Raw genomic sequence first — 57,671 nt, 5'->3', positions numbered from 1 at the left:
GTCCGGACGTGCGGCGGGGCGCCGCCTGGGCGGTCACGGGACGGCCCGGCGGAACCCGCGGGCCGTCGGGCTCGCCGCCCACGGACTCCGCGAGACGTGTGAGCGCGATCGCACCGGTCGCCGTCTCATCACTCTCGTCTCGCCGTGCCCGGCGGGCTCGTCAGGCTCCTCCGCCTCACCGCCTCACCGCCTCACCGCCTCTCCCCTCCTCGTCTCGTCCCTCCCCCTGGTCTCGCCCGTGCCGGCGTTCGAGTGGGACGAGTCGGCGGGCTCGGGCTCCGTCCGGGCGCGATGCCGACGGGCCCGCGGCCATCGGGCCGGTCGGCGGCCTCGACGCCGCCCTCGGATGCTCGGCGTGGGAGCGGGCGGGACCGTCGGCCGTCGGGCTGCTCCCCGACACCGCCTGCCGTGTGCTCGGCCTTGCTCCTGCCCGGCCGGACCCGGCTCGCCTCGCTCCTGCTCGGCCTCACGCCCGTCCGGCCTTATTCCTGAGGGGCCGCGCGATGGCCGATGGGACCGTCCGGAGCCCGCCGCGGAGGCGCAGTCCTGCCCGTCCGCCCCGACTCGGCGGGCGCCCCCGAAGGTCCGGCCTCACTCCTGCCCGGCCTCACCTCGCTCCTGTCCGACCTTCGCAGGCCCTCAGCGGGAGAGACCCTCCTTCGTCCGGCGGCGTGCGGCGCGCTCGATGAGCAGCCGCCGAAGATCGGGCAGCACGTCCAGGTCCGCGGGCAGCCAGTCCACCTCGCCGAGTCGGTCGGCGTTGAGCCACCGGAGTTCCCGATGTTCGCGGGCCTGCGGCTCGGTGGCGTCGGCGCCGGGCTGCTCGGCGCCGGCAGGATCGGTACGGGCGGGATCGGCGCCGCGGCCGGCCGGGTCCGCCGCCCCCTCGAACCGGGCCGCGCCTCGCCGTCCCGCGTCGGAGGCGCCGCCTGCCCGATCCGATGCCCGCTCGCCGCGCTTCTCCAGCCGCGCGAGGTAGATCCGCAGCACTCGGCCGTCCGGCAGCGGCAGATCCGGTCCGATGCGGGCACCCACCCGGACCCGGACGCCGAGTTCCTCCCGGCATTCCCGTGTGAGCGCCTCCTGCTCCGTCTCGCCCGGCTCGACCGAGCCGCCCGGCAGCTCCCATCGGCCCGCCAGCGACGACGGCGCGGCCCGCTGGGCGGCGAGCACCGTCGCGCCCCGCAGCACCGCGGCCCCGACGACCACCCCCGCGTCGCTCAGTCGGCCCGCGACCGCGCGGACCGCGACCTCCCGGGCCGCGAACAGCCGCAGGATCGTCCGGCGGGCCGCGACCGCGTCGACCAGCCGGTCGAGTCCGCCGCCGATCCACGACCAGCGCAGCGACTCGGTGAGCAGGGTGCCCGCACCGGTGGAGGCGAGGACGATCCGATGGTCGAGCCGCCACGGCGAGCCGGGGGCCGCCTCGGCCCGCAGCTCGGTCGGCCGCACGCTGGTCAGTCTGGTTCGCACCGACACGCGAGCCCGCGGCCGGATCGGCACGTGGAAGTCCAGCCGGTCGCCCTCGCCGAGCAGGGCACGCGGCCCGGCCGTCTCGATGCGTACTCCGGCTACCCCGGTGTTGGTCCGGTCGGAGTTGATCCGCAGCGCGGCGGCGACGGTGGCGGACCCGGCCTCGATCAGCATGGAGGTTCGCAGCAACGGCACCCCGCGATCCTTACATCACCGCCGGTGTGCGGAGCGGACGGCATCGGGCCGGGGCCGAGGGCGTGTGACCTGCCCACACGACGCGGTGGGAACAGCGGCGCCCGACGTCTCGGCCATGCTGTGTCGAGCGCACCGTGTCGAGCGCGCTTCCGCCCGCCGGGCGGCGGTGGTGCCTGCGCCGCTCGTCTGTCCGGAGTCGTCCTGCGGTGATCCGTTCGCGGCCGAGGCGACCCCCACCGCCCTTTCGTCTGCATGCGGCGCCGCCGCACCCGTCGGCGTGCGTCCAAGGCCGCCGGGCGCCCGCGCGGCGCCCGGCACCTGCGACGCCCGGCACCCGTGCGACGCCGGGCCCGACGACCGACCCCCGACGACCGGTCGCCGATGCCGACACCCACGCCCGGCAGGTGACCCGACGTCGCACTCCCCGGCGGGCTCGACGCCCCGACGTCCGCCCGCCGCTCCCCCTGACGGGCCATCGAGCCCGCCCGCCGTACCCGATCGGCTCGGCGCCCTCCGGTCAGTAGTCCTTGGAGTTCATCCGCCACACCGTCAGGGAGAGACCGATCAGGATGTAGAAGCAGGCCCGCAGGAAGCTCGTGGTCAGGTCCGTGACGTTCATCGGGTCGTTGAGGATCTCCAGCTGCGCGGGCATCCAGCGGTGGGTGAGCACCGCCGGGTGCAGCCAGTCCAACGACGGGAAGCCGGTGACGAGCTGGAAGCCGATGAAGCCGCCCATCACGGAGGCGGTCACGACGATGGGTCGCTCGGTCGCCGACGAGAGTGCCAGCGCGACGGCGCCCACCGCGAAGACCTGGACCGTCGCCCAGCCCGCGAGCAGCAGGATCCGCAGCAACGCCTCCCCGAGGCCGATCGTCGCGCCGGACGCGGTGATCATCGCGTCGCCGCCCAGCAGCGCGACCCCGACGACCACCCCGACCACGACGACCACGGCCACCGACAACGCACTGAAGATCAGCACGCTCAGCGCCTTGACCGTGATCAGTCTGCCCCGGCCGACCGGGGCCAGCAGCAGCCCGCGCAGGGTGCCTGCGGCGGCCTCGCCCGCGAAGCTGTCGGCCGCGATCACGCTGATCAACAGCGGCAGCAGCAGGGCGAGCGACATGGTCAGGGCCATGAGGCTGAGCAGCACTCCGCTGCCCTCGATCGCGGCCATCAGGAAGTCGCCGCCGGGGCCGCCGCTGGAGAGGACGACCGTCACGCCCATCAGCACCGGGATCAGCGCGAGCAGCCCGAGCGCGACCAGCGTGCGCGGCCTGCGCAGCATCAGCCGGAGCTCGGCGGCGAGCAGCCTGCCGAAAGGCGCGGCGGTGCGACCGGCCGCGACGGGAAGTTCACTGGTCAGTGGTCGAATCGTCCCGGTGGCGCTCATCGGGTCTGCTCCTCGCTGTCCGATTCCGTGACCAGGGCGAAGAAGTCCTCCAGCCCGGTGCGGTGCGGACGAGCCTCGTAGATCGCGACGTCGGCCCGCGCCAGCGTCGAGATCACCGCCGGGGCGGTGACGTCGATGAGTTCGGCCCGCAGCCCGTCGCTCTCGCCTCGGGCGGGGATGCCCGCGGCCCGCAGGACCTCCACGCCCCGGTCGACGTCCGGCGTGGCCACGAGCAGCGTCGGGGTGCTGGCGGCCAGCAGCTCCCCGAGCCCGCCCTGGGCCACCAGGACACCTCGGTTCAACACCGCGACGTGGGTACAGGTCGCCTCGATCTCGGCGAGCAGGTGGGAGGAGACGATCACCGTGGTGCCCGCCGTGTGCAGTTCGGAGATCACCTCTCGGATCTCCCTGGTACCCGCCGGGTCGAGTCCGTTCGTGGGTTCGTCGAGCACCACGAGGCTGCGGGGCACCAGCAGGGCCGCCGCCAGCCCGAGCCGCTGCTTCATCCCGAGCGAATAGCCCTTGTAGGCCCGATCGGCCGCGTCGGCGAGCCCGACCCGTTCGATCGCCTCGGAGACCGCCTGCGCCGCATGGCGCGTCTCGACCAGCGGCTCAGCCGCCGCACAGCGACGCAGGTTGTCCCGACCGGAGAGGTGCGGGTGGAAGCCGGGGCCCTCGACCATCGCCCCGACCGTCGGCAGCACCTGGCGTGCCTGGTCCGGCATCGAGCGGCCGAACAGCTCGACGGTGCCCTCGGTGGGGCTGATCAGGCCGAGCAGCATTCGGATGGTCGTCGTCTTGCCTGAGCCGTTGGGACCCAGCATGCCCAGCACCGCACCCGCCGGGACGTCCAGGTCCACCCGGTCGACCGCCACCGTGCGGCCGTAGGTCTTGCGCAGCCCACGGGTGCGGGCGGCCCAGCCGGTGCCCTCGGCAGACGCGGTGTCGCCGGTCCGCTCGGGGGCGGAGCCGGCCGAAGCCGGCTCCGCCGAGATGTCCGAGAACATCACCGGGCCTCTTCCAGTGCCTCGGTGAGCACCTGGGCGGGCACGGCGCCGACGGCGATCCGGCCGTCGTCGGTCAGGATCGCGGTGACCACCGCGGACTCGATCAGCAGGCCCTCGCCCCAGGCGCCGCCGACCCGCTCGCCGAAGCCCTCGGGGAGTGCGTCGAGGTCGGCGGCCTGCGCGGCGTCACCCTCGAGCTCGTCCGCGCTCAGCACGAGAACCGAGTCCCAGCCGTCGCCGACCACCTGCGAGGCGCCCGACTCGACGCCGTACGGCTCCGCGTCCCGCATTCCCGACTCGGGCTCGGTGCCGGCCTCGGGTTCCGGGGTGCCGGCGTGCGGCGTGTAGTCGTCGAGGTCCTGCACCGACGCGCCCGCGGGCGGCTGGAAGGTGAAGTCCTCGGGGTCCTGGGCGTCGAAGTCGACGTCGGTGAAGCCGAACTCCAGAACCGGCTCGTCCGAGCCGTTGCCCAGCACGGTGACCCGCAGCGGAATCCGGGTCTCCGAGTCGACGGCCACCCGCACCTCACGCAGCAGCGTGCGCTCGTCGGGTCCGGGGGCCAGGGCCAGTTCGTAGGCGTCGCGGCCCACGACGGAGGCGGTGCCGTCGACGGCGACGCTGCTGATCTCCCGTAGCTGCTCCACCGCGCGGCGGGCGAGTTCCGCAGGGTCGGTACCGGCGGGCCTGACCTCGTCCGCCTCCTCGGCACCGCCCACGGAGCTCTTGACGACCCCCTGGGTCGCGGAGTCCCACTCCCAGAGCGTCTCGCCGTCGTAGACGATCGTCGACGTCGCATCCCCGTAACCCGAGATCACTCGGAACCGGCCTTCGCCGTCGCTCGCGATCTGCGCGTCGAGACCGCTCAGCATGTCGAAGTCGACCGCAGCCTCACCCAGGCTGCCGCCGAGCGCGCCCAGCGACGGCAGCCCCAGGTTGTTCTCCAGCGACACGGTGCCCGCCAGGGCGGGATTCTCGGCTTCGAGCACCGACTCGACCAACGCCTCGGGCGAGATCTCCGGCAGCGAGGGCGCCGGGTCGGCCCCGGCGGGCATCGCCAGCCAGACCAGACCGGCGGTGCCGGCCAGCACGCCGGTCGCGGCCACCCCCGCCGTCATCTTCCGCTTCTGCATCAGTTCCTCCTGAGCTTCCCTCGACGCTGTCGTCGTGGTGCCATCAGCCTGGACCGGGCTCCCTGAGAACGTGCTGAGACGAGCGGCGCGCACGGCAGGCCCCACGCCGCGACGGCGACGACCTCGACGGTATCACCGCAGGTCAGATCACGTTCTCAGCTGAGAGTGGCTTCGCTGAGAGTCCGCTGAGGGGCTCGGCCGCCTCAGCCGCGTGCGGCGTCGTGATCGGTGCGCCGCGCGGCCGTCGCCCTGCCCTGCCCGGCCGAGGAACGATCGTCGTGTCGACGGGTCCGCTCGCCCGAGGCCGCGTCGTCGGAGAAGGCCCGGCCCGGCATGTCCCGAGATCGTTCGCTGAGGACGAGCTGAGAGCCGCGCGGTCGCGACCGCCGAAGGGTGCATCCTGAGAGACGTGCAACCACGTGTGCTCGTAGCCGATGACGAGCCCGGTGTGCGCCGGGCACTGGAACGAGGTCTCGTCGCCGAGGGGATGGACATCGTCACCGCGGGCACCGGACCGCAGGCGCTCCGGCTGGCCCAGACCGGGTCGTTCGACGCGGTGCTGCTGGACATCATGCTGCCGGGCCTCTCCGGCTACCGGGTGCTCCAGCAGCTTCGTGCCGCCGGGATCGTGACGCCGGTGATCCTGGTCTCGGCCAAGGACGGTGAGGTGGACCAGGCCGACGGGCTGGATCTGGGGGCCGACGGCTACGTGGTCAAGCCCTTCTCGTTCCTGGTGCTACTCGCCCAGCTCCGCGCGGTCCTCCGACGGGCGGGAACGCGCGCGGAGGAGACGGTGATCACCGTCAGCGACCTGCGACTGGACACCGCCACCCGCCGGGTGAGCTGGCAGGACCGCGACGTCGCGCTGAGCCCCCGCGAGTACGAGGTGCTCACGGTGCTGCTGCGCCGGGCGGGTTCGGTCGTGACCAAGGGCGAGCTGCTTCAGGAGGTGTGGGGGGACTCGGAGACGGTCACCCGCAACGTCGTGGAGGTCTACGTCGGCTATCTGCGCCGCAAACTCCAGGCCGTCGGCGCCCAAGACGTGGTCCGCACCGTGCGCGGGCACGGCTACCTCGCCGACGGACCCGACGGGGCTCCCGCCGGGGGATCGCGGCGCACGCCCACCGCGCCCGGCCGATGACGCCCTCCCCGCCGCGCCGATGGTGGCGTCGCCGCTCCCTGCCCACCCGCATCACGATGATCACCACCTCGGTCACCGCCCTGTTCCTGGCGCTGATCGTGGTGGGCAGCTCCGCGGTGATCGGTCAGGTGGTCGTGCGGTCGGTCGATCCCGATCTCCAGCAGGCGCTGCTGGCCGCGTCGAGCCGGGTCGGCGAGGGCCTTCCGCCGGAGGAGCCGAACAGCGTGACGAGCATCCACGTGCTGGACACGGCGGGCACCCCGGTGGACGGCGGGCCCACGCCGGAACTCTCCCCGGCCGACCTCGATCGGCTGCGCGGCGGCGACCTCGTGCTCACCAGCGGCACCGACCCGGCTCGCCGCTGGAAGGCCAACGTGGTGCCCACCCCGGACGGCACCCCCCGGCTGGTGCTGGCGGCCACCGACCTCGTCGGTTTCGCGGCGATGCTGCGCACCGGGCTGATCCTGGTCTCGGGGAGCGCCGCGCTGGCCGTGGCGGCGGCCGCCGTCGTCACCGTCCTGTCCGTCCGCGGCTCACTGCGTTCGGTCCGGCGCATGCGCAACGCCACGGTCGGGCTCCCGTCCGGCGCTCGGCTGCCGGTGCCCGACACCCGCGACGAGTTGAGCGCGCTGGCCGACGCCTTCAACGATCTGCTGGCCCGCCGGGACGAGGCGGTGGGCAGGCTGCGGCGCTTCACCGGCGACGCCGCCCACGAGCTGCGCTCGCCGGTCACGTCGATCCGGGCGCAGGCCGAGGTGGCGGTGCTGCATCCCGATCCACAACATTCGATGGAGGTCCTGGAGGAGGTCGTCCAGGAGACCGAGCGACTGACCACGCTCGTCGAGGACCTGCTCGCCCTGGCCCGCTCGGATGCGGGCGACGTCCGGGAGACCCGGGTCGTCTCGCTACCGCCGATCGCCCGGCAGGTGGCCGCCCGCCATCGCGGCGGGGACGTCAAGGTGGTGCTGTACGCGCCGGTCGAGGTCCGGGTGCTCGCCGATCCGGTCGAGGTCGATCGGGTGATGGAGAACCTGGTGGCCAACGCGGTCCGCCATGCCCGGCTGCTGGTCCGTGTCACCGTCCTGCCCTTCGGCCGGTTCGGCCGGCTGCTGGTGGACGACGACGGGCCGGGCATCGACGCCGAGCACCGAGACCAGGTGTTCGACCGCTTCTTCCGGCTGGAGGGCGATCGGGCGCGGGACAGCGGCGGCACGGGCCTGGGGCTGGCCCTGGTGTCCGAGGTGGTGAGCCGACGCGGCGGGTCCGCGTCCGTGCACGTCGCCCCGGAGGGCGGCGCCCGCTTCCAGGTGACCTGGCCGACCGCCTACTCCTGAGCGGTCGTGTGCCCGAGCCTCGGGGCGGGCCGTCGCACACCGCGACGGCGGAATTGATGTCGATACCGCCGGTTCGGACGAGGCAGAGGCGGCCGACGCTGCCGGGATGCGGGCGGTGTATCACGTCGACGCCTGCGTATCCGGAGGCGGCGGCATCCAGGACGCGCGACAGCATCTGAGAGCGGGGCGGCATCCGGAACAGGCGCGACAAGGCATCGCACCGCCCTGTTGACCGATCCCTGCCGGGAGCCCGTCAGCTCGTGTCGGCGGCCTTCGGCGGCACAGGTTCGGCGAGCAGGTCGTTCATCGTGTCGCGGAGTCGATGCAGGAAGCCCTCGAACTCGTCCAGCTGTTCGGGCGGGTACTGGGCCACCAGGCCGTCGAGCCGCGCGGTGAGGGAGCCGAAGAACTCGCGGGCGGGCTCCTCGATGCCCGCGCTGCTGCGCAGGGTCACGATGCGCCGGTCGGCGTGCTCCCTGGTCCGGACGATGTGGCCGAGCCGCTCCAGCCGGTTCAGCAGATTCGTCGTGGCGCCCGAGGTCAGGGCGAGCCGCTCGCCGAGCTGGGACGGGGACAACGGCGTGCCCTTGTCCTCGGCATAGAGGATCTCGACCAGGGCGGTGGCGTCCGTCGAGTGCAATCCCAGCCAGGCGGCGAACCTGCCGGTGAACTCCGTGTAGTTGGCACCGAAGGCACGTAGTCCGTCCATGAGCCGAGCGGAGTGCGCGCCGACGTCCTCGGGCCGTGGTCCCGCTGCCATGCGCCGTTCAGCCTCCCGGTTTCGCCGTCGTCCGCACCCGACCGCGCTCGTTGACAACCTACCGCCCCCGCAATTACCTTCATGATGAAGTTACTTTCTCATGAAGGAGAACGATGCCCGTCCAGCGCCCGCCTGCCCATCGTTGGCTCGGCTTGATCGCGGTCACCCTCGGAGTCGCGATGATCGTGGCCGACACCACGATCGTCACCGTGATCGTTCCGTCGATCATCGGCGACCTCGGGATCGAGTCCGGTGCGGTCCAGTGGCTCCACGAGTCCTACGTCATCGTCTTCGCCGCACTGTTACTGCTGGTCGGTCGGATCTCCGACCTCGTGGGGGCCCGGCGGGTGTTTCAGATCGGAGTCGTGGCGTTCGGCGTGACGAGCGTGCTCGCCGCGCTCGCCCCCGACGGCGACGTCCTGCTGACGGCGCGAATGCTGCAAGGTGTGGGGGCCGCGTCGATCCTGCCGACGTCGCTGGCTCTGGTGAACGCCGCCTTCACCGGCCGGGATCGCGGCCGGGCCTTCGCGGTGTGGGGTTCGACGATCGGCGCTGCCGCCGCGCTCGGCCCGCTGCTGGGCGGCGCCCTCGCGGAGATCTCCTGGCGGTGGGCGTTCGGCGTCAACATCCCGCTCGGAGTGATCATCGTGCTCGGCGTCCGGATGTTCCTGCCGCCGTCGCCTCGGCGTGCGGGGCGTGTCGACACGCTCGGCGCGGTGGCATCGGTCATCGGATTGGGTCTGCTGGCGTTCGCCTTGGTCGAAGGTCGGGTGTACGGCTGGATCGTCACCGTCGAGCCGCTTCGGATCGCCGGGCTGACCTGGGATCGCGGCCCGTCTCCCGTGCTGGTGGCACTGCTCGCGTCGGCGGCGATCCTGACCCTCTTCGTCCGACGTCAACTCGCCTTGGACCAGGCGGGCGAGCAGCCCCTGATGGACGCACGGCTCTTCTCCATCGGATCGTTCCGCAACGGCGGCATCGCCGCCCTGATCATCAGCATGGGCGAGTTCGGGATAGTCGCGGTCCTGCCGCTGTGGCTTCAGTTCACCCTCGGCTACAGCGCCCTCCAGACGGGCCTAGTCCTCCTGCCGCTGGCGCTGGGCAGTCTTCTGGCCAGCGGAATCGTCTTCGCGACGGCCTCCGTTCCGCCACTGCGGATGGTCCGCGTCGGGCTGCTGACCGAGATCGCGGGGCTGGCCGCGCTGGGATGGACGGCCTCCGCCGACAGCACGGCGTGGGCGATCGCGGCGACGCTCTTCGTCTACGGCGTCGGCGTCGGTCTCGCCTCGGCTCAGGTCACCAACGTCATGCTCGCCGACGTGCCCGCCGACCGTGCTAATCAAGGCTCCGCCGTATCGAGCGCGGCACGCGAACTCGGCTCCGCCTTGGGCATCGCGGCGCTCACCACCGCCTTCTTCAGCACCCTCAGCCACGATCTGCACCACCGGCTGACCGCCGCCGGGACTCCTCCCGAGGAGTCGCTCCGGTTCGCCGCGCAGGTCACCGACAGCGCGGGAGCGGCGATCACCCGGCTGGCCGCCGACCCGCACACCGTCGCGGTCGCCGAGGCCGCCGACGCGGCGATGGCCCACGGTGTCTCCCTCGTGAGTCACCTTGCCGCAGGCCTGCTGGTGCTGGGGCTGGCGGCCACCGCGCTCATCCCGCGAGCGCCGTCGCCGTCGCCGACGGGGACGTCCGCACCCGGCGACCCGGTACGGCCCTGACCCGACGTCGCCCGCTCGACCCGACCACCCGCCACGTCGACCGATGGAGAGTCACCATGACCACCACCCCGCCCCGCGACGGCCACGCACCGTTCGCCCCGATCAACCGGGGCATCGACGCGGCCGACCCCGTGCGTTGCGCACTGCGGTCGGCAGGCCCGATCGTCCAGGTGACGGCGCCTGCGGGCGGACCGGCCTGGATCGTCACCGACGATGCGCTGGCCCGTGAGGTCTGCGCCCATCCCCGGATCGTCAAGGACCCCGCGATGGCGCCCACGAGCTGGGATCACCGAATCGCCGGGCTCGAGCAGACCGCGGCGCGGCAGCCTTCCCTCACCACCCTGGACGGCGCGGCGCACGCCCGCCTGCGCCGCGCCCACGCACCGCTGTTCAGTGCACGCAGAATCCGCGAGTTCTGCCCACGGGTTCATGACATCGCCCGAAGGCTGCTCGGCGAGATCGCCGCGTCGGGCACCGTGGCCGACCTCATGGCCGACTTCACGATCCGGTATCCCCTCACCGTGCTGCTCGACCTTCTCGGCATTCCGCTCGATCGCCTCGACGAGGCCATCGAGGCCTGCCGCGGCATGCTCGACGACGAGCCGACCGCACAGCGCGAGGCGATCGCGGCGATCGCCGGGCTCGCCGCAGCCGGACTCCGGGACGACGAGGGCGGCCGTCCGGGTGGGGCCGCCGAACTCCGCGACCGCATGCCGCCGGACACCACACCGGAGGAGCTGCACTACCACCTGTTCGGATTGATCTTCGCCGGTCAGCTCACCACCGACGCCTCCATCGGCTTCCTGATCGCTCGTCTGCTCGACGGGAGCACGACAGAGAGCCGACTCGACTTCGCAACGTCGGCGGACGGCTCCGTCTCGGGTTCGCGTCCCGCCGCGGAGCCGGACACCGTCGACGCGCTGGTCCGCGAGACGCTCCGACGGAATCCCCCCGCCCCGTTCACCCTCTGGCGGTTCACCACGACGGAGATCGAACTCGCAGGCGTGCGCCTGCCCGCGCGGGCGCCGGTGCTCGTCGACATCCAGGGCATCAACACCGATCCGAGCCGATCTCCCGGCCCGGATCTCACCTTCGGGGCGGGCGCGCACTACTGCATCGGAGCCCAGCTCGCGCTGCTCGAACTGCGCGCGGTGGCCTCGGTGCTCCGGGAGGACTTCCCCCGCGCCCGGCTGACCGTCCCCGCTGCCGCCCTACGGCAGTCGGGTCGGGGCGGGATCCAGGGGACCCGGCTCGACGTTCTGCCCGTGGCGCTGACCGGCTGAGCGACGGCGGGCAGCAGGCTGTCGTCGCGCGGGCCGTCTCGGCGACGCCCGCCCCCACGGCCCGCGCGACCGCCGTCTTCTCGCCCGCCCGAGGCGGCATCGGCGTGGGCTCGTGTTCCACGCGTCGGCACGGACTCGTCCGCCGGGAGCCGTCCCGACACGCGGCCTTCGTCGACGCACACCGGCGATGGACTCGCCGGCCGATCTCCTTGTGGAGAGACCGTCGTGTCGGCGGACGATCGAACACCACCTCACGGAGTGGAGGTCCCCGGTCGACGCCGTGCCGACTCCTACCCCACCACCGCGACGCCGTCGGCCCGCAACGCCAGCCGAACCGGGTCGCCGGGCGCCGGGGCGTCGGCGACCTGGGCCACCGCCTCGACGCGGCCGCCGCCGCCCACCCCGGCGTCGCCGCCGCTTCCGGCAGCGTCCCCGATCCCCGCCACCCCACCGCCGCCCGCCGCGGGCACCTCCACCAGCAGTCGGACGTGGTCACGTCGATGCACGCGCTGCACGACCGTGCCGGTCAGCTCACCCGCCGGGTCCACCGCCAGCGCCGTCGACCTCAGCCCGAGCAGCACCCGGCCGTCGGGCCCGGCCGTTCCGGCCCGCAGCGGCACCGAGCCGAGGACGCAGCGGGCCACGCCCCCGGCGACCTCGGCGGGAAGCAGCGTCGTGCAGCCCAGGAACGCGGCGACCTCGGGCGAGGCGGGCAGGCGCCACACCTCGTCGGGCGGGCCGATCTGGCGCAGCCTGCCCTGGGTCATCACCGCGACCCGGTCGGCCAGGGTGAAGGCCTCGTCGTGGTCGTGGGTGACGACCAGGGTCGTCGTGCGGGTGGTGCGCAGCAGCGCCGCCAGGTCGATCGCGAGCTGTTCGCGCAGCACCCGGTCGAGTGCGGACAGCGGTTCGTCGAGCAGCAGGAGCCGGGGCCGGGGAGCCAACGCCCTGGCCAACGCGACCCGCTGCTGTTCGCCGCCGGACAGGCTGGTCACCGACCGGGACTCGTAGCCGGCGAGGCCGACCATTCCGAGCAGCTCCGTCACCCGCTCCGCCGCGGCCGCACGGTCGATCCCCGCCATCCGCAGTCCGAAGGCGACGTTGCCCGCCACGTCGCGATGCGGGAAGAGCTGTCCGTCCTGGAAGACCAGGCCGAAGCCGCGCCGGTGCACCGGCACGGCCGCGAGGTCGTCATCGTCCCAGCACACCGTCCCCGCCGCGGGATGCTCCAGGCCCGCCACCGCCCGCAGCAGCGTCGACTTCCCACAGCCGGACGGTCCGAGCAGCGCCACCACCTCGCCGTCGGCGATCGTCAGCTCCGCCTCGGCCACCGCGACCGTCGAGCCGTAGCGCACGGACAGCCCGCGCAGTCCCAAGGACATCAGAACTCTCCCAAGGCGTTCGCGCCGCCGGTGAGGCGAATCCGCTCCACGAGCGCCACCACCGCGGCCGTGACCAGGATCAACAGGGTGCAGGCCGCATACGCGGTCATCGTGTTCAGCTCGCCGGGCCGGGAGATGAGCCGCGCCACCGCCACCGGCAGCGTCATCGTCTCCGCGCGCACCAGGAAGCTGGTGGCGCCGAACTCGCCCAGGGCCACCACGAAGCCGAAGGCCGCCGAGGCGATCAACGACCGGGCCGCCATCGGCAGATCCACCTCGCGCCACACCCGCCACGGCGAGGCACCCAGCGAGGCGGCGGCCTGCCGCAGCCGCTCGTCCACCGCACGCAGCACCGGCAGCAGCATGCGGATCACCAGCGGCGTGATCACCAGCGCCTGCACGAACGGCACCAGGGCGGGCGAGCTGCGCAGCCCGTCGGGCAGCGCGCCCAGCGTGATCAGATAGCCGAATCCGACGGTCACCGCCGAGACGCCCAGCGGCAGCATCAGCAGCCCGTCGAGGAGTTGAGCGAGCCCGCGACGTCGGGTCCTGGCCAGCACGACCGAGGCCAGCACACCGAAGACCATCGCGAGCATCGTGGCGTCGGTCGCAGCGCGCAGCGAGTTCACGGCCGCGTCCAGCGCGGAGACCGCGAGCACCCCGTCGGCGGGTTCGCCCGCCAACGCCCGGTATCCCGCCAGCCCGAATCCCGTCGACGTCGACAGCGAGCGGATCACCAGCGTCACCACCGGGACGAGCAGCCCGATCAGCACCGACAGGGCGGCGCCGACGACCAGCCAGTCCCCGCCACGGGGCGGGTGCAGCAGGGTGTCGGCGGGGCGCAGCCGCAGGGCCGTCTCCCGACGACGTCGGGCCGCCGCGCCCGCGGCGAGGGCCGCCACGACGGCCGCGAGCTGGATCAGCGACAACGCCGCCGCGCCGGGCAGGTCGAGCAGCTGCACCGTGCGGAGGTAGATCTCCGTCTCCAGGGTGCGGAATCGGGCGCCGCCGAGGACCAGCACCACGCCGAAACTGGTCGAGCAGAACAGGAACACCACGGCCGCCGCCGAGCCGAGCGCGGGCCGCAGCGCGGGCAGGGTCACCGAGAGGAAGGCCCGCAGCCGGGACGCGCCGAGCGCCCGTGCCGCGTCCTCGGCCCGCCGATCGAGGTGTGCCCAGAGCCCGCCGACGGTCCGCACCACCACGGCGACGTTGAAGAAGGCGTTGGCGAGCACGATCGCCACCAGGGAGCCGTCGCCGAGCAGCGCGCGAAAGGCGATGCCGACGACGACGGTCGGCAGCACGAACGGCACCGTGACCAGCACCCGGATCAGGCCGCGGCCCGGCACGTCCAGCCGGGACAGCAGATAGGCCAACGGCAGTCCCGCCAGCACCGCCACCGCGGTCGCGGCGGCGGCCTGCCCCAGGGTGAAGCCGACGATCCGCCAGGTGCGGACGTCGAACAGCGTCTCGGCGAGGCCGCCCTCGCCGATGCCGCGGAGCAGGATCGCCACCACGGGCCAGGCGAAGAAGAACAGCAGGAAGCCCACCGGCAGGGCGGCGGCCGCGAGCAGTCCGAGACGCCGGGACCGGCCCGCCCGCGAGCCCGGCGGCGGCCCGATCGGCGCCCCGGCCGTCGGTCTGCGTGCCGCCGGGCCGAGACTCGTGGGCGGATTCACGGCCGGCCCCGCGCCGTCGCGGGGGCGGCCGGCTGCGGCGCCGCGCCGTGCGACGGGCTCAGCCGAGCACGATCGTGCGCCACTGCTCCACCCAGTCCTCGCGGTTCGCGTCCACCTCGTCGGCGGGCAGGGCCGCCGAGTCCTCGGGCAGCGGCGCGGCGGCCTCCCACGACTCGGGCAGCGCCACGTCCTCGCGCACCGGGTAGACGTACATGTTCTCCGCGACCTGCGACTGGAACGGCTCCGACAACAGGAAGTCGATCACCTCGCGGGCGCCGTCCGGCTCGGCGGCGCCCGCCAGCACCCCCGCGTACTCGACCTGGCGGTAGCAGGTGTCCAGCAGCGCGGTGGTGCGCGGCTCGCCGTCCTCGCCGATCTCGGCGGCGGGCGAGGAGGCGTAGGACACGACGATCGGACGCGGTCCCGCACCGCTCGATCCGGAGAAGTCCTGGGTGTAGGCCTCGGTCCAGCCGCCGGTGACCTTCACGCCGTTGTCCCGCAGCCCGGCCCAGTAGTCGGCCCAGCCGTCGTCCCCGTAGTGCTCGATGGTGGCCAGCTGGAACGCCAGGCCGGGCGAGGACGTCGCCGGGTCCGGCACCACCGTGAGGTCACGGTAGTCGGGATCGACGAGGTCGTCGAAGCCCGTCGGGGGCGCGATGCCGCCGTTGGCGGGGTCGGCGAACCAGTCGACGTCGATGTTCAGGCACACGTCGCCGACGTCGACGGCGCTGAGCGCGTCGGCGGTCTCGTCGTCGGCGCCCTCGATGCGGTAGCGGTCGGCCCCGTCGGCCGCCGCCGGGCTTCGGTAGGGCTCGAAGACGCCCTCCCGGATCGCGCGGGAGGCGAAGGTCGAGTCGACGCCGAACACGACGTCGCCGATCGGGTTGTCCCTGCTGAGCACGAGGGTGTTGGTCAGTTCGCCCGCGTCTCCGCTCTGCCGGACGTCCAGTTCGATGCCGCTGGACTCCTCGAACTCGGCGACGACCGCCTCGTCGTAGGCGAAGGAGTCGTGGGTGACCAGGACGACGCGGCGACTCGTCGGGTCGTCGGGTCCTCGGTCGGGGCCGCCGCCGACCAGGGAGCAGCTTGCGACGGCACACACGACGAGCGCCGATGTCGCGGTCGCGGTGGCGACGCGACGGGCCTTTCCTGGCACGAGTCCTCCTCATGACGGTTCGCGGGCGCCGACCGTCCACCCGTCATGAGGGCACCTCCCTGCGCCGGCATGATCCGGATCAGGTGCGGGGGCGGGCACGGCCGACCGCGACCACCCCTGGACGGTCGAGGGCTTCGTCTGTGACCCGGCCTCGTGTCGACTCGCAGACCGTGCGAGCCGTGACGACGTCGAGTCACGCCCTCCTCTCAGCCCGGCGCACCGGACTCCCGTGGCGTCGCCCAGGCTACGCGGGCGCCGCGGGCGCTCCGACGCAGGCCACCGAAGCCCGGCCGCACGACGACGATCGTCAAGCCCGCCCGACCGGGCGCCTCGGCTTCGGACGGACCCGCGACGGCCGCCCCGAGGACCCGTCCTTCGGCCCGCCCGCTCACTGACCGCGCGCCACGTCCACCACGTTGTCGATCTCCTGCGCGAGGGTGACGTCCAGGCGCGTGATCCCGCCCGCGGAATGCGTGCTCAGCCGGAAGACCAGCGTCGAGAAGCGGATGTCGATGTCGGGATGGTGGTCCTCGCTCTCGGCGATCTCGGCCACCCGGTTCACCACCGCGACGGCCTCGGGGAAGGACGGCAGGTCGACACGTCGAACCAGCGCGTCGCCGTCCCGCCGCCAGTCGCCCAGCCGGGCGAGGGCCTTGTCGATCTCGTCGTCACTCAACTGCTCAGCCATAGCCTCATCGGAGCCCGTTCGCGGTCCGCGCGCAACTCGTCGCCGGTCCCAGCCGCCCGACCCAGCCGCCCGACCTCGCCATCGGGCGCATCTCCGCCGGGCCGTCCCCGTCGCGGCGGGCGCGGGTGGCGAGCCCGGGTGGCGGGTGGCGGGTCAGTGGCTCAGGCCGTGGTCGCGGAGATAGGCGAGCACCGCCAGCACACGGCGGTGGCCCTGTTCCTGCGGGGGCAGGTCGAGCTTGGCGAGGATGTTGCCGATGTGCTTGGCCACGGCCGCCTCGCTGACGGTCAACGTCCTGGCGATCACGCCGTTGGCGTGGCCCTGCGCCATCAGGCCGAGCACCTCGTGTTCCCTGGCGGACAGCCGCGTGATGGGCGAGGAGTCCCGGTTGCGCGCCAGCAGCTGCCGCACGACCTCCTGATCGACCACGGTGCCGCCTGCGGCCACCTGCACCACGGCGGCGACGAACTGCCGGACGTCGCCCACGCGGTCCTTGAGCAGATAGCCCAGACCGGGCCCGCCGTCGGCGAACAGCTCGGCGGCGTAGGTCTGTTCGATGTACTGGCTCAGCACCATGATCGGCAGCTCCGGCCGGTTCTCGCGCAGGCTGATGGCCGCCCGCAGTCCCTCGTCGGAGTGGCCGGGCGGCATCCGGACGTCGGTGAGCACCAGGTCGGGGACGGTGTCGGCGACGGCGGCGAGCAGTTCGTCCGCCGTGCCGACGGCGGCCGTCACCCGGTGGCCGAACCGGCCGAGCAGGTGCACGAGGCCGTCCCGTAACAGCACGGAGTCCTCGGCGAGCGCGATGCGGAGCCCGCCGTGATCGCTCAGACGCTCGACTCCAGGCTCGACGGACACGGAATCTCCAGGTGCAGGACGGTGGGTCCCCCGATCGGGCTGGCGAGCAACAGTCTGCCGCCCACCGCCGCGGCCCGATCCACCAAGCCCTGAAGTCCGGTGCCCGCCGTCGGGTCCGCTCCGCCGTCACCCTCGTCGGTGACGGTGATGACGAGCAGTGCGCCCCGCAGGCCGCCGGTGACCGTGGCCGAGGACGCCCCGCTGTGCCGGACGACGTTCGTCAGCGCCTCGGCGACCACGAAGTAGGCCGCCACCTCGGCGAAGGCGGGCGGGCGGACCGGCAGGTCGATCCGCACCGTGACCGCGATCGGCAGCCGGTCGCCCAGCTCCGCGACGGCGGCGGGCAGTCCCCGATCGGTGAGCACCCGGGGATGGATGCCCCGCACCACCGCGCGCAGCTCCGCCAACGCCTCCCGTGCCGCGTCCTGCGCTCCGCGCACCAGCCGGACGGCCTCGCCGTCGGCGTTCTCCTCCTCCAACGCGATCGTCGCCATTCCGAGGCTGAGATGGACGGAGAGCAGCCGCTGCTGCGCGCCGTCGTGCAGGTCCCGCTCGATCCGGCGGCGCTCCACCTCGAAGCCGTCGACGAGCCGGGCTCGGGATCGCCGCAGCTCGACCAGCTCCGCGCCGAGATCCGGCCCGGCGCCGCCGTACAGCAGCCGCGTGAGTCGCCCCCTGATCGCCGCCACCGGGGTGACCAGATAGGCCGAGAACACCAGGAAGACGGGCAGGAGCAGCGGTCCGAGCCAGCGCAACGGCGACTCGGTCACCGGCACGTCGAAGGCCACGGCGTCGGCCGGGCCGAACAGGGCGAGCAGGGGCACGCCGACGAGACAGGCCACCCCCACCAGGACGGCGATGAGCGTCACCAGCTCGAAGACCCAGAACAGCGTCGTGATCGGGAGCGTGGCCACCAGCTCACGCCAGGTCGCGGGCTCCCGCAGGCGTAGCGACCACCAGGCGAGCATCCCCCGGCGCGGCGCGGGCAGGTGATTCGGGCGCAGCGGCTCCCGATCGATCCACAGGAGTCTGTGCCGTTCGGCCGCCGCCACCGGCAGTCCCAGCAGGGCGAGGATCGCGAGGAGCACGAGCCCGCCGCCCACGGGGGTCAGCAGGATTCCTGTCAACCCCAACACCAGTGCGCTGAACAGCCAGAACGGCGCGATGACCGTTCCGGTGAGCAGATAGAGCAGGCACAGCCAGGGCCATCGGGTGAGCGGATACCGCCAGGGGGCGGCTCGTAAGGCGGCCCAGGCCGACCGTGGCGACGGCGCGGCCCCCGCCTCGGCGGCGTCGGAGGTTCCGAGTCCCGGCTGCGGGGCGCCCTCGGGCTGCGTGCCGGTCGTCGGCGCGCTCGGCGGCGCGACGTTCGACGGGACCATCGGCATGACGGCGTCACCCGGCACGACGGCGTCACCCGGTGGAGGGGCAGGAGGCACGGGGACACCGTAGGCAGTCGCGACCCGCGAGGCAGTCGCCCAGGGCGGAGCCGTCGGGTAGTGCGGGGTATACCCCCGGAAGTGGATCGGCTGCCCGTGTGCGCGACCCCGCCCATCGACTTCGCTTGCGGCATGAATTCACCCAGTCGATCGGACGCCGCGCTGCGGATGATCTCGGCGGGCCGTGTGTACGGCAAGGGGGCCGCCAGGGTCGTCGCGCTCGACGCGGTGAGCCTGGACTTCCGTCGGGGTTCGTTCACCGCCGTGATGGGGGCCTCCGGCTCCGGGAAGTCGACGCTGCTGCACTGCGCGTCCGGGCTGGACCTGGTGACCGACGGCTCCGTCCTGCTCGACGGCGTGGACCTCGCCACCCTGTCGGACGAACGGTTGACGCTGCTGCGGCGGGAGCGGGTGGGGTTCGTCTTCCAACAGTTCAACCTGCTGCCCTCGCTGACGGCCGCACAGAACGTGGCCCTTCCTCGGCGGCTCGCAGGTCATCGGCCGCGGCGCGCCGAGGTCATGGCGGTGCTGGACCGGGTCGGCCTGGCGGATCGGGCCGGGCGCCGTCCCGCCGAACTGTCCGGCGGGCAGCAGCAGCGGGTCGCGCTGGCACGCGCGCTGATCAGCCGACCGGAGGTGCTGTTCGCGGACGAGCCGACCGGGGCGCTGGACCGGGCCACCGGTCGAGTCGTCCTCGGGCTGCTGCGTGAGCTGGTCGACGACGCGGGCCAGACCGTGGTCATGGTGACCCACGATCCGCTGGCCGCCTCCTATGCCGACAGTGTCGTCTTCCTCGCCGACGGCCGGGTCGCCTCGACGCTGCGGGGTGCGGACGCGGCGGGGATCGCGGCGGAGCTGACCCGGTTGGAGGCCGCCACCGAGGGGATGCCGCCGGGGAACCTGCCCGGGGCGACCGGCTCCCTGCCGCGGTCGGGGGCCGCACGATGATGCTCGACATCGCCTGGCAGACCCTCCGCCATCGGCTCGGCTCCTTCGTCGGCTCCCTCATCGCGCTCACCGGCGGCGTGGCGATGCTGACCTCGACCATCCTGGTCATCCTCTCCACCCGCGCGGGCGGTCTCGACGCGGGCGACGCCGAGCTGATCCAGGAGATCACCTCTCTGCTGGGCCTGTTCGCGAGTCTCGCCGCGTTCCTGTCGATCTTCGTGGTCGCCGCGACGTTCGCCTTCGCCGTCGGTCGCCGGGAACGCGAACTCGCACTGCTGCGCGGCATCGGCGCCACCGGCAGGCAGATCCGTCGGCTGGTGGTGTTGGAGGGCCTGCTCGTCAGCCTCGTGGCGAGCGTCGCGGGCACCCTCCTCGGGCTGCCCGGCGCCACTCTGCTCGTCTCGGTGCTCACCGCCCAGGGGTTCGCTCCGGAGTCCTTCGGCGTGGTCCTCTCCGCCGACACGCTCGGCGGCGCGATGGCCGGCTCGATCGGGCTGTGTGTGACCGTCGCGGTGCTCGGCACGGTCGGCGCCGCCCGTCGGGCCGCGACGATCCGCCCGATCGAGGCACTGCGCGAGGCGTCGGTGGAGCCCACCGGAATGCGACCGATGCGCTGGGCGGCGGGCCTGTTCTTCCTCGCCATGGGAATCGGCGTTGCCGCCTACGGCATGACCGAGGGCGGCGTCACCGGGATCGTCCTGCTGATGGGCTTCAGCTATCCGCTGTTGATCGGCCTGGCCCTGCTCGCCCCGGTCTTCGTCGGGCCGGTGACCACGCTGGTGACCGCGCTGCCCGCCCGGCTCACCACCGCCACGGGCTCGCTGGCGGCGGGCAACGTCCGCACCTCGGGCAGGCGGAGCGCGGGCACCGCCGCGCCGGTGCTGCTCGCCGTCGGGCTGACGGTGTCGACCTTGGGCACGCTCAACGTCCTCGTCGTCGCGGGCGAGACGGAGAGCCGGGCCTTCTACGCCGGTGACGTGCTGATCGACGTCGAACCGCATGTCGACGCGACCGCGGCGGCGGCCGACGCGGCGGGCGTCTCCGGCGTCTCGCTGGCCGCGGTCACCGTGTCGACGCGGGCCTCGCTGTCGCGGATCGACGGTGCCTGGACGATGGACGGCCGGGACGTACTGGGGGTCGACCCGGCCGTCGTCGACCAGGCCTTCGCCGTGGAGATCGCCGACGGCACTCTCGACGATCTCCACGGCGGCACCGTCGCCCTGCACGCCGCCTCGGCGGACGAGCTGGGCTGGTCGGTGGGCGACGAGGTGAGCGTGGGCTTCCCGGACGGGGCGGACGTGCCCGTCCGCGTCGCCGCGTTGTTCGAGGGCGGTGCGATGGGCGATCACCTGCCCGTCCTCGCCCCCGCCGACCTGGTGCGCGAGCACTCGGCGGGTACCGAGACGTCCTCGGTGTGGGTGCGGACGGAGTCGCCTCGCCTCGTGGCCTCGGTCCACGATGACCTGACCGAACGGATGGTCGACTCGGCAGCGCGGGTGCTCACCACGGACGAGTACTTCGATGAGCTGACGGCGACGGACCGGCTGGCGCAGCGGGTGGTCACCCTCGTGTTGGCCGGTTTCGTCCTGACGTACACGCTCATCTCGGTGGCCAACACCGCGTTGATGTCCTTCGGCAGCAGAACCCGCGAGTTCGCCCTGCTCGGCAGGCTGGGCGCCACCCGTGGCCAGATCCTGCGGATGATCGCCTGGGAGTCGCTGTCGGTCGGCGCCGTCGGCGTGCTGCTCGGCGGGCTGGCCGCGGCCGGGGCGTCCATCGCGACCTGGATGACGGTGCGGATGTCGATGCCCTCGGCGCCGTTGGTGTTGCCGTGGGGCGACCTCGCGGCCGTCGGGGGCTGCTGTCTGATCATCGCGCTCGGGGCCTCGCTGCTGCCTGCCGTGTTCGCCGTACGACAGGGCCGGGCGCCGAACGACTGAGCGGCCCGCGACGGCTGGCGGGGTGGTGTGGGACGGCGTTCGCCTGACGCCGGCGGCGGCCGTCGGGCCGCGCGACGGGCTCGACGGACTCGGCGGGACTTGTGTCGCGGTCGGCGGGACTCAGTCGTCGGTGGCCGCCGCCGGTCCCGTCGCGGCGTACCGGGCGGCGAAGGTGCGGACGGCCTCGTCGACCACCTGAGCGACACGTTCGGCGCTCACCTGCCAGCCGGGCACCAGGAGTGTCGGCCAGAAGACGTAGTTGGAGATCATGCCCAGGAACTGGGTGGCCGCGAGGTCCACGTCCTCGATCCGCACCGTTCCCGCCTCGTGTTCGGCCAGGAGGTAGCGGCGTACGGACTCGAAGTAGGGCGTCTTCCCGTGCGAGAACTGCGCATGGGCCAGCTCGGGGAACCGGGGCAGCTCGGCGATGACGATCCGGAACAGGTCGGCCATCCGGGCGCGGCCCAACAGCTCGGCGTAGCGGCGACCGAGGATGCCGAGCCCGTCGACGACGTTGCCTGCCTGCGGCGGTTCCTCGTCGTCAGCGGTCGACCAGGACTCGGTGACCATGGCGTCGAACAGGGCGGCCTTGCTCGGGAACTGCTTGAACAAGGTGGCCCGCGAGACGCCCGCGCGCTCCGCGATCCGCGCCAGCGACGTCCGGTCGTAGCCCGATTCGAGGAACAGCGCGGTCGCGGCCGTCAGGATCAGCCCGCGCTTCTCCTCGGCGACGCGCTGGTGGTACGTCGGTACGACCTTGCTCATGGGGCCGAGCATACGAGGTGAGTGGCTTGACTCACCACTGCCGCCGACCTAGGGTCACGGGCATGGCGAGTCGATCGACTCACCACCGGCCGGACGTTCATCACCGGCGATCCCGGCCGGTCGTCCACGTACCGAAGGAACAGCCGATGCCCCGCTTCGACGATCGGACCGTGCTCGTGACCGGCGGGACCGGCGGCCAGGGCTCGAGTCACGTACGCGCCTTTCACGCGGAAGGGGCGAACGTGGTGATCGGGGGCCTCGACGCCGAACGTGGCGCCGCCCTGGCCGACGAGCTCGGGGCTCGTGCTCGCTTCACCCGCCTCGACGTCACCGATGAGAGCTCGTGGTGCGCCGCCGTGCAGGCCGCCGAGAGCGTCTTCGGCGCCCTGCACGTGCTCGTCAACAACGCCGGCGTCCAGAACCCGCCCGCGCTGATCGAGGACACGGACCAGGCCACGTGGTCGCGCATCCTCGACGTCAACCTCACCGGGACCTTCCTCGGCATGAAGGTCGCCGCCCCCGCACTGCGCCGGGCGGCGGGGGGAGCCGTCGTCAACATCGCCTCGACGATGGCCCTGGGCGGCACGGCGCACTACGCGCCGTACGTCGCAGGCAAGTGGGCCGTGCGAGGGCTCACCCGAACGGCGGCACTCGAACTCGGCCGCGACCGGATCCGAGTGAACACCATCCACCCCGGCGTGATCGCGACCCCCTTCATTCACGAGCCGGCGGCCGGCGCGGTGTCGGCGATCGCCGACTTCTACTCCCCCGAGCCGTTCGCCGTCCCCCGACTCGGAGAGCCGATCGATGTCAGCCGCCTTCTGCTGTTCCTCGCGTCGTCGGAGGCGTCGTTCATCACGGGATCGGAGTACGTCATCGACGGCGGGCTTCTCCTCGGCCCCGCCCTCCAGGCCGAGACCGCATGAGCGCCCCGGAAAGGACCGGCGGGAACGGCTCCGCACGAGACGGGTCCTTGTCCCGCCTGCCCGGCCACATCCGACGAGCCGTCGAGATCACCCCCGCCGCGGGCACCCGAGAACGGATCATCTGTGCGCTTTCCCGGACCTATCCACATGTCCTTCCTCCAGCCATACCAGGTGGCCGTGTTGGTGTCGGGCCACGCGGACGACTCGATCGGGGCTGATCTTGGCGCCGCCGCGTTGTAGTCCGCCGATCTCGGCGGCGTAGCGCTCTGCCGGGGTGTCGGGGCGATCGGTCGGGCGGGCGGTGCCGTGGGGTGGCGGCTCGGGATGTCGGGTGGGCTGATTGCTGATCGTCGTGTCGTCGGTGATGCCGTGTCCGGCGATCTGGTGGCAGTAGGCGTCGAAGACGCGTTGTGCGGCGAGGAGGGCTGTCCGTGCGGCATGGAGCTCGTCGGTGGCGGCGAGGGCGCAGTGTCGGGCCGAATCGACCGCGGGTTGGGTGGAGCCGGTGGTCGCGGTGTCGAAGGTGGTGGTGCCGTCGTCGATCGCCTTCCTTGTGGGCGTGGACGGTGGCGGCGAGGGCGTCGGCGAGTGAGGCATGGGCACGGCGCAGCTCCGCATAGAGCTGGTCGATTTGAACTGTCCGGCCACCCCACAGCCTCCCCACCGCCGCACTGCCACCCCGCAGCCGAGCCGCACTCGTCACCCTCCTCGACCGACTACGCCACTGAACCCACCACACCACCACGGCCCGGCCCGGCGCCCGATCCCCGGTGGGACCCGACGTGCCCTTCACCGAAGGCAGCCGATCGAACCGGGTCGCGCCGGGCCGCGCCGATCGAACCAGGCCACACCGGGCCGCCGGAGCCACCGGAGGGGACACCCTCGCTCCGGCCGCCCCGCCTCACTCGGCGTCGTAACGCTCCAAGAAGGTGTAGACGTCGGTCTCGTCCACCCCCGGAAAAGGACCGGGCGGCAACGCCGACAGCACATGGGAGTTCGCCCGCGCCGACGGCCACGCCAGCCCCTCCCACCGCCCCGCCAACTCCGACGGCGGCCTACGGCAGCACTCACCGGTCGGACAACGCGACACCGCCCGATTGGTGGTGTCGCGACCCCGGAACCAACGGGAGTCGGCATACGGGACGCCGAGGGTGATGGCGAAGTTCCGCTCCCGGTTCGGGTCCACGTGCGACACGCACCAGTGGGTCCCGTTGGGCTTGTCGGTGTACTGGTAGTGGATCGAGTAGCGGTCCGGCGAGCCGAAGACCCGCCTGCCCGACCACTGCCGACACATGCGCTGCCCCTCGATCGCGCCGGACGGATCGGTGGGCAGGATCAGGCCGTCGTTCTCATACGCCTTGTAGATGATGCCGGTCTCGTCGTTGCGGACGAAGTGTCCCTGCAGATCCAGGTGTCGGGTCGCCAGGTTGGTGAAGCGGTGCGCGGCCATCTCGTAGGACACCGAGAACACGTCGCGCAGGTCCTCCACCGCCAGATCGCGATCCGTCTTGGCCTGTGTGAGGAACGGCACCGCCGTCGACTCGGGGATCAGTGTCGCGGCGGCGAAGTAGTTGGCCTCGACGCGCTGAGACAGGAAGTCGGCGAAGCCCTTGGGCTGGGCGTGCCCGAGCACGAAGTGCCCGAGGGTCTGCAACAGGATGGTGCGGGGGCTGTGCATCCCGACCGACTCGCGCTTGAGGTAGATCCGCCGATGACGGAGATCGGTGACGCTGCGAACCGTCCTGGGCAGGTCCGGGACGTAGCGCACGGTGAATCCGCAGTGCGACACGATCGACATCACGGTGCCCTCGGACAACGCGCCCCCGGTGTAGCCGACGGCCGCCAGCGTGCGGGCCGCCGCCACCTCGATCTCGGGAAAGTAGTTGTCCTGTTCCCGCATCCGGCTGCGCAGCGCCGCGTTGGCCAGCCGCGCCTCCTCGGGGGTGGCCGCGCGACGGGCGTTGCGGCTGCGCAGCTCGCCGTAGAGGCCGAGCAGGTGTTCCAACACCTCGTTGGGCACCCGCCTGCCGACCTTGAGATGCCCCAGCCCCAACGAGGCGTAGAGCGGGTCGCGCTGCGCCTCGGCGAGGGCGATCTCCAGTTCGTCCCGCCGGGTGGGCGCCTCCCCCGAGAGCAGTTCCTCGATGGACACGTCCAGGGCGTCGGCGAGTCGATGCAGCAGGGACAGCTTCGGCTCTCGCCTGCCGTTCTCCAAGAGCGAGAGCTGCGACGGCGCCCGGCCCACCCGCTCACCGAGTTCGGCCAGTGTCAGTCCCCGACGGCCCCGCAGGTGCCGCAGCCGTTTGCCAAGGGTGATGAGGTCGCGGTCCGCCGCCAATTTCATCGAGTCTTCCGAACCGAAGCCCGCCATGGCTTTGATGCTAGAAGAACATGTGCCGTTCTTTCCAGGTCCGATCCTGGTGCGGTCGTCGTGATCCGCCCGATGCTGGTGACCAGGCAGGCGGGCGAGCGACGGAAGGCGGACACCATGATCAGCGGTCCGAACGGCGAACACATCCGAGCGCGACGAGCCGACGCGGTGGCGGAACTACGCATCCAGTGGGACACCGATCCGCGCTGGCGCACCACCCGTCGCGAGCACACGGCCCACGACGTGGTCCGGCTGCGCGGCTCCGTCGTCGAGCGCCACACCCTGGCCGAGCTGGGCGCCCGCAGACTGTGGGAGCTGCTGCACCGGGAGGACGGCGGCCATGTCCATGCCCTCGGCGCGCTCACCGGGAATCAGGCCGTGCAGCAGGTCCGCGCGGGCCTCCAGGCGATCTACCTCTCCGGCTGGCAGGTCGCCGCCGACGCCAACCGCGCGGGGCAGACCTATCCCGACCAGAGCCTGTACCCGGTCGACTCCGTCCCGGCGGCCGTGCGGCGCGTCAACAACGCGCTGCTGCGAGCCGACCAGATCAGCTGGTCGGAGGGACACACGGAGTCGCCGCACTGGCTCGCCCCGATCGTCGCCGACGCCGAGGCGGGCTTCGGCGGCGTGCTGAACGCCTACGAGCTGATGAAGGCGATGATCGAGGCAGGCGCGGCCGGGGTGCACTGGGAGGACCAGCTCGCCGCCGAGAAGAAGTGCGGACATCTGGGCGGCAAGGTCCTCATCCCCACCGGCCAGCACATCCGCACCCTGCGGGCCGCCCGGCTGGCCGCCGACGTGGCCGGGGTCCCCAGCGTCATCATCGCCAGGACCGACGCGCAGGCCGCGACCCTGATCACCAGCGACGTCGACGAGCGCGATCGACGATTCCTCACCGGCGAACAGACGGCGGAGGGCTTCCATCGGGTCACGGCGGGCATCGAACCGTGCATCAGCCGAGGACTGGCCTACGCGCCCTACGCCGACCTGTTGTGGATGGAGACCGGCACACCCGATCTCGACACCGCCCGCCGCTTCGCCGAGGCGATCAAGGCGGAGCATCCCGATCAGCTCCTCGCCTACAACTGCTCGCCGTCGTTCAACTGGCGGCGGCATCTCGACGACGCCGCCATCGCGGGCTTCCAACGCGAACTCGCGGCGATGGGCTACCGCTTTCAGTTCATCACCCTCGCGGGCTTCCACTCCCTCAACCACGCGATGTTCTCACTGGCCAGGCGCTATGCCGACGAGGGCATGACCGCCTACGTCGACCTCCAGGAGGCCGAGTTCGCGGCCGAGGCCCACGGCTACACCGCGACCCGCCATCAGCGGGAGGTCGGCACCGGCTACTTCGACCTGATCAGCAACGCCGTGTCACCCGGCGGGTCCACCACCGCGCTGGCGGGCTCGACGGAGGCCGCGCAGTTCTGAGGTCCGGGACGCGGCAGCCGCCGCGTCCCGCCGACGGCCACGCCGCGGCGGCGCGTCCCGAAGAAGACCCGGGCCGTCGCGGCATCCCCGTGGAGATCGCCGAACTCAGACCGATGCCGCCTCGACGCCGTGCTCGACGGAGACCCGGGATCCGACACGGGGCCGCCCGGCCGCTGCCGCTGGACTGAACGAGGTAATCCGTGGTCACGCTGTCGGACGCATCTCGCGAACCGCCCTCGAAGCCGCGACACGAGCGCTAACGTGCACTCCGGGGGATCGAACAGACGCCGTCTGTAGTCACGGGGGAGGTGGCCATGGCGGGACCAGAGGATCGACGCGCCCGGCTGGAGGCGCGCAACGCGGCCGTCCGCGACCAGGTCGACCAGCTGATGGGGCAGCTGCGCCGACAGACCGACCAGCTGCGGGAGGCACAGACCGAGGCCGCGAAGGTGAGCGCGAAGGTCAGTTCGCCGGACGGGCTCGTCACGGCCACGGTCGACTCGAGCGGCACGCTGACGCGGCTGGAGTTCGCGCCGAGCGCCTTCGCACGCAGCAGCCCGGACAAGCTCGGCCGAGTGGCCACCGAGGTCGTCCGCCAGGCGTCGAACCAGGCCGGGCAACGGGTCACCGAGATCATGGCGCCGCTTCAGGAGGGCACGCCCGATCTCGCCGACCTGGTCGAGGGTGCCCCGTCGTTCCGCGACCTGGTCGGCCCGTTCTCCCGACCGGGTGCCGAACCGCCGGAGTCGGCGACGCCGACGACGAGCCCTCGTCCCCGGCGGCCCGCGCGGGACGAGGTCGATGACGAGGAGCCGCAGAGCTGGCTGACCGGAGGCGACTCCCGATGAGCGACGGCTACGAGGTCGACCCGGCCGCGCTGCGGACCGCGGCCACCGGATTCACCGGCGCCTCCGATTCGATGGAGACGGCCCGCGTCAGCCTGGAGAACGCCTTGGCCGCCGAGGGCGCCTGCTGGGGCGAGGACGAGTCCGGCCAGGCCTTCAGCACCGAGTACGTGCCGAACTCCGCGATCGCGATGGAGTCGTTCGTCAATCTGGTCGCCGGCCTGACAGCGTTGAAGACCAGCCTGGACGACTGCGCGGACGCCTGGGAGGCGATGGACGAGGAGAGCGCCGACGCCTTGGGGAGCGGATCGTGACCGCGCCGGACTCGCGGCTACCCGACGGACCGTACGGCGTCTGGCGTGGTCAGGTGTTCCGGGTGGGAACGGGGCGGCCCGGCACGGTCGCCCTGACCGTCCTGGACGGCGATCCCACGCCCGACGGCTTCCGGGCCAGGGCGAGCGGCCGGATCGTCGGCACGATCGCCGCCGCCGAGCTGACCGAACGGTTCTCGCTGCACACCTATTGCCTCCTCGACGGCGAGCGGTACCTCGTCACCGGCGAGGACGACGCACGGCTTCGGCTCGCCTGGACCGGGAGGGACGCCGTCCGCGCACGCGAACTGGGCCTGACCGTCTACGAGCGCACCGGGTTCTTCGCGTCGGCGCCACCGGAGCGGCTGACCGCGTTGTGGCAGCAGCGCACCGAGACCGCGCGTGCCGAGGACATCCCACGGCCCGTGCGCTCCGAGGCCGCGTTGCGGCACGCCGCCGCCGCGGCCGTCGTCGCCTCCGCCGGGCCGCCTCGACAGTCGATCGACGTCGAGTTCCGCCAGGTCGGCGGCTACGCCGAGCTGACCTGCCGCGGCGTCGACGAGGCCGGCGTCGTCCGGCTGTTCTCGCCGCGAGCACCGGTCGGTCAGGCGCTCACCGAGCTCCGGGATCGCTCAGCGGAGGAGGGACAAGCCGCCTGGCTCGCGGCGCGCCTGCGCATCCGCCCGGACGGCGGTCTCGCGGGGATCTCCTACGACGACGAGACCAGCTGGCACTGCCCGCCGCCGGTCGCCGCACTGACAGCGGAGCTGACCCGCCACCCGCGACCGGCGGAGGCCGTGCCGCGGTGGTGGCGAGCGCTCACCGACGATCGGGCGGTCCCCGACAGCTGACCGGCCGCGTTCGACCGGACACCCACCACCGCCACGGCAGGCGCCTCTCCGGGCGCGTTTCACGGCCGCCCCGCCTGCATTCGCTTCGACTCGCTGTTCCCACGGCCCTGCTGCGGCAGACGACGCTAGGTGCATCCCATGGGCATGGAGATCCCCGACGAGGTCAAGTGGCTCATCCCGATCTGTGTCGGGATGAACTGGCCCGAGGGCGACGAGACCGCGCTGCGTCGCCTCGGCGAGGCCTGGCGGCAGGCGGCCGCCGACGTAGGCGCGGTGATCGAAGAGGGCCAAGCGGCGGCGGATGCCTCACTGAACTGCATGGAGGGCCAGACGGCCGACGCCTTCCGGCAGATGTGGGACCAGTTCGTCGCGGGCGACGAACGGTTCCTGGTCTCTTTACAGGAGTTCTGCGAAGAGCTCGGCGCGAACTGCGACGCCACCGCGCTCGAGGTCGAGTACACGAAGTACATGATCATCGCCTCACTGATCATGCTGCTGATCCAGATCCTGGCGATGATCGCGGCGGCCTTCGCCACCTTCGGCGCGGCCAGTGCGGGGATCCCCGTCGCGCAGGCGGCGACCCGGCTCACCGTGCAGATGATCTTCCGGCAGCTCATCATCTCGATCCTGAAGAGCGTGGCCCTCGAAGTGGCCATGTCGGTCGGACTCGACGCCGCCGTCCAGGGACTCCAGATGCTCCAGGGCAATCGAGAGTCGATGGACTGGGGAAAGATCAAGGACTCCGCGATCAGCGGGGTGATCTCGGGCGTCGTCGGCGGCGTCTCCGGTGTGATCCCGACGGGCGCGACCACCGGATTATCCACCAGCGTCACGGGAAGCCTCACCGACGGAGCGCTGCGCGGCGCCACCAGGGGCGCGGCCGAGGGGCTGGTGAGCACGGCCGCCGAGGGTCTGATCACCGGTCAGGGCATCACCGCTCAAGACCTGCTCTACGGCACCACGTCGGGCGCGGTCGGCGGTGCGGTGGACGGAACGGAGCAGCGGGCCGACAGCATCAACGCGCCGAGTCCCGATCTCGGCGGCGCCGACTCGTCGAACGACGGTCTCGGACCGGACGGGGACGGCTCGATCGACCTGCTGCCCGATCGCGGCGGCTCGGACGGGCCCTCGCCTGCCGATGGGGGCGGCGACTCGGGGCCGGGTCCGAACTCGGGGCCATCCGATCCGGGAGCGCCGGGCGGCGGCTCGCCGGGTCCGAACGCCCTCGCCACGGCGCCGGGCGGGACCGGCCTCGGTGACGGCACCGGCGGGCCGGGCACGGCTCCGAGCACGATCGGGCCGGGGCCGAGCACGACGGGACCGAATACGCCGGAGCCGGGCACGACCGGGCCCGGTGCGGCGCCGGGTCCCTCGGCGGGCGACGGCGGTCCCGTCGGGCCGCCGGCCGACAGCGGATCGAGCCCGGCAGGGTCGCCGTCGAACCCGCCCGCCGCGGCGGGCTCGACCGCCGCCTCCGGCTCGGGGAGCAGCCACACGCCGAGCGCCCCGGACGCGCCCCGCACTCCGGACGCGTCGAGCACACCCGACGCCGCCCCCGACACGCCCGCATGGAACGGCGGCCCGCCCGACGGCCCGGGCCCCGGCGTGGACTCCTCCGCGACCGTCCCACCCGCCGGCACGCCGACGTCCCCGCAGAGCGACGTCCCACCCGCCGGATCGTCGAGCCCGGACTCCCCGGCCGCCCCGGCCCCCGCGGCCCCGACGACGAACCCCGACTCCGGGGCGTCGCCGGGTGGCGCGGCTCCGGACGACGGAACCGGGGCATCGCCCGGTTCCGCGGCCACCGGCGAGGTCCCCTCCGGTGATTCGCCGGGCGGCAGCGCCCCGAGCGGCGGGCCGAGCAGCCCGTCTGCCGGCCTCGATCGGACCGCGCCCACCGGAGGCGGCGGGGCCGACGGCCCGCCACCGGGCGCCCGCTCGGCCGGCACGTCCGGGCCGACGTCCACACCGGACACGTTCGGTTCGATCGACCCGGCCCGCGGCGACTCCGTCGCTCCCCGTGCCGACTCTCCCGCCGACGCCTCCACAGCGGATCGCGGCGCCGGCACGGGCCTGCCTCCGGGCGGCTCGATGACCGGCTCGACGCCGACATCCGGACCCCGGCTGGAACCCGCGCTCCCACCCGGCGCCGGAGCCCTCGGGCCGCAGCCCCCCACGCCGGGCGGTCTGCCGCCCGGCGGCTTCGGACCCGGCTCCGCCGATCCGGGCGGCGCGGGTGCGGGACCTGCGGGCTTCGGCCCGGCGGGCACGGGCCCGACGAACGCCCCGTCCGGCCCGACGCAGGGATCGGATTCCACCGGACCCTCGGTCTTCGGTCCCGGCGGACCGGGCGGACCGACCCGACCCGATTCGGCGGCTCCGAGCGGCCCGGCGACGATCACGGCGAGTTCCATGACCGGTGGCACCGACGCACCGTTCACGGGCGGACCCGCAGGCCTCCACGGTGGCACCGGCGGCCAGCCCGGCGGCACGGGACCAGCACCGTCAGGCGGCTCGGCAGGTGGTCCGGCGGCGGGCGGCATGCCCGGCTCGGTGCCGTTCGGCCCGACCGGGGGCGGATTCTCCAGCCCGCAAGGTCCGGGCCCCGGAATGTCGGGCCCCACGACGTCGAGCCCTGGTGGCCAGTCCGGCCCGCCGCAGGGCGGCAGGCAGCCCAACCCCGGCGGACTCGGCGCACCGCCCCCCGGCCCGGGACAGCCGGGATCATCGACCGCACCCCGCACGGCTCCGACGCAACCGCCCCGGCCGCTCGACGCCGGACCGCCTCCCTATCAGAGCGGCCCGGCGCAACAGCACCCCGGCGGCCCGCCGCGGCAGCACCCCGGCAGCTCGCCCCCGAACCCCGGTGGTCGTCCGCCGCAGCCGCCCGGCGGACCGACACCGCAGCGCCCAGGCGGCCCGCCGCCGCAACACCCGCACGGCGCGACGCTGCCCGCGCTCGCCCCGCCACCGGGCGGACCGCCCGGCCATCGCCCGACTGTCCCGCCCTTGCCGCCGGGCCCCGGCGGACCCGGCATGCCCGGCGGACGTCAACCGGGTCCGTACCAGGGCGGACCGCCGCACGGCGGACCGCAGCGCCCGATCGGTCCGCCCGGTGCGTACGGCCCAGGACGACCGCCGGGCGGCCCGAGTCCCGGCGGCGCACCACACCCCGGGCCGAACGGGCCCGCCCCCTCGAACGATCAGTCCCCACGGCGGCAGCCCGGTGTTCCCGGACACCTCGGCCCCGGAGCGCCGCCTCCGGGCGCCATGGGCGGCCCGTCCGACGGATTTCACAAACAGCCGGACGGTGCGGGTCGGCAGCCGGACGGGCCAGGCAGGCAGTCCGGTGGCGTCGGCCGACCGGCCGGACCGGGGCGTCCCCCGAACGGTCTCGGCCTGCCGCCACACATGCCGAACCGGTTCGGCCCGCCGCCGACGCATCCCACCGGACCGGACAGGCCCGGCCCGACCGGCCCGAATCCCTCGGGTCCGGGTCCGCACCAGCAGCCGGGCCCGTCCGCTCCGCAGTCCCCGCCGACCGGCGGCCCCGCACGACCGGGAGCCGACGCGCCGACCCGGCAACCCGGAGACGGCGACGTGCCCGCCCCACGCGGCGAGACGCCGCCTGCCGGCACAGGCCCCCGGCCCGCGCCGCTGCCACGTGGAATCGGCGGCATCGACGGCGGCCCGCCGCCGAATCGGGCGTCCGCCGAGCCGCCTGCGACCCAGGCCCTGCCGCCCGCCCCGGCACCGAGGACGCCGGAGGACGCGGGCGTCCCCTCAGACCCGGCTCCCGACGCACCGACGGGCCCCGAGGATCCGACGCCACGTCACGAGCCGGCCGATTCGGCCACGGCAGCCGACTCGTCCGGGGCCACGAGCTCGCCCGAGGCAGCAGGCTCACCCGACGCCGTCGACTCGCCCGACGCCGCAGGCTCCGACGTCGATCGCGGTCTGTCGCCGAGCGAGCACGAGTACCCGCTGTCCGACGGCTCGACGTATGACACGAGCCTCGGAGCCGACCAGCTCGACTCGGCGGGCGGATTCGAGAGCGAGCTGGCGGAGCGGCTCGAGGGCACCGGGCTCACCCCGGAGCAGTTCGACGAGCTTCGGCAGCGCCCGGTGGAGAACTACACGGCCGAGGAGGTCGCGGCGATCCGCGATGTGCGCGACGGCGTCGAGGCCCCGGCCGGCGAGGTCGTGCAGCGCGTCCTCACCAGCGAGGTCGCGGCGAACTACCTGCGGAACAACCCGGTGTTCATCCCCGACGGCAGCGGGGGGCGCCTCCAGATCTTCGACCCGACCAAGGCGAACGGCTTCACCACCCGCTACCGCGATGTGGCGGAGCTGCGCGGCCCGGCGGACGTCATCGAGGGACTGCGCCTGGACTACACCGACCTCGGCTACGAGGAGCGCAACGGTCGGCCGCCGTACCTGCCGGACGACGCGAGCATCCCCGTGCTGCGCTTTCCCCTCGATCAACCGGACAATCTGACCATCCCCTACGGCGGCACCACGCCGGAGGGACAGATGATCATGGGCGGCGACGCCCGCCAAGACCCGCCGTTCACCGGCAACGGCTTCCCCGGCAGCGAACACCACGCCATCCCGGAGTTCCAGCTGAGCCCGACCGAGTTCGGCGAGATCGCCGAATTATGGGTCGTGGATCGCGAGGGCGATGAGCGACTGCTCGCCGCGTTCGATCCGGACAGCGGACAGTGGAGCACCACTCCCCACGGCGAAGCCTGGCTGAGCGCGAACGACACGGCGCGCGCCGACCTGCTCGCCGAGCGCGACGCGGCGAGCACGACCCCGACCACGGACGTCGATCCGGCCGACGGCGCCACGCGGCGCCGCGAGACCGCCTCCTCTCCGGACTCGACGTCGCCGGCCGAGCCCGCCGACCGGGCAGGCGATCGAGACGGCCCGCCGGACGGTGCCGACGGCTCCGTCGAGACGCCGTCGCCCGCCCCGGACCCGGCCGCGCTCCTGGCGGCGAGCGCCACCACGCCCGCGGGCCGGGCGTTCTTCCCGGACGAACCGGAGACCAGCAGATCGGCGATGGACGTCGCCCCGGACCCGGACGGGCGCCGAACCTACGATCTGCACGGCGATCGACAGCACGTCTTCATCGGCGACCAGACGCTGACCGCCGCCGAGTTCGCCGACGTCGTCCGCGCCGACCCGGACTGGAACGGCGAAGCCATCCGGCTGCTGTCCTGCGACACGGGCGGTCTCCCGGACGGGTTCGCCGCGCAGCTCGCCAGGGAACTCGGCGTGGAGGTCCTGGCTCCGACCGAGATGGGATGGGTCGGGGCCGACGGGAGCGTCTTCTCCGCCGAGGGCGTCCAGAACGCCGACGGAGACCGGATTCCCACCGACCCGCCCGGCGGCCGGTGGGACACGTTCCACCCGGACGGGACGTCGGCGGAGTTCGGCGAGGGCGGCCCGTATCTGTCCGACGCCCCCGCCGACCCGGCGGCTCCGGAGGATGCGCGGCCGAGGGCGAACACCCGTTCGTCCGACCAGGTCGCCGACTACCTCGCACCGCCCCGCGATCCGGACGTCCCCCCGGTGCCGGTGCTGCTCGCCCCGGGACAACGGTTCGGCGACGTGGTGCCCGACCCCGACCCGAACACGTGGTACCGGGCGGAGATCCAGTTCGAGGACGCCGACGGCGACCTGCGCACCCGGCCCCTCGGCGACTTCTTCGTCGGCAGCGACGAGGCAGGCCCGGCCAGACTCGAATACGTCAGCTCCACGGTGCCCAACGAAGGCCTGGGGACGGACTCGCAGGCGTACTTCCCGCCGGGCGACGCCACCGGGCCGGTGCTCGGGGCCCTCGGACTGGTGCTGGATCCCGGCGTCGTCTACGACGTGATCGACGGCTACGGGCGGCAGCGCTTCCGCACCGACGACCTGGCCGAGCCACCGCGTGCGGTGACGTGGGACGGCGAGACGACACCGAGCGGCGACGCACCGGAGGGAACCGAGCGCTCGACGGACGATACGACGCCGGAGCCGTCGTCGACGCCGGTCACCACACGCACGGAGGAGTGGAACCCGCGCGAGGGCGCCTTCACCGTGGAATGGGCCGACCGAGCGCCGGAAGACCGGCCCGCGAACGCCGAGATCACGCTGCTGCAGCCGGACGGCAGCTGGCACGCCACGATCTACACCGACGGCGCCGGGAACATCAGCCGAGTGCACACCTGGGCGGGGCCGGTCGACGGTCTGTACAACCCGGAACTCGGCAACAAGAGCACCATGCACTTCCACCATGACGAGACCAAGGCGGATCCACACCTGAAGAACCGAGAAGGCGCGCCGATCGGCAACGTCGTATTCGGTGTGATCAAGCCTCCGGAAGCCGGCGAGACACCCGGCGAGCCTCGATGGCTCTTCCACACCGATGAGCGGGGTTACACCTCTGCGGCCAGCGGTAAGCTGGATTTCGACAAGCTGAGCCAGCACGCCCGCTACAAGATAGTCCAGCAGATACTCGGACACGTCGGCACGGACAACGAGTACAAGGGCCTCGGACTCTTCTTCCAAGGCGGCCACATCTTCGGACATGCGGCGGGCGGCATCAACGAGCGCATCGCGCTGATACCTCAATGGCGAAAGCAGAATGCCACCTTCGGTCGATTCCTCACCGCCGACGGCTGGGGCGAGATGGAGAACGACCTCAGGGAGACCCCCGACATCACGGTGGACGCATTCGACTTCTGGGCGGACCGCGCCGACGGCAAGGAGACGCCGACCGTCATCCATATACGTTTTCAGATCACGATGGGCGATCCGCCTGTGACGTCGACTCACCTGAGGAGTTTCCCGAATGTCCCCTCCGCGACCCCCCTCGCTCCCTAGTGAAGACGAACTGCGGAACCGGATCGGCGACCTGCTGCTCGCCGCCGCGCCGCCGGACTGGCAGCGCATCGACCTCAAGGCGCTGATGGCGAGCACCGTGCGAGACGTGAGCCTCACGGTGGTGACGGCCGACGGCGGCAGCCCGCCCGTCGCGCCCACTCCGGAGCTGAGCGAGGACCTCGCCCGGCTCCGGCAGGCCACCGCCGACCCGGAGCAGGGCGCGTGGTTCTCCCTGCGATTCACCGTGGACCCGCCCCGCACGTTCCAGGTGAGCTACAACTACCTCCATGAGCCGCAGTGGGTGCCGCCGGTGGAGCCCGCGGTGTTCGTGGCCGACCTGCTGGCGTTCCCCCGTGCGGCACGACACGTGCCCCGCTGGCTGGCGGACCGGCTCGCGCAGGCGACGCGAGGAGACGCCCCCGACCCCGCCGCCTGAGTCGCCACGGACGCAGGCTCCCCTCCGAAGAGAAGGTCTCGTTGATGACGACCCCGTCCGCCCCGCTGAGCCCGCAGGAAGAGAACGCGCTGCTCGAGGAGATCGTCTCGGTCGTCCGACACGAGGCCCCCACCGCTTGGCGCGAGCTCTACCTCCAGTACTGCGCCGTCGGCGCACACGTCGAGACCATCAGCACGATCAAGGACACGGCGGGCAACGCCCGACACTGGTCCCTCCCGCCGTCGATCCCCGAGCTGCTTGACCGACTCCGGGCCGGGATGTACCGCCCGGAACTCGGCACCTGGACGACCTTCGCCAGCCTGATCACCCATCCCGGCACCTACTCCGTCAGCTATGACCGCGAACGCGAGCCGGACTGGCTCGAGTATCCCGCGCAGGCGGACTTCCACGCCGAACTCGCTCGCCACCCGCGCCCGGCCGACGCCGTGCCCGACTGGCTGCGCCGTGGGGCGAGCGTGGAGCAGCCGGAACTGCCGACGGTCACCAAGGCCAGGCTCTTCGACGGGATGGGACCGGATCGCAAGCCCGTCGTCACTCGACCACCGGTGCCCGCCGAGGAGGTTCCCGCCGTCCTGGAGTACCTGCGCACGGCACCGGTGATCCAGGTGGTCGAGACCGGCGGCTTCCGTGACCTGCTCGCGGCGGACCGGAAGGTGATACCCCGGACCGTCGCCCGGACCGACGGTGCCTGGGTCTGGCTCTCCTCCGTCCCCTATTACCTGGAGAAGTACGGCGTCGCCCCCGACCCCGGCCTGCTGGCGCACATCCGCGCCAACCGATTCCGGGTCCCGAACGCGGTGCCCGAGACCGGCCTCCGCGTCGCCTATGCCGTGATCACCGAGGAACGGATTCGGCGGCACCGCCTGCCCACCTCTCCGGAGATCCGGGCCTACCTCGCGGACGTCGCCACCCGTGCCGCCGCCACGGCACCCGAGTCCCAGTCCGAGCACGGGACCGGGCCCAGAGGCTTCTCTCGGGCACGTGTGTTCGACGGTCAGACCGACGACGGCGCCCCGGTCGTGGATCGCGAGCCGCTGACCGCCGAGGAGAAGGACCGGGTGCTCACCTACCTCGTCGCCGGAGAGCTCGTCCTCTCCGGGCGAGGCAGGGTCGCCGATCAGCTCGACCCCGAGCATCCACGCCGGGTCCCGGTCGCCTGGCTCACCGACGGCACCTGGCTCTGGCAGCCCGCGGTCCGGTACTACCTGGAGAAGCACGGCGTCGCACCCGATGCCTCGTTCCTCGCCCACATTCGAGCCAACGAGTATCGGATGCCCGCCGTCGCCCCGGAGACCGTGCGCGCCGCGGCTCGCGCGGTGACGCCCGCCGCGGCACCCGAGACGCCGGCTCCCGATCGAGTCGACGGGGGCGGCACGGTGCCGGGTTGACGGACGGCGTGGACCCGGGCCCGCCCACGTCGTATGTCGGGCCCGGCAATCGGGCGGCCCAAGCGAGCCGGCGGCCCGGCGGCCCGGCCCGGCGACCCATCGACCCGGCGGACGGCGACCCAACCCGACACCCGAGTGACCCGACAACCCCAGTGCCCCGAGTGACCCGGCAACCCTGTGACCCGTCGACCCGGGCGATCGGGGATCGGCGGCCGTGTTGTCGGGTGTCGTGCTGTCGGCGATCGGGCCGGATCGAGAATCGGAGTGTCGGTACGCTCCGAACCCGCTGAGGATCGGGTTCGGCCGCCGGGCGAAGTCGAACCACGCCAGATCGAACCGCACCGGGTCACACCGCGCCGTCAGACTCCGGCCGGTCGGCTCGGATCGCGTTCGAGACGGCCGGCCGGCCGCGAGGAACGCGGCTCGCCTCGATCGCTCGTGTCGACGCCGAGCCGAGCACCGCCCGTCGAGCGGCGGCTCGACGTCGCCCGAGGCCATCCCGACCTGCTCACCCGACGGAAGCCCGAGGCGCCCTGCCGCAGGGGCCGCCTCCGGGCGGAGACGGCCCGAAACCCGGTTGGTCGGCGTCCGACCACCTGTTATGGTCCCCGCCATGTGTTGCTTCCACGCACTCACTCGGCTGCGCACGGCCTGACGGCGGTGCGCGCACCCCACGCCTGAGTCGGATGTCCGCCAGGCGCGGTGCCGCCTTCTCCTTTCTGTACGGGCCGTCTCCGGCCCGTTGTCAGGGCTTCCCGCCGTCTCGCCGCGTCGTCAGTCCTTGCGCGCGACCGATCAGCTCAGCATCGGTGTGTCGCGCGACGTCGCCACCGAATCGGGAACCCATGTCGAAGCACGATTCTCGTCATCTCCACCTGCCCGGCCGCCATGAACTCGGGCAGAACCACCTCGTCGACGATCGGATCATCGCCCGCGTCGCCGACCTCGTCCGCGCCGAGCCGCCCGGCCCGGTACTCGAGTACGGCGCGGGCGACGGCGCGTTGACCGAGGTTCTCGTCACGCTCGGACGCTCCGTCACCGCCGTCGAGATCGATCCGCGCCGGGTCCGGACGCTGCGGACGAGATTCGGCGACCGCGCCGACGTGGTCCACGCCGACCTGCTGACCCACCGGCCGGCCGGCACCGGCCATCACATCGTCTCCAACGTTCCGTTCCACCTCACCACGCCGCTGCTGCGCAGGCTGCTGGACGCCGGCGACTGGCGGACGGCGACCCTGTTGGTGCAGTGGGAGGTGGCGCGGAAACGCGCCGGGATCGGCGGCACCACGATGCTCACGGCGCTGTGGTGGCCCTGGTACGAGTTCAGCCTCGCCGGGCGGGTGCCCGCCGCCGCGTTCCGGCCCCGGCCCGCCGTCGACGGCGGGCTGCTCGTCATGCGGCGGCGGGCGAAGCCGCTGGTGTCGGAGTCGGAACGGGACGACTACCAGCGGCTGGTGCGCGCCGTGTTCACCGGCCGGGGCACGGGCCTGCGCGGCATCCTGACTCGACTGGGCGAGGCTCGCCGAGTGGCGAGGTGGCTCCGAGAAGAGGGGCTGAGCGGCGGTGAGCTGCCTCGCAGGCTGACCGCGCACCAGTGGGTCCGACTGTTCCGGACGGTCGGCGGTCCGGGTCCCGCCCCGCAGCGCGGCGGCCCGGACCGTCGTGGGCGCCGCGAGGAGCCCCCGGCTCGCCTGCCGCATCACGGCGGGCGAACCTCGTAGCGCCATCGCCCCCGCGGCGCCGGTCACAGCCCGGCGCCGCGCCGTGGCGTGCACCAGATGCCCGGCGTCGGGGACGATCTCCAGCCTGCCCCACGGCAGCAGCTCGACGAGTCGTTCGGCCGTCTCCGGCGGGGAGAGCTCGTCCTGTTCGCCGATGACGATCAGCGTCGGCAGCCCGGCGTCACGCAGCAGGGCGGTGGAGTCCGGTCGAGCGGCCATCGCCCGCTGCGCCCAGGCGATGCCCGCGGCGGGCTGAGCGTCGATCAGGTCGCGCAACCGGTCGACGACCGCCGGGCGCGTCGCATGCGTCGCGGCCCCCACGAGCTTCGGCAGCATCTCGGCGGCGAGCCAGTCGGCGCTCCCCTCGGCCTCGGCGCGGGTCACCGCGTCGACCGGGCCCGCCTCGCCCCCCTCCCGATCGACCCCCGACTTCGTATCGACCAGCACGCATGGTGTGGTGCCGGGACCGATCGGCGGACCCACGTCGTCGGGCGTCGGTCATGCGGACGGACGAACGGACGGGCACACAGGCACACAGGCACACAGGCACACAGGCACACAGGCACACGGGCACACGGGCACACGGGCGATCGTCGCCGGAGGCCGCCGGGTCGAGCGGCACCCGGTCGGCCGTCCACGGGTCACCGGGGGTCGGCCATCGCCGCGCCGATCACCGCCGGACCGCAGGCAGCCACCGCCCAGCCGACCACAGCCAGATCGCCGAACCGGCCACGATCCAACCGACCACCGCCAGACCGCGGTCAGCCACCACGCGGCCGGCCCCAGCCGCCGAGCCGAGCGTCGCCCAGTCGACCACCACCGGGCCGCCCAGTCGACCACCATCGGGCGGCCGCCGCGGCCACCGCCCGCCTGTCCTGCTCACGGGCGGCGCCGTGGTTCGCCCGCGACCTGGCCCGCGACGACCGAGTGGCGGGCCCGCAGCTCACTCATGAGGCCCGACCAGGATTCGGGACGCCGATACTCCAGTTCGCGGGCGGCGGCCGCCTTCGCCGGGTCCGCCGCGCAGTGATCGGCCCCCCACTGCCCGATGGTCGCCAGCACCGGCACGAGGTCCACGCCCTTCTCGGTGAGGCTGTAGACGGTCTTCTGCTTGTGTGTCGCCACGCCCTCCCTGGTCAGGACGCCCGCAGCCACCAGCCGGTCGAGACGATCCGCCAGGATGCTGCTGGTGATGTTCTCCTCCGACTCCCGCAGGAGTTCGCGGAAGTGTCGCCGATCGGTGAAGATCACGTCCCGGAGGATCAACAGAGTCCACCGGTCCCCGAACAACTCGATCGCGAGATTGATGGGGCAGCTCGATCGATCGTGCACCGCCATGTCGTTCCCTCCCTGGTGAACGCCGCTCCGAAGACCGCGCCGGCCTGCCCGGCACGTCGGTGATCAGCCGCGTCCGTGATCAGCCGAGCGCGGCGGTGTGCTCTCGGACCTCGCCGTCGATCAGGTCCGCGGTCGTGTCCGGGGCCGAGAGCATCGGCCAGTGTCCACTGGCGATATGCCTGCGCCGCCAGGCCGTCGCGTCGCGAGCGGCAGCCGGTGCGTGCCGCCAGGCGTCGTCGGGACCCGCCGTCGACAGTGCGACATACGTCGTGGGCCGGGTGCCGACGGGGACGGCCAGCTCGGCCCGATCCGTGATCGTGTGTCCGGGATGCGGGGTGAATCCGCCGGCCAACAGATCACGATCCGCGGGCGTCAGGTCCGTCTCGTGGTCGAGCATGGGCCGGGTCGGCGGCAGCCACAGTCCGCCCGCGCGGACGATGTCCGCCCGCTCCGCGTCTCGCTCTTCGGGGGTCGACCCCCAGCCGTCGAGCAGGGACCGTCCGTCCACGGGCAGGAAGCCTCCGAAGTGGACGAGTCCGGCGACCTTGCCGCCGACGCGGTCCGCCACCTGGGCCGTCACCATCGCCGAATAGGAGTGCGAGACGAGGACGACGGGCACGCGGTGACCGTCGACGACGTCTCGCAGCTGCCGCACGTGATCGGCGAGCCGAACGGCGGCGATCTCACTCTTCGGCACGCCGGCCTCAAGCCCACGCAACGTCAGCGTCTCGGCGTCGATGCCACGCTCGACGAGTCTGTTCACGGTCGGCTCCCAGATCCACGCGCCCATCCAGGCACCCGGAATCAGGATCACCTTCGCCCCGACAGTGCTCATCCCCACCCCAAACCAGTCTGTTTTTCAGATCGGTTTCACAGTACCCCATCCGATAGCAAAACACGACCGGTTGCACTCCTGGACCAGATGGCGGCGACGGACTCCCGTGTGTTCGCAGCAGGGGACGGTCGACCGATCGTCGACGGCACCACCACGGCGAAGACACCGAGCACGGCTCGCGACCAGGGCGTGGCCGGGGAGACCAGACCCACGCCAGGAGGCCGCCGCCGGCCCCAGATTGCGCGCCTGATCGTCAGTGCCTCCCGACACGCCGCCCAGGACAGTCCGTCGCAGCCCTCGCCGCCCCTGTCCCGGGTCCGCGCCTGATGGGCCCGCCCCTGATCGGACATGGCGAACGCGGCCCCGCCCAGGCGACGCGGACCGCACGCCATGACTCCCGACGACTCAGGCGGCGTCGTTGGCGTAGACGTCACGGTGGGACGCGTCACGGCCGCGGAGGAGGTCCGAACCCGTTCCGTCGAATCACTCGGCCCCCAGCTCACTCGGCAGCTCGCCTCCGTCGAGCAGCACCCGGGGGGCAGCGCCCAAGACTGGAAGCGCCCCGGCCGGCGGCACAGCCGTTCCTGCGGCATGGGTCACCTTGACTCGCCTGCGCGATTCACACGTTGTCCGACCCGGCGAGCCGACGAGGAACGGCCAGGTCGTCCGATGTCATCGCGACGACACCGTTGACGCGGTACTCGGGGACGAACCTGACCTCCGGGCGCAGGAGTCGCCGGGCGGGCTCGATCACCGCGTCGAAGCCCCCGGGCAGGGAGGCCCCGCCCGGCTGGGACCGGCCGATGGTCGTCACTGCCGATGCGCAGCCGATCACCGTGAACCCGCGAGTACAAGCGGTGCTCGGGCCGGCGCACGAGCGGCGCGCCGTTCCACGTCGAGACAGGCGTCATAGACGTAGGAGGCGGAACAGCGGCAGTTCGACACCCACGAGCGCGGCACCGACACTCCCCCAGCTCCCGCGGGCCGGGACGACGTCATCCGCGAGGAGCCGATCTGCCGACGCCGTGATCACGGCAGGCCCCGGCCGTGCTCCTCGATCCCGCCGACCTGCCGTCCCGACAGGAACCGCGCGCCGCGCTCACTCACCCGCGACCGGAGCACGCGGGTCGGCTCCGGAGCGTCAGCCCACCGCCATCGAGGAGGCAGCTCGCCGCGACCACCTGTGAGGAGGCGTCGACGAACGTGGCCACCGTGTCCGGCAGGCGGCCACCGTCCGCAGCTCCGCACGCGGCCCCGATGCGCGCGCAAGAGCGTGGACTGGATGGAACGTCACCAGGTTCCGGGCCGGCCCTCGGGGCGGTTGCCGGGCTTGCAGCGCCTGCCGTCGCGCGGCCCGCCGGGCTCGCGATCCACCCCGGTGCTCCCGCTGCTGCTCTACGCCCCTTCCTCGGCATCCCGTTCGGCAAGCTCGGCCGAGCGTTCCGCGATTGGCGGTTACTCGCCACGGTCCTCGTGGTCGACCGTCCTGGTGCCCGCTGTCGTGTGGCTGCTGTCGTGGACAGTCGCCCACGATCAGGTGCTTCTCGTCGGGGTGCTCTTCGCGCTGCCGGCACGCTGCATCGACTACGCGATCCTCTTCGCCGGGCTCGTGGGCGGCGACGCGGAGAAGCTCTTGGCGGCTCCCCCACTGCCGATGTTCGCCCAGACGCTCCTGCTGCCGCTGTACCTCTGGCTGTTCGTCGGAGCGGAGTTCGTCCGCCCGGTCGAGTTCGCGCCGTTCACCGAAGCGTTCGCCCTGACGATCATCGCGCCACTCGTCGCTGCCGCCCTCACCCGGCTCGCGGCTGCTCGATCCCGAGCCGGACCGAAGGTCGGGCGGACCGTGACAGGAGCGATGGCGCGCTCATGGTCGCGACGCCGGCGTCGTGGTCGCCTCACAGGTCGCCGGCGTGAGCGCAGAACTCGGCGCTGCTCACCGTCCCGGTCAGCTGCGCTCCGATGAGCGCAAGCCTCTTCGCCACGGCGTCGTCCATGCCGGGAATCGACGACCGCGCGAACTCGGCCGGCACCCGGAAGCCCGCCGTGGGCACAGAGGCTGCTTCGGGGGCCGGGGCCTCGTCCTCGTCGTTCGGCGAGTCGTCATCTACGCCAGGCTCCTGCTCAGGGGTCGTCACCGCGGTCTTCATCGTCTCTCGTCCACGGCCTGCGACCGTTCCGCCGGCCTCGCGCCTGCGGAGAAAGCCGCTCCTCGCCATTCTCCACACGTCGGGGTAGGAGCGAGAGAGGCGCAGGTAGTCTTCCCGCTGGTCTCGGCCGTCGTCGCGGTCGGGCTTCGTGCACTCGACGACCAGGTAGAGGGCGTCGTCGCGGTGGTGCTCCCCCGCGAAGACCGCGATGTCGACCGGGTAGCTCCCGGCCCTGGCCCGGTCGGACGGGCGCGCCGTCACATGCCACCGCGGACGGGTCTGGATGTGGCTCTTCGGATAGCCATAGTCCTCGACGAGCCGCTTGGAGAACGGCTGTACCGCACGCACCTCCGCCTGCTTCCCAGCCCGACTCCTGCCGGAGATGTCGTCGATCAGGCGGCCATCGGGAGCCTCTGCATCACTAGGCGGGACCTCGGAGTCTCACAGCGCTCGCTTCTTCCCGCTTCCAGACCGCCCTCCGTGCCGGAACTCGACCACATCGCCACACGTGGAGACGTTCGGCCGCTCGCGCGGCGCGTCCTTCGACATGGTCCTGGCCGGACTGGCAAGGCGGGGATCGCCACCCTCCTGCAGGCGTCTCCCTGCTCACGGTCAGAACTACCACCCGCGGCGGGTCACATGATGATGATGCGCCGTCCACGGGTGTGTCCGGATTGGCTGTCGATATGGGCCTTCGAGGCCTCAGCCAGCGTGTAGGTCTGGGCCACCGGGATTCGTAGTGATCCATCCGCGATAAGGCGAGCAGCCTCGACGAGAGCCGCCTGAACGTCGCCCGCCGTACCCGAGAAGCGGACGCCGAACTTCGGGGCGTCCAGATCCGCCGTTGTGAGCACTCGGTCCGGGGTGCCGGCGAGTTCGACCAGCTGCGGGATGACCCCTGCTCCCGCGAGGTCCAGAGCTGCGTCGACCCGACCGAGGCGGCGCACGCGGTCGGCCCAGCCGTCGTCGTATGTCGTCGCCAGCACGCCGAGGCTGCGCAGATAGTCCTGGTTCGTCCGTCCCGCAATGCCGATCACCGAAATGCCGCGAGAACGAGCGATCTGAACCACCGCGGAACCGACACCTCCGGCGGCACCACTGACCAGGAGCGTCTGACCCGCGTGAACCCGGACCTCGTCGAGGACGCGCAGCGCCGTTTCGACGACGGACGGGTATCCGGCGGCTTCGGCGAAGGTCAGCTCGGCGGGCATCGGATGCCATCGCGTCATGAGAGCTGATTCCGCGTAGGTCTCGATCCCCTCACCGAAGACGGCGTCGCCGACGTCGACGCCCGCGACCCCCTCGCCCACCTCCTCCACCACTCCGGAGGCATCCAGGCCGAGACCGGCAGGCAGCTGCACCGGATGAGCACCGAGCTTCTGACCCTCACGAACCCGCCAGTCGAAGGCATTGACCGCGGTCGCCCGGACCGCGATACGCAGCTGTCCCGAGCCTGGCCGCGGCACCTCGCTGTCGACGAGCTGAAGCACGTCCGGCCCGCCGAAACGCGCGTAGATGATCTTCTTCATACCTACCAGGCTAACACTAACGGTTAGTGTTTCGTATCGGCTATGATCTCACGGTGACTCACGACCCCCGACCAAGCGGTCGCCGCGAGCGGAAGAAGGCAGCGACGCGACGCGGGATCGCCGATGCCGCCCTACGCATGTTCCGCGAACGCGGATATGAGTCCGTGGGGATCCGAGAGATCGCCGCCGAAGCCGATGTCGCCGTCACGACCCTCTTCGCGCACTTCCCATCGAAGGAAGCCCTGGTGTTCGAACAGGCCGCCGGCTTCGAAGCGCGCCTCATCGCTGCAGTCACCGAACGCTCTGAGGGAGCTTCGGTGGTCGGTGCACTGCACGAGGAGATCGGGACACTCGTTCAGCACTGCACGACTGGGGACGCGACAGGGATCTGGAGGATGATCGACCAGAGCCCGGAGCTCTCGACCTATGCGCAGGTCCTCGAACTGCGATATGCGCGCGCGATCGCTGCATCGATCGGCTCGGCTCCGGCCCTCGCCACATCCGAGGTCGCCGCCAACACGATCGCCCGCTTCGCCATGGCTGCCTTCACACTTGCCCGACAGTCCGCGGACCCGCGGGCCACCCTCGACGAATCCTTCCGCATGATCGAAGCCGCTTGGGCCGCTGCCCGACCATCACAGGAGAAGTGACCAGCGGGGACCGCCCCGGCAAGACCCTCGGGTGGAAGACCCCGGCCGAGGTCTTCGCCGAGCAACTACGCTCGATCCGACAACCCGGTGCCGCAACGACTGATCGAAGCCGCCGACTACGTCTCCCTCGTTCACACCGACCTGATCCTCGTACTCGGCGCGACGCCATCCGTCGGATCCGTCGGCGACAGTTGCGGCAACGCCCTCGCTGAGGCCGTGAACGGGCTCTACAAGACCGAACTCATCCGCCGCCAAGGACCTGGCGCACCATCGAGCACATCGCGCTCGCGACCCTGGAATGGGTGTGGTGGTGGAACAGACAGCGCTTACATGCCGACCTCAACCGCACCCCGGCGGAAGGCGAGGCCGCCCACTTCGCTGACCATGAATCACCCCAGCTGACGTCCGTCAGCCTCCGAAACACCGAGGAACCAAGCCCACGGCGATTCCGCTCGTCAGGTTCGGGCGCTCACCGAGACGATCGAGCACGGCCAGATCGCTCGCTGCCTCGTCTCCTCCGACATCCTCTTCGGTTTGATCACCACCTTCCTGCCTGACTCGAAAGGAAGCGGCATCAAACCGGGGACGGTTCAATCCGACGCCGCAACGGGTCCATTCTGGCGGAGGTGGTCGTGGAGTGCGCGTGCTGTTCGGGCGATGAGGATGTCGGCTGCTGGTTGTTGTGCGGCGGTAATGCGGGATTGCGTGAGTGCTGTGATGGCGATGGTTTGGCCGTCGGCGTGTTCGATGACGCCGATCTCGTGGCGGAGGTTGAGCAGCGTTCCGGTCTTCGATGACCAGGTACTGCTGTCGCTGACGAAGTCGGGAGTGAGCCGATGCCGGTGGACGTTGCCGGCCATGAGCGCGCGAACGTGCTGGGAACTGCGCAGGGGAATGAGCGAGGGCGTCCAGAGCGCCTGGAGCAGGTCGGTGAAGCCGGCAGCGGTACCGGTGTTCGCGTGAGACGTGTCGAGTTGCGGGATCGCGTGACCTCCTCCCGGTGTGCCGCTGTGCACGGCGAGACCGTGGGCGAGGTCGATGTGGCCGGTGAGTTGTTCGGCGGGCGTCTGTTGAAGGTCGCGGGTTCGGTGCCGCACCTGTATGCCCAGTATGCCGATCTCACGCATGTGAGCGGTGACGTCGGCGGGCGGGACGAGATCGAACAGGGCGTCGGTCGCCGTGTTGTCGCTGAGGGCGACGCTGAGATAGACGAGGTCCTCGACGGCGAGCGTCGCGGGGTGCCGGAAACTGCTGAGTCCCGGCGGCCCGGTGTATCCCGTGGGGGTCGGGGCGATCGTGACCGTCGCGGCGCGGTCGAGTACACCCGCATCGATGCGGTCGAGGATCGCGACCGCGAGCGGAATCTTCGCCAGGGAAGCGGAGGCGAAGACCGCGTTCTCGTTGAACCCGATCTGGAGTCCACTGGTCAGATCGCGGGCGAGGAACCCGCCGCGGAGGCCGCCTACCGCCAACTCCGACTGGAGGTGTTCATTGAGCGCATCAGTCATGTGGGCTGCCCGTTCAGATACTCGTCGATCCGCTCATGCAGCATGGCCTGTAGCGGTGGTGTCAGCGGCGCGTCATCCGCGCCGGCGGGCGCGTATCCCCGGGTCAGCTGCAACTCGGCGATCGGCCGCCACCGCAGCCCCAGACGCGCCGCCTGAGCTGGGGAGCACAACAGCAGATCGTCCCCGCCGAGGACGTGAGCGGTCGCCTCGGCCAGGCTCTCGGCGATGGCGAGCTGCGTGGGACTGAGCGCGAGCTGGTCGCGAAGACGGCTGAGCTTGTCACGCACGTGCGGCACGTCGTCCTCCGGATCCAGCCAGACGCGCACTACGTCGCTGCTTCCCCGGCGCGGGCGGAGACTTTCGACGAAGACGGTCGGCGGGAGATCCCCGGCTGCCGCCAATCCCAGCGGCACCGACCACGCCGCAGCATCCGGTGGCACGGCCACCAGCGCGATGGTGGCCGGTGTCGTGGTCCCCTGATCAGCCCGGTATGCAGGACGTGCGACACGCACCTCGATGTTCGCTCCAGCGTGCCTGGCCGCGGCCGCGAGTTCGGCAACGTGCCTGCTGGTGCCAAGATCCGGCACCAGCAGCGTGACAGTCTGGTTCAGCGCACGTCGCGCCTGATAGTTGAGCGCATCCGCGGCGCGCACCAGGTTCCGCGCGGGGCGAAGCAGCTCTTTGCCGAAAGTCGTCAGCCGCACCCGGCGGCCGTGACGGTCGATCAGCGCCTGACCGAGGTTCTGCTCGAGAGCGGCGACCCGCCGGCTGACCACCGGTTGCGGCACGCCGATCGCGGCGGCACCGACCGTGAAGCTGTTCTGCTCACTCACGCTGACGAAAGCTCGCGCCGCAGCCACCATATCCACCACCGCAGCATGCCATATTCGCATGGAAACCAACGGAAGTGTCTTTGTTCGCATGACGCTCGGTAGGTCAGAGTCGAGTACGTCGATCGATACCGTCTGTTGGAGGCCTCCCATGACTCGTTCCCGTTCTCGTCTCGTGTCGCTGCTCGCTCTGTCCGCAGCCGCGGCGCTCGCCATCACCGGCTGCGCGCCCGCATCCCAGCCGGCGCAGAGCGAGGCCGCGGCTGCGGTGGCCGCGCAGGAGGCGCTGGAGAGCCTGGAAGCAGAGTTCGACGCCCGGCTCGGCGTGTATGCGATCGACACCGGCACGGGCGAGGAGGTGGAGTACCGCGCGGATGAGCGATTCGCGTTCGCGTCTACGTACAAGGTTCTTGCCGCTGCCGCGGTGCTCGAGCAGAACACCCTCGCCGAGCTCGATGAACTGGTCGCCTACGACGAGTCGGACCTGGTCACCTACTCGCCGGTCACCGAAGGATCCGTGGGCACCGGGATGACGCTGCGGCAGCTCGCCGAAGCCGCGGTGCAGTACAGCGACAACACCGCAGGCAACCTGCTGTTCGACGAACTCGGTGGCCCGGCGGGTTTCGCTGCCGCCCTGGCCCGTGTCGGTGACCAGGTGACCGTTGCGGAGCGTGAGGAGCCGGATCTCAACGACTACGTGCCCGGCGACGACAGTGACACCAGCACGCCCGAGGCGCTGGCGACCACGCTGTCCTCGTACGCACTCGGCGACACCTTGAGCCCGGACAAGCGGGAGCTGGTCACGCAGTGGCTGATCGGAAACACCACCGGGGATGACCTCATCCGCGCCGGGGTGCCCGCGGACTGGGTGGTCGGTGACAAGACCGGCGCGGCCGCGTACGGCACCCGCAACGACATCGCCGTCGTGTGGCGTCCCGATGGCGACCCGATCGTGATCGCCATCCTCTCCGACAAGGCCGACCCCGAAGCCCAATACGATGACTCCCTCATCGCCGAGGCCACCAGCGTCACCATCGACGCCCTGACCGAGTAACCCGCGCGTCCCGGGCTGTCGGGTCCGCGGGCACACACGAGCACCACGTCGACGGCGACCGTGTGTGCCTGCGGACCGGACCAGATGCAAGTCGGAACTCCGCGATTCTCTCGCTACCCAGCACTCCGAGAACACAGCCTTCGAAGCGGATCGCTCGGACACCGCTCCCATGGATCGCTCCATCGAGTCGCTCGACCGTCGAGAGCTTGATTCTCTCCAGGTATGACGGCACGAGTTCGCTCACCGGCGGCATAGGGCACTGACCTCATTCGCGCCGCCCGAGCGATCGTGGAAACCTTTGTCGAACTCGGCGGCGGGCCTGTCGATCTCGTGGAACCGAGCCGGATCCACAGCCTCCGCGACGCGACTCCCAAGGGACGCCCATCCCTATGTCCAACGCGTTCCGGACCGGGGACTCGCGGGCTGCCGGCACCACACCTGATCATTCTTGCGGGTGGTCGTGAAGGAAAGGACCCCCGGAAGCACCGATCCCTCCCCGCGGCGGGCAGCGCCTATGCCTCGAACTGAAACGCTACGCACCTGAAAAGTCAGAACAGGACTGAACGGCCCTGACGCAGCCTCGCGCGTCTGCACGGCTCAGTCGGCAGACCGGACGTCCAACGGGTCGAAGGCATGGGGTCAGGCCATATGCTCGCCATGGTGTGCACCGGCTCCCCTCCAGGGTCGATCACACATTGAAGCGGAACTCCACGACGTCCCCGTCGGCCATCAGGTAGTCCTTGCCCTCCATCCGGACCCGACCCGCCGCCTTGGCCTCGGCCATCGTCCCGGCGGCGGACAGATCGTCGAAGGACACGATCTCCGCCTTGATGAAGCCCCGTTCGAAGTCGGTGTGGATCACGCCCGCCGCCTGCGGCGCCGTCCAGCCCTGGCCGATCGTCCAGGCGCGCGCCTCCTTCGGGCCCGCCGTCAGGTACGTCTGCAGACCCAGAGTGTGGAAGCCCGCCCGCGCCAGCGAGTACAGCCCGGGTTCGGTCTGACCGATGGACTCCAACAGCTCCCTGGTCGACTCCTCGTCCAACTCCAGCAGCTCCGCCTCGACCTTCGCGTCCAGGAACACCGCGTCGGCCGGAGCGACCAGCTCACGAAGCTCCTTCTGCCGCGTCTCACTGGTCAACACGGCCTCGTCGGCGTTGAACACGTAGAGGAACGGCTTCGCGGTCAACAGGCTCAGTTCACGCAGCTCGGCCAGGTCGATCTCTGCCTTGGCGGAGAACAGCGTCCGACCCGCGTCGAGGATGTCCTTCGCCGCCTGCGTGACCTGGAGGGCGGCCCGCCGGTCCTTGTGAGTCCGGGCCTCCTTCTCCAGACGGGGCAGCGCCTTCTCGACCGTCTGCAGGTCGGCCAGGATCAGTTCCGTGTTGATGGTCTCGATGTCGTCAGCCGGGTCCACACGGCCTTCGACATGAACCACGTCCGGGTCGTCGAAGACACGGATGACCTGACAGATCGCGTTCGCCTCGCGGATGTTGGCGAGGAACTGGTTGCCCATCCCCGCACCCTCGGAGGCGCCCTTGACGATGCCCGCGATGTCGACGAAGGAGACGACCGCCGGGACCGTGCGCTGCGACGAGAAGATCTCCGCGAGTCGATCAAGCCTCGGGTCCGGAAGCGGCACCACGCCGACGTTGGGTTCGATGGTGGCGAACGGGTAGTTCGCGGCCAACACCTCATTCTGCGTCAGCGCGTTGAACAGGGTGGACTTGCCGACGTTGGGCAGACCGACGATGCCAAGGGTGAGACTCACGACAAGCGAGTGTAGAGGCGCCCCGGAAGTGCTCCTCGTCACCAGGGCATTCCAGGCCGCCGACCGCGCATCGGCCGGAGCGAGCGCGTGCCGGCCACCGGCGGCGGCCGTGGTCGCCGGCGGCGGCCGTAGTCCCCGGCGGCTGCCGTGGTCGCCGGCGGCGGCCGTGGTCCCCAGCGGCCGCCGTAGTCACCAGCGGCCGCCGTAGTCACCACCGGCGGCCGTAGTCACCACCGGCGGCCGTAGTCACCACCGGCGGCCGTAGTCACCACCGGCGGCCGTAGTCACCACCGGCGGCCGTAGTCACCACCGGCGGCCGTAGTCACCACCGGCGGCCGTAGTCACCACCGGCGGCCGTAGTCACCACCGGCGGCCGTAGTCACCACCGGCGGCCGTGGTCACCAGTCGCGGTCGCAGCCACCGGCGACCGGAGGGATGCCGGTCAGCAGCGTCGGACCGCCCAGTCCGATGACCAGAACGCACACCGACCACCCGTCGCGCCCTCCGCGGCCCCAACCCGGTCGACCACCCGTTCACGGCCCGGCCGACACCGCTCAACAGCTTCGCCCCACTCGCTCGACCCGAGGGGTCGGCAAGTTCACCCCGCCTCACGACCCGAGACAGGCCGGGGCCGGCAGGTTCGTCCCCACACCGGCTCGTCGGCATGTCGTGTCGAGCGCCACCGTGGCGTCATGACCTGCGGGAGTGCCGAGCGATCAGCGGCCACGGCACTGTCGCGACCGAGATGGAGCGCCGCGCGGAGTCCCGGCCGACGGGTCGGACTCGCTACGCATCGGCCGTGCCTGGTGTCACCGACGGCGGGCGAAGACCCCGGACCCGTCGTCCGAGTGAAGACCTCCTGCCGCTTCTCCACGGCCGTGTGTCATCACACCGGTCGTGCAGAACACCAGCCTGCCGGTCCTGCCGACCACCAGACCTGCCGGACCCGGTCATGCCGACCACCGGTCCTACCGACCACCGGACCTGCCGACCACCAACCTGTCGATCAGCAGCCTGTCGATCAGCAGCCTGCCGGTCACCGGTCCTGATCGAAGAGACGACGGTCTCGGCGGCCAAGCCCTCGAGCCAAGAGCAGCAACAAGACCATGCCGCCCACCGCCAGCGGAACGGAGAGCGTGGCGCCGGCGACGTCATGCCGCGTCGTCGGCACCGGCGGCCATACATCACCCGAGGTCCGCAGCACCTCGATCTGACCGCCGACCGTCACGGCGCTCTCCGCCGTGATCAAGTAGAAGCCTTCGCCTTCTCCGCAGACCACCCAGTTCCGGACGGCGGGCTCACCGGTCGGCGTGCCGCCGATCGCAGGGTCCTGCACCTCGACGGTGCAGGACTCGGAGCTCCCCGACACCTCGGTACCGAGTCGGGCGCCGTCGACGGTCAGCACCACCAGCGTCCACGCCGCCCAGATCAACGCGATCGGACCCAGCGGCCACCGCCTGCCCCCGCCGGCCAGCAGGACGCCCACGGCGAAGGCAAGCACTCCGCCCATGCCGAAGGGGGTGAATGCGGTCTCCACCGCGATCGGCCCGGACGACGCGGCACCCCATGCCGTCACCATCCCGATCACCATCGCGATGAGTCCACCCAACGCGAGCAGCGTTCCGGCTCCCCGCCTGGGCTGCCCCAGAGCGGATCGTGCTCCGTCCAGAATGCGACCCCGTCGCCCGCTGCCTGCCGTCGTCACATCGTCACCGTCTTCCCTCGTGTCAGGCGGTCTCCATCTCCAGAGTGGACCCGCTACGGGAACGACGCACCCGCAGCCGAGTCGGGATGCGCTGCCGCAGCTCATCGACGTGAGACACGAGACCCACCACGCGCCCGCCCGCCCGGAGATCGTCGAGCGTGTCCATCACGAGGTCCAAGGTCTCCGGATCGAGGCTTCCGAAGCCCTCATCGACGAACAACGTGTCGAGCAGTGCACCCCCCGTCTCCGCCGCGACGACATCGGCCAGGCCTAGCGCGAGCGCCAAGGAGGCGAGGAAGGACTCGCCCCCGGAGAGGGTCTTCGCCGATCTCGCCCGTCCCGAATAGTCGTCGACGACGTCTAACCCGAGACCGCCTCGCTTTCCTCGGGCGCCTGCGGCGTCCGAATGCACGAAGGAGTAGCGGCCCTGGCTCATCCGTTGCAGTCTTCGGCTGGCCGTCACCGCCACCTCCTCCAATCGCGCGGCGAGCACGTAGGAGCGCAACGACATCTTCCTGCTGTTCTGTCCCTTCCCGTTCACGACGTCGGTGAGCGCCGCGAGGGTCGCGAAGTCCGCCTCCACCGGCGCGATCTCGCGGGCGGCGCGAGCCCACCGCGCGGTCAGCGCAGCCAGTTCTTCATCGGTCGCCTCGGCGGCGCGTAGGCGGGCGACGGCCTCCTCCGCGGCCCGCCGCGCGGCCTCCGCCTCCGCCGTCAGCGCCGCGACATCCGGCGCCTCGGAGTTCTCCATCTCGATGATCAATGGATCGGCCAGCTCGGCCCGCAGCGCCGCCTCCTGCCGTTCTGCGTTCCGCAGGGCCTCGTCGAGTCGGTTCAAGACCGCCTCGTCGCGCGCCGCCGCCATGGCCTCGGCGATCCCGCCGAATCCGGCGGCTGCGACCGCCGTGTCCAGGCGGACTCGCCGATCGAGCAGCCGTTCCTCCGCCCCGGTGACGGCGGCGGTGCGCTCGGCCAGTTCGTCGACGGCCTCGGCGATCGACAACAGTGCCCGACGACGTGCCGCGACGTCGGGGAACCCGTCCGAGGCAGCCGACAACCGCCTCTCCCGCTCCGCGATGCGGTGTTCCAGGTGTTCGACCGTACTGCGAGCGGTGGCAAGCTCGCCTTCGACGGCCAGTCGATCACGATGCAGCTCCGCGGACTCCTGTTCCAGCCGACGAAGGAGATCCGCTCGCTCGGCCTCCCGTGCGGCCAGGCCCTCGGCGGTGGACAGCTCCGCCGCGGCGCTGTCCAACGCCGCCGCCAGCTCGGCCTCGTCGCGACCGGCGAGTTGGTCGTGTAGCGCGTCGCGGGCGAGCTGCGCCGTCTGAGCCTCAGCGGCCGCGGTCTCCCGAGCCAGTGCGGTTCGATGCTCCGCGTCGACGGCCGTCTGCTCCTCCGCCTCGGTGACCGGGGACGTGTAGACGGCAGGAGCAGGATGATCACGAGAGCCGCAGACCGTGCACGGCCTGTCGGGCACCAGCGCCCCCGCCAGTTCGGCCGCCATCCCGGCGAGTCGCCGACCCCGGAGATCGAGCAGCCGCTCCCGCGCGGACTGGTGGGCGTCGACGGCGTCCTGTCTGGCCTGTCGCGCGTCTGCCAGCCGTCTCTCGGCCTCGGGGAGCTCCCGTGCCGCGGCGCACAGCCGTGTCAGCTCGTCATGCCGGGTCCGGAGGCCTCCCAGGGCGGCCGAGGCTGCTACGGACGCGTCCAGTGCATGCCGTGCATGGTGTGCTTCGACAGGCAGCGTTTCGCCGCGTCGCTCGAGTTCGGCGAGCACCTTCTCGGCCTGTTCTCGGTCCGAGGCGACTTCCGCCAGCCGCTGTCGGTCCGGTTCCTGATGTTCGGCCTCCTCCACGAGGCCTGCCAGCGCGCCCGCCTCCTCTCGGCGCGCGGCCGCGTAGGCGCGAAGATTCGTGGTCGCATCGCGCCCCCCGGAGCGTTCGCCGACGGTGTCGACGTCCGCACCAGGCCGGCTCGTACCCGGCGACGCGGCCGAGGTCGCGTCGGCGAGCCCGACGGCGTCCAGAAGTGTCCGAAGAGAGGTGTCGTCTCCGGCGATGGCGCACGCCTCGTCCAGCGCGGCGGCGACGTGCCGACGCCGCACGTGGAGATCGTTCTCGGCCCGCGACCGTTCTCGCTCCTCGGCGGCCACCGGAGCGGCTCGGCGTGCGTCGGCAAGCTCCGTTGCCCAGCCGGCTCGCTCGTCCTGTCGCGCGTCGAGCTCATCGAGCCGGCGGAGCAGCTCGCGGCGGCGGCCGGCTGCCGCCGCACGGCGTTCTCCGTCGACCGCCGCGCTGTCCGCGTCGCGTCGTCGACGCGCGGCGAGATGTTCCGCCTCGGCCGCGTCGGTCCGCTCGTCGGCGGCACGCGCTCGCAGCGTGTCCACCCATGCGGCGACGGGCTGCTCGTCCGGCGGCGGCTCCGTTCCCATCGCCTGTGCGATTCGGGTGACCAGCTGTTCGACGCCCCGGCGTGCTGCCTGCACCTCCTGGTGTCGTGCCGTACGCCGGTCGCGGAACCACCGTTCGGTCTCGGCGAATCGGGCGGTGCCGAAGAGCTGTTCGAGCAGCTTCTCGCGATCCTCCGTCTCCGCTCGCAGAAACTGCGCGAACTCCCCCTGTGGGAGTAGGACGACCTGGAAGAACTGCGTGTGGGTCATCCCGAGCAGCCTGCTGACCGTCCTGGCCACCTCGTCGATGCGACTGAACCCGTCCGGCGGATATCCGTCCGGCACGTCACCGATCCAGCCGAGTGACGCCTTGGCCTGCACCGTGGTGGTGCCCACGCCGCGCTTCTTCGCGCGCTGGAACTCCGGGCTCCGCACGATCCGAAGGCGATGTCCCTGGATGGTCAGTTCCACTTCCACTCGGGTGGCGACGGAGTCCGCGGCGTGGTCGCACCGCAGCCTGCGCACCTCGCCCCGCGCGCCGGGTACCTGACCGAACAGTGCGTAGGCGACGCCGTCGAGCAGCGTGGTCTTTCCCGCCCCCGTCTCGCCGTGCAGCAGGAAGAGTCCGTCGGCGCTCAACTCGTCGAAGTCGACCCGCACCGTGCCCCGATACGGGCCGAACGCCGTCATCACCAGGCGATGAAGCCTCATGACCGCACCTTCTCTCCGCCGATCGAGTGGAATGCCTCATCGAGCAGGCGAAGCTCGGTGTCGTCCGGCTCGCTGCCTCGGCAGTCGGCGATGAACGACGCGGCGAGGTCACGATCGTTCTTGCCCCGGACCGCCTCGGAATAGTGCAGCCCGGCGTTCGCCAGCCCGCCTGCCGGCTGCCAGTCCAGGTGTACCGCATGGGGGAAGCGGTCCTGAAGGCGCCGCATGGGGTCGAGCGGACGGACGGCGTCGGTCAGGGTGATCGACAGGTAGCAGTCCGCCGACGATTCGTGTTCCGGAGCGGTCAGCAGGTCGTCGAGTGTGCCTGTCAGCACCGCGAGCCCGCGTGGGACGGGCAGTACGTGTCTGCGCACCGCCGCGAGCCCGTCGGCATCGAGATCGACGAGCCACACCGACTTCTGGTGTGCCCGCTCGGAGAACGAGTACGCCAGCGGACTACCCGAGTACCGCAGCTCCGGCCGCAGGGTCTGCGGGCCGTGCAGGTGACCGAGCGCGACGTAGTCGATGCCCTCGAAGACGGTCGCGGGGACCTGTTCCACTCCCCCGACCGTGATCCTGCGCTCCGACTCGCTGCCCTGGCCCCCGGTGACGAAGGCGTGCGCCAGCACCACGGAGCGTGTCCGGCCGCCTCGGCCCGAGAGGTCGGCGGTGATTCGACGCATCGCCTCCGTGAGGACGCCGATGTGGCCGGACGCGACGCGATGGCCGTCGCGCGCCATGCTCTGCCGAGCGGTCTCCGGGTCGAGATAGGGGATCCCGTAGAACGCGACCGGCCCGTGCTCGTCGTCGAGCATGACGGGCTCGTCCAGCGCGGAGACGCGGGTACGCAGGTGTAGTCCGCCGACCGCGGCGAAGTCCGCATAGGCCCCGAGCCTCGGCGCCGAGTCGTGGTTTCCCGAGGTGAGCACGATGGCGGCGCCCGCCTCTCGCAGCGCGGCGAGGATGTGGTGACAGACCCCCACCGCCTCGCCCGACGGAACGGCACGGTCGTAGAGATCGCCCGCGATGACGACCACGTCGACTCCCTCCGCTCGCACCACATCCGCCAGTCCTGCCAGTACATCCCGTTGATCACCGAGCAGATCGCGGCCGTGAAACGTGCGGCCGAGATGCCAGTCGGAGGTGTGGAGGATGCGCATGCCGTCACGCTAGAGGCATTGCAGACCGAGATCACGCACAACCCCTGAGATCCACTCGAACGTGTGTTCGAGGGCCTGTAGGCGAGCGTCGACCACCTCGACTGGGCCATGATCGGTCCAGGACGACGTCGTCCACTCGGGACGAGACCGGCAGGAGGTTGGACATGTCCGCAGTAGTGATCAGCACCGCGGCGATCGTGCTCGCGCTGGCTCTCGCGGGTGCGCTGGCCCTGGTGTGGCGCCTCTACACCGACAGCGTGCGGCGCACCGACGCCGCGATGGACCTGGTGGGCGCCGAGCGCGCCAGGTCCGCGGAACACCAGGCCGCATTGCGGCGCTACGAGGTCGCGTTCGCCTCGATCAGCGGGCGAGGCGAACTCGGCGAGCAGATGCTCGTCGAGACCGCCAAGGCCCTGGGCCTGCGCGAAGGGCTGCACTTCACGGTCCAGACCGACTTGGCGGGCGGCGGTTCCGCACGGCCGGACCTCGTCCTCTCGGTCGGCGACGGAAGACGGGTGCCGGTCGACGCCAAGACCAGTCTGGCCGGCTGGGTGGAGGCGGTGGAGACCGACGACGCG

Annotated in this window: 44 protein-coding genes and 2 pseudogenes (1 of these 46 running past the window's edge); 20 read left to right on the top strand and 26 right to left on the bottom strand. The window is 71.9% G+C overall.

Features of this window, described 5'->3' with window-relative positions:
* Positions 1-639 precede the first annotated feature (639 nt).
* The 4 genes from AHOG_RS30220 to AHOG_RS04215 all read right to left on the bottom strand — a co-directional run bounded on the left by AHOG_RS30220 (position 640) and on the right by AHOG_RS04215 (position 5,195).
* Positions 640-1,668 carry an NUDIX domain-containing protein gene (locus tag AHOG_RS30220; protein WP_281258074.1) on the bottom strand — a complete coding sequence of 343 codons (1,029 nt, stop codon included), beginning with the start codon at positions 1,666-1,668 and terminating at the stop codon, positions 640-642.
* Between the two features lie 517 nt (positions 1,669-2,185).
* Positions 2,186-3,058 (bottom strand): ABC transporter permease, encoded by an 873-nt coding sequence (locus AHOG_RS04225; protein WP_093940184.1) that lies wholly within the window; start codon positions 3,056-3,058, stop codon positions 2,186-2,188.
* A complete protein-coding gene (locus tag AHOG_RS04220) occupies positions 3,055-4,065 on the bottom strand; it encodes an ABC transporter ATP-binding protein (RefSeq protein ID WP_093940183.1) in 1,011 nt (336 codons plus the stop codon). Before AHOG_RS04220 ends, AHOG_RS04225 begins: the two co-directional genes overlap by 4 nt.
* The gene (locus tag AHOG_RS04215) at positions 4,065-5,195 is read right to left on the bottom strand and encodes a LolA family protein (protein ID WP_093940182.1); all 1,131 of its coding nucleotides are present in this window, start codon (positions 5,193-5,195) and stop codon (positions 4,065-4,067) included. Before AHOG_RS04215 ends, AHOG_RS04220 begins: the two co-directional genes overlap by 1 nt.
* A 409-nt stretch (positions 5,196-5,604) precedes the next feature.
* On the opposite strand from AHOG_RS04215, the gene AHOG_RS04210 reads away from it, so the two are divergent.
* Positions 5,605-6,336 (top strand): response regulator transcription factor, encoded by a 732-nt coding sequence (locus tag AHOG_RS04210; protein ID WP_093940181.1) that lies wholly within the window; start codon positions 5,605-5,607, stop codon positions 6,334-6,336.
* 56 nt (positions 6,337-6,392) lie between these two features.
* The gene (locus tag AHOG_RS04205; RefSeq protein ID WP_245856552.1) at positions 6,393-7,670 is read left to right on the top strand and encodes a sensor histidine kinase; all 1,278 of its coding nucleotides are present in this window, start codon (positions 6,393-6,395) and stop codon (positions 7,668-7,670) included.
* Positions 7,671-7,923: 253 nt separating this feature from the next.
* Here the strand turns inward: AHOG_RS04205 and AHOG_RS04200 are convergent, their stop codons facing one another.
* Entirely contained in the window at positions 7,924-8,430 is a 507-nt protein-coding gene (locus tag AHOG_RS04200) for a MarR family winged helix-turn-helix transcriptional regulator (RefSeq protein WP_093940179.1), read from the bottom strand.
* 113 nt (positions 8,431-8,543) lie between these two features.
* Here AHOG_RS04200 and AHOG_RS04195 point away from each other — a divergent pair, with 113 nt between their 5' ends.
* Together AHOG_RS04195 and AHOG_RS04190 are read left to right on the top strand one after the other, a co-directional pair.
* Positions 8,544-10,154 carry a DHA2 family efflux MFS transporter permease subunit gene (locus tag AHOG_RS04195; protein ID WP_093940178.1) on the top strand — a complete coding sequence of 537 codons (1,611 nt, stop codon included), beginning with the start codon at positions 8,544-8,546 and terminating at the stop codon, positions 10,152-10,154.
* Positions 10,155-10,210: 56 nt separating this feature from the next.
* Positions 10,211-11,437, top strand: a complete 1,227-nt coding sequence (locus tag AHOG_RS04190) for a cytochrome P450 (protein ID WP_093940177.1) — start codon at positions 10,211-10,213, stop codon at positions 11,435-11,437.
* A gap of 290 nt (positions 11,438-11,727) precedes the next feature.
* Here the strand turns inward: AHOG_RS04190 and AHOG_RS04185 are convergent, their stop codons facing one another.
* From AHOG_RS04185 to AHOG_RS04155, 6 genes are all read right to left on the bottom strand, one after another.
* Positions 11,728-12,819, bottom strand: a complete 1,092-nt coding sequence (locus AHOG_RS04185) for an ABC transporter ATP-binding protein (RefSeq protein WP_093940176.1) — start codon at positions 12,817-12,819, stop codon at positions 11,728-11,730.
* Positions 12,819-14,375, bottom strand: coding sequence for an ABC transporter permease (locus tag AHOG_RS04180; protein ID WP_093944140.1), 1,557 nt, complete (start codon positions 14,373-14,375; stop codon positions 12,819-12,821). Before AHOG_RS04180 ends, AHOG_RS04185 begins: the two co-directional genes overlap by 1 nt.
* Positions 14,376-14,556: 181 nt before the next feature.
* A complete protein-coding gene (locus tag AHOG_RS04175) occupies positions 14,557-15,600 on the bottom strand; it encodes a thiamine ABC transporter substrate-binding protein (RefSeq protein WP_376700072.1) in 1,044 nt (347 codons plus the stop codon).
* 442 nt (positions 15,601-16,042) lie between these two features.
* Entirely contained in the window at positions 16,043-16,342 is a 300-nt protein-coding gene (locus tag AHOG_RS04165) for a 4a-hydroxytetrahydrobiopterin dehydratase (RefSeq protein ID WP_093940173.1), read from the bottom strand.
* A 153-nt stretch (positions 16,343-16,495) separates the two neighbouring features.
* Complete coding sequence (locus tag AHOG_RS04160; protein WP_245856551.1) at positions 16,496-17,200, bottom strand: response regulator transcription factor; 705 nt, start codon at positions 17,198-17,200, stop codon at positions 16,496-16,498.
* The gene (locus AHOG_RS04155) at positions 17,170-18,639 is read right to left on the bottom strand and encodes a sensor histidine kinase (protein ID WP_157736624.1); all 1,470 of its coding nucleotides are present in this window, start codon (positions 18,637-18,639) and stop codon (positions 17,170-17,172) included. The genes AHOG_RS04160 and AHOG_RS04155 overlap by 31 nt, the downstream gene beginning before the upstream one ends.
* Positions 18,640-18,771: 132 nt before the next feature.
* On the opposite strand from AHOG_RS04155, the gene AHOG_RS04150 reads away from it, so the two are divergent.
* The gene (locus tag AHOG_RS04150; RefSeq protein ID WP_093940171.1) at positions 18,772-19,587 is read left to right on the top strand and encodes an ABC transporter ATP-binding protein; all 816 of its coding nucleotides are present in this window, start codon (positions 18,772-18,774) and stop codon (positions 19,585-19,587) included.
* Positions 19,584-21,527: an FtsX-like permease family protein gene (locus tag AHOG_RS04145; RefSeq protein ID WP_093940170.1), complete on the top strand. Its 1,944-nt coding sequence runs from the start codon at positions 19,584-19,586 to the stop codon at positions 21,525-21,527. Before AHOG_RS04150 ends, AHOG_RS04145 begins: the two co-directional genes overlap by 4 nt.
* Positions 21,528-21,647: 120 nt before the next feature.
* On the opposite strand, the gene AHOG_RS04140 is transcribed toward AHOG_RS04145, so the two are convergent.
* Positions 21,648-22,292 carry a TetR/AcrR family transcriptional regulator gene (locus tag AHOG_RS04140; RefSeq protein ID WP_093944138.1) on the bottom strand — a complete coding sequence of 215 codons (645 nt, stop codon included), beginning with the start codon at positions 22,290-22,292 and terminating at the stop codon, positions 21,648-21,650.
* Positions 22,293-22,438: 146 nt separating this feature from the next.
* Here AHOG_RS04140 and AHOG_RS04135 point away from each other — a divergent pair, with 146 nt between their 5' ends.
* The gene (locus AHOG_RS04135) at positions 22,439-23,218 is read left to right on the top strand and encodes an SDR family oxidoreductase (RefSeq protein ID WP_093944137.1); all 780 of its coding nucleotides are present in this window, start codon (positions 22,439-22,441) and stop codon (positions 23,216-23,218) included.
* A gap of 117 nt (positions 23,219-23,335) precedes the next feature.
* Here the strand turns inward: AHOG_RS04135 and AHOG_RS28255 are convergent, their stop codons facing one another.
* Together AHOG_RS28255 and AHOG_RS04125 are read right to left on the bottom strand one after the other, a co-directional pair.
* A complete protein-coding gene (locus AHOG_RS28255; RefSeq protein WP_157736623.1) occupies positions 23,336-23,821 on the bottom strand; it encodes a hypothetical protein in 486 nt (161 codons plus the stop codon).
* Positions 23,822-24,119: 298 nt separating this feature from the next.
* The gene (locus tag AHOG_RS04125) at positions 24,120-25,589 is read right to left on the bottom strand and encodes an XRE family transcriptional regulator (RefSeq protein ID WP_211290520.1); all 1,470 of its coding nucleotides are present in this window, start codon (positions 25,587-25,589) and stop codon (positions 24,120-24,122) included.
* A 117-nt stretch (positions 25,590-25,706) separates the two neighbouring features.
* Here AHOG_RS04125 and aceA point away from each other — a divergent pair, with 117 nt between their 5' ends.
* The 8 genes from aceA to erm all read left to right on the top strand — a co-directional run bounded on the left by aceA (position 25,707) and on the right by erm (position 39,466).
* On the top strand, positions 25,707-27,020 hold the full coding sequence (aceA, locus tag AHOG_RS04120; RefSeq protein WP_093944135.1) for an isocitrate lyase: 1,314 nt from the start codon (positions 25,707-25,709) through the stop codon (positions 27,018-27,020).
* A 314-nt stretch (positions 27,021-27,334) separates the two neighbouring features.
* The gene (locus AHOG_RS04115; RefSeq protein ID WP_093940169.1) at positions 27,335-27,868 is read left to right on the top strand and encodes a YbaB/EbfC family nucleoid-associated protein; all 534 of its coding nucleotides are present in this window, start codon (positions 27,335-27,337) and stop codon (positions 27,866-27,868) included.
* On the top strand, positions 27,865-28,179 hold the full coding sequence (locus tag AHOG_RS04110; RefSeq protein WP_093940168.1) for a WXG100 family type VII secretion target: 315 nt from the start codon (positions 27,865-27,867) through the stop codon (positions 28,177-28,179). The genes AHOG_RS04115 and AHOG_RS04110 overlap by 4 nt, the downstream gene beginning before the upstream one ends.
* A complete protein-coding gene (locus AHOG_RS04105; RefSeq protein ID WP_093940167.1) occupies positions 28,176-29,027 on the top strand; it encodes a hypothetical protein in 852 nt (283 codons plus the stop codon). The genes AHOG_RS04110 and AHOG_RS04105 overlap by 4 nt, the downstream gene beginning before the upstream one ends.
* Positions 29,028-29,165: 138 nt before the next feature.
* A complete protein-coding gene (locus AHOG_RS30215; protein WP_093940166.1) occupies positions 29,166-35,900 on the top strand; it encodes a WXG100-like domain-containing protein in 6,735 nt (2,244 codons plus the stop codon).
* Positions 35,869-36,336: a hypothetical protein gene (locus tag AHOG_RS04095; RefSeq protein ID WP_093940165.1), complete on the top strand. Its 468-nt coding sequence runs from the start codon at positions 35,869-35,871 to the stop codon at positions 36,334-36,336. The genes AHOG_RS30215 and AHOG_RS04095 overlap by 32 nt, the downstream gene beginning before the upstream one ends.
* A 44-nt stretch (positions 36,337-36,380) precedes the next feature.
* Positions 36,381-37,745 (top strand): hypothetical protein, encoded by a 1,365-nt coding sequence (locus AHOG_RS04090; RefSeq protein ID WP_093940164.1) that lies wholly within the window; start codon positions 36,381-36,383, stop codon positions 37,743-37,745.
* 845 nt (positions 37,746-38,590) lie between these two features.
* The gene (gene erm / locus AHOG_RS04085; RefSeq protein WP_093940163.1) at positions 38,591-39,466 is read left to right on the top strand and encodes a 23S ribosomal RNA methyltransferase Erm; all 876 of its coding nucleotides are present in this window, start codon (positions 38,591-38,593) and stop codon (positions 39,464-39,466) included.
* A 105-nt stretch (positions 39,467-39,571) separates the two neighbouring features.
* Here the strand turns inward: erm and AHOG_RS30425 are convergent.
* The 4 genes and pseudogenes from AHOG_RS30425 to AHOG_RS04065 form a co-directional block, all read right to left on the bottom strand.
* Positions 39,572-39,622: pseudogene (locus tag AHOG_RS30425) on the bottom strand (hypothetical protein); the annotation flags it as partial.
* Between the two features lie 723 nt (positions 39,623-40,345).
* On the bottom strand, positions 40,346-40,804 hold the full coding sequence (locus AHOG_RS04080; protein WP_093940162.1) for a winged helix-turn-helix transcriptional regulator: 459 nt from the start codon (positions 40,802-40,804) through the stop codon (positions 40,346-40,348).
* A 79-nt stretch (positions 40,805-40,883) separates the two neighbouring features.
* The gene (locus tag AHOG_RS04075; RefSeq protein ID WP_093940161.1) at positions 40,884-41,639 is read right to left on the bottom strand and encodes an alpha/beta hydrolase; all 756 of its coding nucleotides are present in this window, start codon (positions 41,637-41,639) and stop codon (positions 40,884-40,886) included.
* 619 nt (positions 41,640-42,258) lie between these two features.
* Positions 42,259-42,453 carry a hypothetical protein gene (locus tag AHOG_RS04065; protein WP_157736622.1) on the bottom strand — a complete coding sequence of 65 codons (195 nt, stop codon included), beginning with the start codon at positions 42,451-42,453 and terminating at the stop codon, positions 42,259-42,261.
* 468 nt (positions 42,454-42,921) lie between these two features.
* On the opposite strand from AHOG_RS04065, the gene AHOG_RS30420 reads away from it, so the two are divergent.
* Positions 42,922-43,602 carry a hypothetical protein gene (locus AHOG_RS30420; RefSeq protein WP_376700064.1) on the top strand — a complete coding sequence of 227 codons (681 nt, stop codon included), beginning with the start codon at positions 42,922-42,924 and terminating at the stop codon, positions 43,600-43,602.
* On the opposite strand, the gene AHOG_RS29730 is transcribed toward AHOG_RS30420, so the two are convergent.
* A complete protein-coding gene (locus tag AHOG_RS29730) occupies positions 43,535-44,134 on the bottom strand; it encodes a hypothetical protein (RefSeq protein WP_169725781.1) in 600 nt (199 codons plus the stop codon). The genes AHOG_RS30420 and AHOG_RS29730 overlap by 68 nt on opposite strands.
* A gap of 287 nt (positions 44,135-44,421) precedes the next feature.
* Positions 44,422-45,315: an NADP-dependent oxidoreductase gene (locus AHOG_RS04055; RefSeq protein ID WP_093940158.1), complete on the bottom strand. Its 894-nt coding sequence runs from the start codon at positions 45,313-45,315 to the stop codon at positions 44,422-44,424.
* Positions 45,316-45,368: 53 nt separating this feature from the next.
* Between AHOG_RS04055 and AHOG_RS04050 the strand changes: the two genes are divergently transcribed.
* Both AHOG_RS04050 and AHOG_RS30415 read left to right on the top strand, forming a co-directional pair.
* Positions 45,369-45,965, top strand: coding sequence for a TetR/AcrR family transcriptional regulator (locus AHOG_RS04050; RefSeq protein ID WP_093944134.1), 597 nt, complete (start codon positions 45,369-45,371; stop codon positions 45,963-45,965).
* A 156-nt stretch (positions 45,966-46,121) separates the two neighbouring features.
* Positions 46,122-46,279: pseudogene (locus tag AHOG_RS30415) on the top strand (IS3 family transposase); the annotation flags it as partial.
* 276 nt (positions 46,280-46,555) lie between these two features.
* Here AHOG_RS30415 and AHOG_RS04040 read toward each other — a convergent pair.
* Together AHOG_RS04040 and AHOG_RS04035 are read right to left on the bottom strand one after the other, a co-directional pair.
* A complete protein-coding gene (locus AHOG_RS04040; protein ID WP_093940156.1) occupies positions 46,556-47,473 on the bottom strand; it encodes a serine hydrolase in 918 nt (305 codons plus the stop codon).
* Positions 47,470-48,336: a LysR family transcriptional regulator gene (locus AHOG_RS04035; RefSeq protein WP_260404246.1), complete on the bottom strand. Its 867-nt coding sequence runs from the start codon at positions 48,334-48,336 to the stop codon at positions 47,470-47,472. Before AHOG_RS04035 ends, AHOG_RS04040 begins: the two co-directional genes overlap by 4 nt.
* Before the next feature lie 142 nt (positions 48,337-48,478).
* Here AHOG_RS04035 and bla point away from each other — a divergent pair, with 142 nt between their 5' ends.
* The gene (gene bla / locus AHOG_RS04030) at positions 48,479-49,357 is read left to right on the top strand and encodes a class A beta-lactamase (protein ID WP_311770178.1); all 879 of its coding nucleotides are present in this window, start codon (positions 48,479-48,481) and stop codon (positions 49,355-49,357) included.
* Positions 49,358-50,045: 688 nt separating this feature from the next.
* Here bla and ychF read toward each other — a convergent pair.
* From ychF to AHOG_RS04010, 4 genes are all read right to left on the bottom strand, one after another.
* Positions 50,046-51,125: a redox-regulated ATPase YchF gene (gene ychF / locus AHOG_RS04025; RefSeq protein WP_093940154.1), complete on the bottom strand. Its 1,080-nt coding sequence runs from the start codon at positions 51,123-51,125 to the stop codon at positions 50,046-50,048.
* Between the two features lie 1,036 nt (positions 51,126-52,161).
* Positions 52,162-52,734, bottom strand: a complete 573-nt coding sequence (locus AHOG_RS04020; protein ID WP_157736621.1) for a hypothetical protein — start codon at positions 52,732-52,734, stop codon at positions 52,162-52,164.
* Positions 52,735-52,852: 118 nt separating this feature from the next.
* Complete coding sequence (locus AHOG_RS04015; protein WP_093940152.1) at positions 52,853-55,933, bottom strand: AAA family ATPase; 3,081 nt, start codon at positions 55,931-55,933, stop codon at positions 52,853-52,855.
* The gene (locus AHOG_RS04010) at positions 55,930-57,093 is read right to left on the bottom strand and encodes an exonuclease SbcCD subunit D (RefSeq protein ID WP_093940151.1); all 1,164 of its coding nucleotides are present in this window, start codon (positions 57,091-57,093) and stop codon (positions 55,930-55,932) included. The genes AHOG_RS04015 and AHOG_RS04010 overlap by 4 nt, the downstream gene beginning before the upstream one ends.
* Positions 57,094-57,257: 164 nt before the next feature.
* Between AHOG_RS04010 and rmuC the strand changes: the two genes are divergently transcribed.
* Positions 57,258-57,671, top strand: partial view of a DNA recombination protein RmuC gene (rmuC, locus tag AHOG_RS04005; protein ID WP_093940150.1) — the 5' portion only. The gene runs 570 nt beyond the window's last position; 414 of the gene's 984 nt are visible here — the first part of the coding sequence; it begins with the start codon at positions 57,258-57,260; its stop codon lies beyond the right edge, outside the window.

This window comes from Actinoalloteichus hoggarensis (assembly GCF_002234535.1).
GTDB classification, from domain to species: domain Bacteria; phylum Actinomycetota; class Actinomycetes; order Mycobacteriales; family Pseudonocardiaceae; genus Actinoalloteichus_A; species Actinoalloteichus_A hoggarensis.
Note: the sequence above shows the minus strand (reverse complement) of the source record. Positions and strands in the feature narration are given on the sequence as shown.

What these genes read in the sequence shown, in the direction of transcription:
- AHOG_RS04225 (WP_093940184.1), bottom strand. Translation starts at nt 3,058, where the DNA reads ATGAGCGCCACCGGGACGATTCGACCACTGACCAGTGAACTTCCCGTC.
- AHOG_RS04220 (WP_093940183.1), bottom strand. Translation starts at nt 4,065, where the DNA reads ATGTTCTCGGACATCTCGGCGGAGCCGGCTTCGGCCGGCTCCGCCCCC.
- AHOG_RS04215 (WP_093940182.1), bottom strand. Translation starts at nt 5,195, where the DNA reads ATGCAGAAGCGGAAGATGACGGCGGGGGTGGCCGCGACCGGCGTGCTG.
- AHOG_RS04205 (WP_245856552.1), top strand. Translation starts at nt 6,393, where the DNA reads ATGATCACCACCTCGGTCACCGCCCTGTTCCTGGCGCTGATCGTGGTG.
- AHOG_RS04200 (WP_093940179.1), bottom strand. Translation starts at nt 8,430, where the DNA reads ATGGCAGCGGGACCACGGCCCGAGGACGTCGGCGCGCACTCCGCTCGG.
- AHOG_RS04195 (WP_093940178.1), top strand. Translation starts at nt 8,544, where the DNA reads ATGCCCGTCCAGCGCCCGCCTGCCCATCGTTGGCTCGGCTTGATCGCG.
- AHOG_RS04190 (WP_093940177.1), top strand. Translation starts at nt 10,211, where the DNA reads ATGACCACCACCCCGCCCCGCGACGGCCACGCACCGTTCGCCCCGATC.
- AHOG_RS04185 (WP_093940176.1), bottom strand. Translation starts at nt 12,819, where the DNA reads ATGTCCTTGGGACTGCGCGGGCTGTCCGTGCGCTACGGCTCGACGGTC.
- AHOG_RS04165 (WP_093940173.1), bottom strand. Translation starts at nt 16,342, where the DNA reads ATGGCTGAGCAGTTGAGTGACGACGAGATCGACAAGGCCCTCGCCCGG.
- AHOG_RS04150 (WP_093940171.1), top strand. Translation starts at nt 18,772, where the DNA reads ATGAATTCACCCAGTCGATCGGACGCCGCGCTGCGGATGATCTCGGCG.
- AHOG_RS04145 (WP_093940170.1), top strand. Translation starts at nt 19,584, where the DNA reads ATGATGCTCGACATCGCCTGGCAGACCCTCCGCCATCGGCTCGGCTCC.
- AHOG_RS04140 (WP_093944138.1), bottom strand. Translation starts at nt 22,292, where the DNA reads ATGAGCAAGGTCGTACCGACGTACCACCAGCGCGTCGCCGAGGAGAAG.
- AHOG_RS04135 (WP_093944137.1), top strand. Translation starts at nt 22,439, where the DNA reads ATGCCCCGCTTCGACGATCGGACCGTGCTCGTGACCGGCGGGACCGGC.
- AHOG_RS04125 (WP_211290520.1), bottom strand. Translation starts at nt 25,589, where the DNA reads ATGGCGGGCTTCGGTTCGGAAGACTCGATGAAATTGGCGGCGGACCGC.
- aceA (WP_093944135.1), top strand. Translation starts at nt 25,707, where the DNA reads ATGATCAGCGGTCCGAACGGCGAACACATCCGAGCGCGACGAGCCGAC.
- AHOG_RS04115 (WP_093940169.1), top strand. Translation starts at nt 27,335, where the DNA reads ATGGCGGGACCAGAGGATCGACGCGCCCGGCTGGAGGCGCGCAACGCG.
- AHOG_RS04110 (WP_093940168.1), top strand. Translation starts at nt 27,865, where the DNA reads ATGAGCGACGGCTACGAGGTCGACCCGGCCGCGCTGCGGACCGCGGCC.
- AHOG_RS30215 (WP_093940166.1), top strand. Translation starts at nt 29,166, where the DNA reads ATGGGCATGGAGATCCCCGACGAGGTCAAGTGGCTCATCCCGATCTGT.
- AHOG_RS04095 (WP_093940165.1), top strand. Translation starts at nt 35,869, where the DNA reads ATGTCCCCTCCGCGACCCCCCTCGCTCCCTAGTGAAGACGAACTGCGG.
- AHOG_RS04090 (WP_093940164.1), top strand. Translation starts at nt 36,381, where the DNA reads ATGACGACCCCGTCCGCCCCGCTGAGCCCGCAGGAAGAGAACGCGCTG.
- erm (WP_093940163.1), top strand. Translation starts at nt 38,591, where the DNA reads ATGTCGAAGCACGATTCTCGTCATCTCCACCTGCCCGGCCGCCATGAA.
- AHOG_RS04080 (WP_093940162.1), bottom strand. Translation starts at nt 40,804, where the DNA reads ATGGCGGTGCACGATCGATCGAGCTGCCCCATCAATCTCGCGATCGAG.
- AHOG_RS04075 (WP_093940161.1), bottom strand. Translation starts at nt 41,639, where the DNA reads ATGAGCACTGTCGGGGCGAAGGTGATCCTGATTCCGGGTGCCTGGATG.
- AHOG_RS30420 (WP_376700064.1), top strand. Translation starts at nt 42,922, where the DNA reads ATGGAACGTCACCAGGTTCCGGGCCGGCCCTCGGGGCGGTTGCCGGGC.
- AHOG_RS04055 (WP_093940158.1), bottom strand. Translation starts at nt 45,315, where the DNA reads ATGAAGAAGATCATCTACGCGCGTTTCGGCGGGCCGGACGTGCTTCAG.
- AHOG_RS04040 (WP_093940156.1), bottom strand. Translation starts at nt 47,473, where the DNA reads ATGACTGATGCGCTCAATGAACACCTCCAGTCGGAGTTGGCGGTAGGC.
- AHOG_RS04035 (WP_260404246.1), bottom strand. Translation starts at nt 48,336, where the DNA reads ATGGTGGCTGCGGCGCGAGCTTTCGTCAGCGTGAGTGAGCAGAACAGC.
- AHOG_RS04015 (WP_093940152.1), bottom strand. Translation starts at nt 55,933, where the DNA reads ATGAGGCTTCATCGCCTGGTGATGACGGCGTTCGGCCCGTATCGGGGC.
- AHOG_RS04010 (WP_093940151.1), bottom strand. Translation starts at nt 57,093, where the DNA reads ATGCGCATCCTCCACACCTCCGACTGGCATCTCGGCCGCACGTTTCAC.